This window comes from Bacillus sp. RK1064 (assembly GCF_051488405.1).
Lineage (GTDB): Bacteria > Bacillota > Bacilli > Bacillales > Bacillaceae > Bacillus.
The window spans coordinates 1,319,517-1,376,006 of the sequence record NZ_JBPSCZ010000001.1 but is presented as its reverse complement, the minus strand read 5'-3'; the positions used below and the strand labels follow the sequence as shown (position 1 = coordinate 1,376,006).

Genomic DNA, 56,490 nt, shown 5'->3' with positions numbered 1-56,490 from the left:
GACAAACCCTCGCATTCGGTGTCAGTCCTGCATGCCGGTGCTCACGAATGTCAAATTTGCTCCGCGCCAGTACTCGTCCTTCCTAGACTGCAAAGGTTTTCTATCACGCTGAAAAGAAGACAAAGGGTTAAAATAAAGATCATTTTAACCCTTTGTCAACAATATCAGCCCCACTTTATGAAGAGGGCTCATTACGGATCAATTATTTCATGCTTCCTTGAAGGTATGAGCGAATATCCACACCAAGTGAATCGGCTAATCGTTGTCCGTAGTCTTCATCTGCACGATAGAAGTTGCAGATCGCAAGTAATTTTGTTTTGTCATTTACATCTTTCAGGTCAGCTGTTAGGTTTTTGATCAATGCTTGCTTCTCTTCTTCAGAGTAGCTTCGATATTTTTCCCCAGCTTGTTTGAAATCGTTCGGTTTTTCAATTTTTTGTCTCACCATACGGTCACCGTGAAGAACTTGCTCACTTTCTTTGTAGTGAGGATTTTCTTTTGGCTGATCATCGTAACGGTTTGGTTCATAGTTAATATGACCGCTTGGACGAGTCGTTGTCATAAAGCCATCCTGCTGATTATTGTGTACTGGTGCATAAGGACAGTTCACCGGAATGCGCATGTAGTTTGCACCAAGACGATGACGCTGCGTATCAGGATATGAGAACAGACGGCCTTGAAGCAGTTTATCTTCAGATGCTTCGATTCCTGGAACAAGTGCACTTGGCGTGAAAGCAGATTGCTCTGTTTCAGCAAAGAAGTTCTCAGGATTGCGGTTGAGTGTCATGCGTCCTACTTTTTGAAGCGGATAATCTTCCTCGCTCCATGTCTTTGTTGGATCACATGGATCATAGTCAAGGTCATCATAATCGCTAAGCGGCATCAGCTGGACATATAAGTCCCATGCTGGGTAATGGCCATTTTCAATGCGGTCATACAAGTCTCTTGTCGCATGCTGGAAATCATTCGCTTGGATTTCTGCTGCTTCTTCCATAGATAAATTGCGAATACCTTCTGAAGGTCTCCAGTGATATTTCACATATTTTGTTTCTCCATATTTGTTGACCCATCTAAATGTATGCACACCAGAACCGCGCATTTCAGCGTAACTCGCAGGGATTCCTTCATCAGAGAAGAGCCATGTGAGCATATGAGTGGATTCAGGTGTTAAGGTCATAAAATCCCAATAACGGTCAGGATCTTGGATATTGGTTACAGGATCTGGCTTGAGAGAGTGAACCATATCAGGGAATTTCAATGCATCACGTATAAAGAAGATCGGCAAGTTGTTACCAACTAGATCATAGTTACCTTCTTCTGTGTAAAATTTGACAGCAAAGCCGCGCGGGTCGCGCAATGTTTCAGGTGAACCTTTAGGATGAATAACTGTTGAGAAGCGAACAAAAACGTCTGTCTGTTTTCCTTCTTCACTTAAGAAGGCAGCTTTCGTATGTTTCTCCATGCTGTTTTCAACTTCAAACACACCATAAGCGCCGGCGCCTCTTGCATGAACGACACGCTCTGGAATACGTTCACGATCGAAGTGTGCAAGTTTTTCAATCAAATGGTAATCATCAAGAAATGTAGGTCCGCGGTGACCAGCTGTTCTTGAGTTTTGGTTATCGCCAACAGGCACGCCTTGATTCGTTGTCAAATTTTTATGATTTGAATTTGTCATTCTTTTCTCCTCCTGTAAACAAAAAAATGATTTCTAGTAATCTATATACCCTAATTATATTAAATCAAACCTGATAGTCAATATTTATTTATAATAATTTTAAATTAATTATTATTACAAGAAGGTAAAGAAAAAGACGAAAGAATAGAATTCTTTCGCCTAAAGGAGGAGCTCTCTAAGAGCATCTTTGTTTTGAGTTAAATCTTTTAATGTGTATTGATCAAGAACGCGTAAGTAAGCAGTAAGTGCTTCATGAAGTACATGCTTTAATGAACAAATCGGAGAGATGATACAGCTGTTTTTCTTTGAATCAAAGCATTCAACCATGACTAAATCATCCTCAGTATAACGGACAACTTCTCCAATATTAATGCTTTCTGGGCTTTTCCCAAGCCTAATCCCGCCATTTCTTCCACGGATCGTTTCCACATACCCGCGTTTTCCAAGATGATAAATCACCTTTGTCAGATGATTTTTAGAAATGCCATAAACATCGGCGATCTGCTGAATATTTGACAGTTCATTGTTTTCTCTTGATGCTAAATAAATGAGTACTCTTAATGAGAAATCTGTATAATTCGTTAGTTTCATTTTGACGACCTCTAAACCTGATAGAGTTTTGTATCATCGTAACACATTTTAGACAAAAACTGTTCGAGAAAGTGTTAAATGTGACAACATTTAAAACATGTATTATAAATATTGCTTTTATAAGCTGTCATCCATTACGATAAAGATGTATTTAAAATACACCTTTTTGAAAGAAGGAATGACGATGTTATCTAAAGATCAAATGAATGCCATTAAACAATCAGCCCCTCTATTAAAAGCTGAGGGAACCAAACTTGTGACTGTTTTTTATCAAAATATGATTCGGCAGCACCCAGAACTACTCAATCAATTTAATCAAACAAACCTCATGAACGGAAGTCAGCCAGAGGCGCTTGCTGCGACACTATATCAAGCAGCACTGCACATCGATCGATTAGAAGAATTACTTCCTGCGGTCAAACAGATTGCCCATAAGCATGTCAGTGTGATGGTCAAAAAAGAGCAATATCCAATCGTCGGATATCACCTCATTGAAGCGATGAAAGAAGTGTTTGGTTTAACGGAAAAAGATGACACGCTTTTAGCTTGGAAGGCCGCATATGACATTATTGCAAATATTTTTATCACGATTGAAGCAGAAATGATGGAGGAGAATGTAAAGCAAACTGGCGGATGGGCAGATGTGAAGCCGTTTGTGATTAAGAAAAAGGTACAGGAATCTTCATCGCTGATCTCCTTTTACTTAGTACCAGAAGATGAATCAGAGCTGCCAATGTATGAAGCAGGCCAATATGTTACGGTACAGGCAGATATGCCGGGTGAAGCTTATATGTGCAGCAGACAATATAGCTTATCAGATCAGCATCATCCTTCTTATTACCGCATTACAGTAAAGCGTGATGGTCATGTGTCTACATTTTTGCATGATGGAATGGAAGAAGGGGACGTTCTTCAAGTGAGTATGCCACAGGGAATGTTCTGTTTGCAAGAAGACACTAAAGAGCCTGTTTATTTTATTAGTGCTGGTTCTGGTGTCACACCAATGATCGGTTTAATGAAAACAGCAGCGCAAAACAGCCAGCCATTTACAATGATTCATGCAGATCGATTAGAGGATGTAACTGCTTTTGAAAATGAATTTGAACGAGTTCTAGCTGCAGCTTCTCATGGCCGCATCATCTTATGTAATGAACAATTTGCGCAGCCTGGTAAGGGTGAGCTTGTTGAGAAGGCAGCTTCCCGCATTGACCGTCCATTCCTTCAATCAGTGATTGGAGAAGGGAAAGGCCAATTTTATCTATGCGGTTCCCCGGTGTTTACACAGGAGATGATTCATATGCTAAAAGAGCTGGGAATTCCAGAACAGAATATTCATTTCGAGTCATTCGGCGGGCAATCCACGAAAGAAATGGAAGTCGTCTAAACGAATGGCGGAACATCATGTTTTTTTAGGTGCGCTCATATAGTAGGGATAAGTCCGATGAGGAGGGATGGTTTCCTTGAGCGTATCTGAAAAACGTCTTTTACAAAGAGCCATTGATGAAATTACAGAAATTGCAGAAGGATTTGGTCTAGATTTTTATCCGATGAGGTATGAAATCTGTCCCGCGGAAATTATTTATACGTTCGGTGCATACGGAATGCCAACACGATTCAGCCACTGGAGCTTTGGGAAGCAATTTCATAAAATGAAGCTTCATTATGATTTAGGGTTAAGCAAAATTTATGAGCTGGTCATCAATTCAAATCCTTGCTACGCCTTTCTACTTGATAACAACACGCTTGTTCAAAATAAATTAATTGTGGCTCATGTACTGGCACACTGTGATTTCTTCAAAAATAATTGCCGTTTCCAAAACACAAAACGAGACATGGTAGAAAGCATGTCAGCAGCGGCAGAGCGGATCAAAGAATATGAGCATCTTCATGGAACAAAAGAAGTGGAATCCTTTTTAGACGCCGTATTGGCTCTACAGGAGCATATTGATCCGTCTCTTGTTCGTTCAAAACTAAGCTGGAATATGGACGATGAAGAAGAATATGAAGATGATAAACCAAAACGTCAGACGCCGTATGATGATTTGTGGGGAATGGATGAGCCGAAGACGCATGAGAAAAAGAAAATCGTCAAACAATTTCCGCCAAAGCCGGAAAAAGATATTTTACTCTTTATTGAGGCGCACTCCCGGGAGCTAGAGCCGTGGCAGCGGGACGTCCTCACCATGCTGAGGGAGGAAATGCTCTATTTTTGGCCGCAGCTGGAAACAAAGGTTATGAATGAAGGCTGGGCTTCGTATTGGCATCAGCGGATTATGCGTGAGCTTGATTTAGATTCAAGTGAATCGATTGAGTTTGCCAAATTAAATGCAGGCGTGGTGCAGCCATCTAAAACAGGCATCAATCCTTACTATTTAGGTCTGAAGATTTTTGAAGATATCGAAGAGCGCTATGACAACCCATGTGAAGAATTAAAAAAAGCAGGGGTGACAGAAGGATCGGGCCGCAGCAAAATGTTTGAAGTCAGGGAAATTGAATCAGATATTTCCTTTATTCGAAATTACTTAACAAAAGACCTTGTGATGAGAGAAGATTTGTACTTGTTTCAAAAGCAGGGGAGAGACTATAAAGTCATCGATAAAGAATGGAAGGCTGTTCGTGATCAGCTAGTCAGCATGAGGGTCAATGGCGGCTTTCCTTATTTGACCGTGATGGATGGCGACTATTTGAAAAACAATGAACTCTATATAAAACATTGGTATGAAGGCATTGAACTTGATCTGAAATACTTAGAAAAAGTACTCCCTTATTTGCATCAGCTATGGGGAAGAAGTGTGCATATCGAGTCAGTTCTTGAAGGAAAAGAAGTGATGTTTTCATACGATGGAAAAGGGGTTCATAGGAAATATCTCGCTTAAAAAAGACCAAAAAAAGATGTCTTCTTAGCAGACATCTTTTTTGCCCGTTTTATTGGTTTTTCAGCAGTTTGAAAATGTGTTTTGCTTGATCGGTGTTTTCCATCAGACCTTTTAGCTTTTGGCTTGTTGGGCCATATGCAAAGAATGGAACTTCATCACCCGTATGACCTGATGTTGTCCAGCCTGTATGTGATCTCATGTTGATCACTTCTTCAATCGCATCATCAATCTTAACAGCATCCTTTGTTTCAGCGGCCTTTTGAATGGAGGCCATTTCTTCTTTTGTAAATTCAAGATCGATATATTGTTTCAGCGCTGATTCAACAGTCATGCCGCTGACAATTTTGTTTGCGATAAAATCAGGTGTCTTTTTCGCTGCTTTTACCGGTTTGTAATCCCAGCTGCCCGAGCCGTCTGCTCCGAAGGAAAGTCCGCCAGTTGAATGATCGGCAGTGGTGATGACTAACGTATTTTTATCCTTTTTTGCAAAACGAATGGCTTCTTCAAATGCTTTTTCAAAATCCTTCATTTCACTCATTGCACTGACAATATCATGATCATGTCCAGCCCAGTCAATTTGGCTGCCTTCAACCATAAGGAAAAATCCTTTTTTGTTTTTAGACAGCTGTTTAATGGCTGAGGACGTCATGTCTTGCAGGGAAGGGGTCTTTTTATCACGATCAATCGCTTTATCAAGACCACCGTCAGCAAAAATGCCTAGCACCTTTTGATTTTTGTTTTTTTGTAAGGCATCTTTATTGGTGACATAATCATATCCGGCTTGCTTGAATTCTTTTGTCAAATCACGATCCTTCCGGACAAAATCGACAAGACCTCCGCCAAGCATGACATCGACTGTATGCTGTTTTCCGATTTTTTCATCGAAGAAATCATCAGCGATGGCAGCTGTATTTTTTCTCGATACATCGTGAGCCGCATACGCAGCAGGGGTGGCATTTGTTAATTCAGATGTCACGACAAGTCCCGTAGATTTTCCCTTCCGTTTTGCTTCTTCTAGAACTGTTTTTAATTTTTTGCCGTTTTTATTTACACCGATCGCATTGTTGTAAGTCTTTTTACCAGTTGCCATTGCTGAGCCAGCTGCGGCAGAATCGGTGATATTGCTTTTAGAGTCGTTAGGGTATGTTTTGTGCATGCCAGTGAGGTAAGGGTCAAACGCTGTTTGTTTTGAAAGGTCTCCGTTGTGTTTAAATGAACGGTAAGTTGAAAGATAAGGAGTTCCCATGCCATCCCCGATCAGCACGATCACATTTTGCACGTCATTTTTTGGCTTCTTTTTAGCCTCTGCTTTGTCAGCCTGTCCAAATTCAATCCCTGAAAAAATGCCAATCGATAGCACAGATGCTGCCGCTACTGCAGCGATTTTCGTTTTCGAGCTTTTCAACACACTCATTCATTTTGCCTCCTCATTGTTTATGTATCGCTCTTACGTTTACAATGGTAGAGCAGAATTGTGGATTCCCATTTACAGGATCGTAAAGTTCACTTTAAAATTGTAAAGGTCCACTTTACATAGAATGGACCAAAAAGAGAAATGAATGTATCATTTATCCATGACAAGATGCGTTTATTTTGTCATGATTGTGTAATGAAAATGAAATATAAAGAACCCTAAAAAAAAATAAATTTTGCCGAATTAATAAGCATAATGTCGTAGGAAGTCAAGACTATTTCTTCTGGTATTTGATCCTTATAATAGTAAGTAGATAAAATTCGGATCACGATAGATACATACAGGAGGAACAAATGAAAAAACAATTGATCACAGCTGCAAGTGCAGTTCTACTTGGGACGACATTATTTGCCGGAGCTGCCTCAGCACAATCAGTAAAAGTTCAAAAAGGTGACTCTCTTTCTGTTCTAGCGAAAAAATACAAAACAAGTGTGAGCAAGATTAAATCAGACAATAAGCTAAAATCTAACACGATTTATGTTGGACAAACTTTAAAAGTAAATGGTACTTCCTCAAAAAAAACTACGAAAACATCAAAAACAACAACAAAAGTAAAAGCGGCGTCAGCGACAGCTACTCATAAAGTTGTGAAAGGTGATACATTATCTAAAATCGGCAAAAAGTACGGCATGACTGTAAAAGAGCTGAAATCGTTAAATAAACTCAAAACAAACCTTATCAAAATTGGGCAAAAGCTAAAGGTCAAAAAGACATCTAAAAAAGTGAAGACAACACCTGTTAAAGAAAAAACAGTTTCTGCTTCTTCTTTAAACACGTCTAAGCTTGTAGCAGATGCTAAAGCGCACAATGGCACACCATATAGATGGGGTGGAACGACACCAAAGGGTTTTGATTGCAGCGGGTTTATGTGGTATATCATTAACAAACAAAAAAAGATTTCAAGACAAACAACTGAAGGTTTCTGGGGATCAATGAAAAGCGTATCAACACCAAAGGTTGGCGATTTTGTGTTCTTTACAACATATAAATCGGGTCCATCTCACATGGGTGTCTACATTGGGAACAACAAGTTTATTCATGCTGCTTCTGATGGTGTGACGATCAGTAATATGAATTCAAGCTACTGGAAGCCGATTTACCTTGGAGCGAAAACATTTGTGAACTAATTTATTCTAAGAGACTGCTTATGAAGCAGTCTTTTTTTATTTGCGCTGTAGACTTACCGTTGGGTATATTTAAGAAAATACGAAAAAGCCAGTGCTGCTTGGCGTTAGTCAAGTAACACTGGCTATTCATCTAATGAGATTTAAAAACCTAATTGAAGATCGACATCGATCGATACGATGGTGTAGACACAAACAATAACAAAGATATTCAGTACGACACCAAGGAACCCTGGGCCCGTACGGCCTTTTTTAATGAACAGTTCAATAATGCCAAATGGAACTGCGGCCATTGCAAAAGGAAGCATCTGAAAAGAATAAAATGTCACGTTGCTGATAATGGCGAGGTTCAGCATGAGCAGGGATAATATCGCTGTACCGACGGAAATCCAGCCAAATACATTATGCTCTTTAAAAATTCTTACCAATTCCATAATTCCACCTCGCTCACTTTTGCCGTTTTAATGCGTTTTGTCTTCACAAATTTCTCGATTTCTTTCGAAGGACCTGTGATCACAGAGCCATAAATCGTGACACCATTTTGGTTGATATAGCGTATTCGGTTTGACAGATCCAGTTCAGGTCTGCCAGAGATCGTTTTTGCCCAGGTTGGGTGCTGATCGACATAAGCAAGGGCATCTTTAAATTGATCTACCTCTGTTTTTGATGTGTGCTGAAGCTCTTTTAAGAATTCAGAGTCTTTCCCAGGGAAGCCGATTGGCCGCTGATTCCCGCTTAATGAATCCTCTGTTTTAATCGCATTCCAGAGCACTTTCATATCATATTTTTTAGCAAAGGAATAAACGTCCTTTGGTGTATAAGCTTTGTCATAGGATACATACACTTCACTGACTGTTCCTTCAGGAAGCTTGTCTAAAGTAGTGAGTGTTTGTTTTTTTGATGCATCTGGCTGCGCCGAAGGATGGGTAAAGAAATCCTCCGTATCGCGTGCGCTGTCACCATAATAAGAGATGGTAGGCTGCTTTAATTTATCGAAAAACATCTCGATTTGTTCACTGCCAATGGCTTCTGTTTTATTGCCAATTTGTTTTTGCAGCTTCAATTCGGTGTTCATCCCAAAAAGCTTGACTTGGCCTTTTAAATCCTTCATATCAATCGCCACGTTTGGTTTCGTCAAAGCGACGGTGACAGCGGCTGTTTCCATGAAGTGATTCCCTTTGCTCTCTGCTCCGCCCACACCGTAGTATAGATAACTTCCTAATGTACAAAGCGGTAAAATAATGAGTGTCGATATGACAGCAAGCACGGAAATCCGTAAATAAGACTTTCTTTTTCCGTATTGTAAGATGGCTTTTTGCTTTTCAGGACTGATGGAAAAATCTGTCCAATCCGAGTCGTTCAGTTCCTGACTTAAGCGTTTTTCGTTTTCTTCAAGTTCTTCTTCAAACGCCATCATTTCTTCCTCGTTCATCTCACCATTATTATATTGTTCCCATCGCTTGTTAAACTCTTCATTCATCATTAACACCTCTGTTGTAAAGTGCTTTTAGGCGCTGCCTTGCACGAAATAAAACACTTTTAAAATTTGCTTCAGTAATATTCATGACCTTGGATGCTTCCTTGTAATTCAGTTCTTTTAAATAATACAATGTCAACGCTTCCTTGTAGTTATCTGGAAGCTGCTCTAAATACATGTTGAGGACTTCTTTTATTTCAACCTGTTCAGCAGGGCTTTGTACAGACGTTTGTAAAAGGCCGCCAATTAGATCATCCGATATGGTCACTTCTTTTTTATGTTTCCTGACATAATCAATAAAAGCATTTCGTGCCACCTGAAATAACCAAGGTTTCACTTTGCTATGGTCGTAGGAATGAATATGTATATAAGCACGCATAAAGGTTTCCTGCAATAAGTCTTCTGCCAAATGTTTGTCTTTTGTCATGGAGAGCAGAAACCTGTAAACATCGTTCATATACATTTGATAAATTTCATCGATCGTCACTGATTTTTCTCCCCTCTATGTTATACACGCATAAGAAAGGCATAAAGTTGCACGAAACTTCTCAATACCGTACATTACTCATCTCTTTCGCCGAATCAAAATCATTTCTCCTTATCATAGCGAAATTTACGCCATTTATAAAGCATTTTCAATAGAACAAATCAGGAAAAAACCTTAAAAAACGACAATTTTGGACACAATTCCTCTTCTATTCTCTCCTAAAACCATGGACCTGGATACAGAAAGACCGGTGATTCTTAACGAAAAATGATGTGATGGTTTGGCTGTTTCATGAAATTTTTAGTACCAGGTAATAAAAAATTTGTTATAATAGAAACAAATCCTTCATTCTTCAAACAAAGGAAGTGCACTATGTATAAATTTTCAGGCTATACCATCAAAGTATTATTTTCTCTCCGAGGCGGAATCAAAGTATATCAAAAAGAGAATCTGCCAACGGATCGGGGGTTTGTCATTGCATGTACACATGAGGGTTTTGTGGATGTTCTTGCATTAGGCGCAGGGATTCTTCCGTTTGAGATCCACTACATGTCGAAAAAAGAATTGTTTGCAAATAAATGGATCGGTGGATTTTTAAAGAAGATTCATGCCTTTCCAGTTGATCGAGAGAATCCTGGGCCAAGCAGTATTAAAACGCCCATTAAATTATTAAAAGAGGGGAAGATCGTTGGGATTTTTCCAAGCGGAACACGTACAACAGAGGATGTACCTTTAAAAAGAGGTGCGGTCACCATTGCCCAGCTCGGTAAAGCGCCAATCGTTCCAGCAGCGTACAAAGGACCGTCCAATGCGAAAAGTCTTTTCAAAAAGGGGAAAATGCGCTTAATTATCGGTGAACCGATTGAGCAGTCAGAATTTGAGCATCTGCCGCCAAAAGAACGGTTAGGTGCCATGACGGAAGTATTAAACACGAGAATTAAAGAACTTGAAGCTCAATTAATGGAAAAGGCATAAGAAAAACGACCGCTTGCTTTGGCAAGGGTCGTTTTTTTTCTTAAGAAGCGCCTTCTTCAGCGGCTTCTGCTAATTGTTCATTTAACTTTTTGACTTCGATATATACCACATGGTGTCCATCGACTTCATTAATGATAAATTCATAGCCTTGTTCACGAATGGTGTCATTTTTCTCAACTTCATATTTCTGTGTAAGGAACCATCCGCCGATCGTATCGACCTCTTCGTTATCAAGCTGCGTACCTAAGAGCAGGTTGACTTGGTCAACTAGAACCTTTCCATCAAAGATGTAATGGTCTTCTCCAAGTTTACGAACTTCGTTGATTTCATCAATATCGAATTCATCACGAATTTCACCGACGATTTCTTCAAGAATGTCTTCTACAGTCACAAGACCTGCTGTACCGCCGTATTCATCTGATAAAATCGCCATGTGTACACGTTCACGCTGCATTTTGAGCAATAAATCATGTACAGGAACTGTTTCAATCACATGAATAATCGGGTTGACAAACTTTTCGATTGTATCACTTGTAGAACACTCACCGCTAATGCAGGCAGTGAGAACCTCTTTAATGTTTAGAACACCAATCATATTATCTTTATCGCCATCTTCAATTGGATAACGTGTATATTTCTCTACCTTGGTCACCTTCAGCATTTCCTCAATGGTAATATCATGAGGGAAGCTGACAACTTCAGTACGAGGAATCATAATTTCTTTCGCCAGACGGTCATCAAATTCAAAAATTTTATTTACATATTTGAATTCAGACTGGTTAATTTCGCCGCTTTTATAGCTCTCTGATAAAATAATCCGCAATTCTTCTTCAGAGTGCGCCATGTCATGCTCAGAAACTTGCTGAAGACCGAACGCTTTTGTTAACAAACGAGCAGATCCATTTAATACCCAGATAAACGGGAACATCACTTTGTAAAAAATCATGAGCGGTCTAGCAAAAAGAAGAGATACTTGCTCCGCCTTTTGAATGGCGAGTGTTTTTGGTGCAAGTTCTCCAACCACAACGTGTAAAAACGTCATAATACTAAACGCAATAATAAAAGTGACAATAGAACTAGCTGATTGAGGAATGGACAGTTCTACAAATAGTGGAGCAAGCATGTGCGCAATTGTTTCTTCCCCTAACCAACCAATACCAAGGGCGGTAATGGTAATACCGAGCTGACAGGCCGACAGATACTCATCAAGGTGAGTCGTGACATGCTTGACAGCAACTGCTGTTTTATTACCTTCTGCGATTAACTGATCAATTCTTGAGCTTCTTAAGCGAATGATCGCAAACTCTGATGCTACGAAAAATGCGGTTAAAGCTATAAGCAAAGCAACTATAAGTAAATTAACTATGTCCAATTAAGGCCTTCGTTCTGACTTTGAGAACGAAGGTAACACCTCCTGTTTAGTAAAAATTTTAACTTAACAGCAGTAAAAATGATTGGACAGCCGTCATCTTTTCAGGTGTAAGCTGCTCTTTTAATTTTTCTCGTTGTTCTGGCTGAAGCTGCTTACAACGTACCAAAATGCGGTCCATATGCTCGTTCATCCGATCGATATCAGAGGTTAAATGGACAAGTTCATCAGGATCTTCCTTTTGAGAAGGGAATTGTTCATCTAATCTGGATTTGATGTCAGAAAGAGCCAATCTCTGCTGTTTGCAAAGAACGATTAATTGTAATCGTTTTAAAGCATGTTCATCGTAATAACGATAATTTGAGCAAGATCTAACAGGCGCAAGCAAACCTAGATTTGTATAATAATCTACAGTTCGTTTCGTCACCTGTGCAATCTGTGCTAGTTCACCAATACGATACTTTTTCTCAGCCCCATCTGAACATCTCCTCCTAACCGTCACGTTATAGTTTATGAAAATAGTTTAATATAATTCGAGTCTGAAATACAAGTTAATTGTTCATATTTCCTGCCGATATGAACATTAGAGAGGGATTTCTCAGTCTAGATTGTCCTGTCAAATTTAACATAGTGATACAGGAATTTTCAGATTATTTATGGTAAGATAAAATGAATACCGTTTCATATATATGTAGAGAAGCGGATTTATACGTGAACCGGAGGTGGTTAAGTGGGGCCCTCAATGTAGTCTTATTTAATCAGTTAACCGTTTTGCAAAATATAACATCATCAATCAGGAGGTGACTCCTTGTTCTTCTAAGAAAGAGCAAGGTTAAATGGACGATATTGTTAATCTGAGTATAGTCGGTGTTTTGATTGCTTTAACAGCTTTCTTTGTTGCATCTGAATTTGCCATAGTAAAGGTGAGAAGTTCAAGAATTAATCAACTTGTTGCCGAAGGGTCCAAAAAGGCCATCGTGGCGAAAAAGGTGACATCAAGGCTAGATGAATATTTGTCAGCCTGTCAGCTCGGTATTACAGTGACATCCCTTGGTTTAGGGTGGATTGGTAAGCCGGCTGTAAAAGAACTTTTGGTTCGAGGTTTCGGTTTGACAAACATTCCTGATTCAGCAATCAGCCTGATCTCAGCAACACTTGCGTTCTCTATTATTACCTTTTTGCATGTAGTTGTCGGTGAGCTTGCACCAAAAACGCTTGCGATTCAAAAGGCGGAAAAAATGACGCTCTGGCTGTCAGGCCCGCTGCATGCATTTTATATCCTGATGTTCCCTTTCATTTATGTGTTAAACGGGTCAGCCCGTGTTCTAACCAAAATGATGGGCATCGATATGGGGTCTGAAAAAGAACATTCCCATTCTGAAGAGGAATTGAAGATTTTATTATCTGAGAGCTTAAAAAATGGGGAAATCAACCCATCAGAATATAATTATATGAACAAGATTTTCGACTTTGATAATCGAATTGCCAGAGAGATCATGGTACCGCGGAGAGAAATTTGTGCAATTCCAGAAGATATGCCGCTAGATGATATCCTCTCCATCATGACGCAGGAAAAGTATACACGCTTTCCCGTGTTTTCAGGGGATAAAGACCATGTCATCGGCATGCTGAACAAAAAGCAGCTCTTTGCAGATCTTGTGTATCAAGGAGAAAAAGATCAACTGAAGATTCAAGATTATATATATCCAGTGATTGAGGTCATTGACACGATTCCTATTCAGGAGCTTCTCGTCAAGATGCAGCGCGATAGAATGCATTTGGCGATTTTAACCGACGAATATGGCGGAACGTCTGGACTTGTCACAACAGAAGATATTTTAGAAGAGATTGTTGGAGATATTCGAGATGAATTCGATGAAGATGAGCAGCCGGTTATTCAAAAAAGAGCCGATCATCATTATGTTTTAGATGGCAAAGTAAGATTAGATGAAGTGCAAGATTTGATCGAAATGTCATATCATGATGAAGAAATTGATACAATAGGCGGGTTAATCTTAAAAGAGAATATTGATATCCGAGAAGGACAATCCATTTATCTTGATGATATTCGGATGAAGGTCTTGGAGATGGATGGACGCTATGTGAAAAAGATCGATCTGAAGAAAGGCGTCACATCATCAGAAAAAGGAAATGCACGCACTGGGCTTGATATAAAAGAGCCGCTGTTAGTAAATGAAATGACCTTGAGCGAAAAATAAGCTCAAGGTTTTTTTAGGTATTTAGTCTCTTTTTACGAATGTGCGTTCGGGTTATAATAAGAACAAACGTTCGATAGAGGGGGATGGACATGCTTTGGTATGAAACAGCAAGTATCACGGAGAAAAAAATCTCAATGAAACGAATTGAGTTCCATTTAAAGAATTTCAAAAATTACCAGGCAGCGATTTTAAATATCGAAAGACAGCTTGAAAAAAGAAGTCCGCATCATCTGGATCACATGACACGGAAGAAGTTAGAAGAGCAAAAAAATCAGTATGAACTCATCGTTGCATGTATTGAAACAGCATTAAAAGAGCTGGATGAAATAGAGCAGCAGCTCATCGATTACAAATATTTTCGAGATTGGCGGATGGCCAAATGTGCGATGGAAATCGGCTACAGTGAAAAAACACTCTTTTTAATGAAGCGCCAGCTCATGGATCAACTGCTCATCAGCTTAGCCGCCATTACCAATATTTAAAAAAGGTGATGTCCTATTTGATAGCTCGCAGCAAAGAGACAGAAAGACCCGATGATTGTCATCAATAAGTAGACAGCAAGTTTTCCGATTTGCCGCTGTTGCAGCATGGTCGCAGACTCTACACTAAACGTAGAGAATGTTGTGAAGCCACCGAAAAAACCCGTTCCAATGATCACAAGCAGCGGATGATTGGCAGTCACGGCACCTGTCAGTATACCTAAACCGGCAGCACCTAATAAATTGATGAGAATAATACTATACGGGAAACGAGCATGAGACTTGGTTTTCTGTATCGATTGGCTAATGAAAAAACGAAGGGCGCTGCCAATCCCGCCGGCAACAGCTGTATATAAAACGATCATTTATCTGCCTCCTCTCTGCTGCTTATTTTGATGAAAGAGCCGCTGAGCAAGCATCAGTCCACATAAGGCAGCGGCTACTCCGGCAATGACTGAGAGCAGGATGTAGATCACACTAGAGGTGAATTGCCCAGTCTGTAATAAAAGAACCGTTTCTTTAGAAAAAGTGGACATTGTCGTAAAACCTCCGCAAAATCCTGTTCCGATCAAAGCGGCAAGATATTTTTTTCCCTTCTGGAACATAAAATATCCTGTTGAAAAACCAAGAAGCAGACTGCCTGTTACGTTTTCGATTAGCGTTGCATAAGGGAATGTTTGGCTGACAATCGATTGGCTTAGTTCATATCTGCAAAGTGTCCCAAGCAGTCCGCCTATAAATACAGCAAGATACGCTTTCATTTACATCATTTCTCCTTTAGAAAAAATGGCGGGTGATCCGTCACCACTCCATCAACGGGATATTTTTTGATCCGATCGGCTGTTTTTTGGTCTTTCACAGTCCATATAAACACATCCATCCCGAATGAGTGGATGCGGTCTATCCACCATCTGTTGATCATCGTTTTCTTCATATTAAGACAATCAGCAAACGAGCTGTATGCAGTTAACTTTCTTTTCGCCAGTTTAAATGCAGTAGGCTTTATAATCAAAGCTGTTCGAAGAGAAGGGGCGAAAGCTTTGATTCTTTGAAGTGCATGATCATCAAAAGATTGAATCATGATATGACGAGAATAGGCAAACCGATTGATGATGTCGACAACTGCCTTTTCAATTCCTATCTGCCGTTTTGGGTGTTTGATCTCGATCAATATCCCGATCCGCTGGCTGTATCTCTCAAGAACTTCTTGTAATGTTGGAATTCGTTCATTCGTGTACTGCTGGTCAAACCAGCTTCCTGCGTCAAGTTTTTTCAGCTGATCAAGTGTATAGCTTTTGACTAAACCGTTTCCGTTCGTCGTTCGGTCAACTGTATCATCATGGATCACGACGACGTGCTGATCCAATGTGAGCTGTACATCTAATTCAATATAATCTGCACCCTGCTGAACAGCTAAATCAAACGCGGCAATTGTATTTTCTGGGGCAGCGCTTGATGATCCTCTATGCGCAATAATATACACATGCTCCAGCTCCCTGACATAAGTTCTGGTCTTATCATATCAAATGCTTTACCGTTTTTCCTTCTTTACTATATGGAGGGAAGAAGAGCTGTATGTAATGGTGAATCGCATTGCCAAGAAAGTATGATGCTTCAAATGTGAAAAGTTGCAGGAATATCCCAAGCCATGATTGAGTAAATCTGAAGTACATCAATTTTTCTTCGATCAATTTTGTCCAAATCGTCAGCGTTCGCCAAAATATTAGTGCTTTCGTCATGTTGACTGAAAATTCTGATGTTTTATAATGATGAAAAGGAGGCGAGATGATTGGGTAAAGGGAGAATTAGAGTGGAAGAACGTATTAAGGCCGAAACGGATGCTGAAATGTTTAAAGCGACTCTCCTTGATCAGGCTCAGAAGAAAAAGTAGTTTGCTGCCCGTCGATATGTCTCTAGCCAAAATTTCATAATTGAACATCATGCCTCGGGACTGGTCCCGAGGCTTTTTATATAGAGGTCAGACATTTATGAGAGGACATAAACGAAGGTTATATTATAAACTAGAGAGGATTGTTTTAAAGGAGAGAGACAAACATGTTTACACAAAAATGGATGGATACATATTTTACAGTAGATGTTGCGATCCAAATCGGTATTAGCCTTTGTATTTTATTGCTTTTTTTATTGCTTCGGAAAGTATTTACGAAGTACTTATTTCATCTTCTCTTTAGGCTGACCAATCGGTCTAAAACGGAGGTCATTAACCAAATTGTTGTGGCTTTCGAAAAGCCAGCCAGACTGTTTTTTGTCGCACTTGGGTTATATTTTGCGTTAAGACAGGCACCATACTTTGAGCATCATATGGATGTCATCGTCAAATTATATAGATCCTCCATTATATTGATGCTGACATGGGGGCTTTGTAATTTAACCGCAGCTTCTTCTTTCTTATTTCAAAAAGTAAATTCGAAATTTGAATTGGAAATGGATGATATTTTAGCGCCGTTTTTATCAAAGGTACTTCGCTTCATTATCATTGCACTAAGTATTAGTGTCATTGCACAAGAATTTAATTATGATGTAAATGGACTTGTGGCAGGTCTTGGTCTAGGTGGTCTAGCCTTTGCGCTTGCTGCACAGGATACGGTGGCGAACTTTTTTGGAGGAATCGTCATCATTACAGAGAAGCCTTTTACAATGGGCGACTTTGTGGAGACGCCTAGTGTTCTTGGGACTGTCGAGGACATTACATTTCGAAGTACAAAGTTTAGAACACCTGCTGAAGCTGTCGTGACAGTTCCGAATTCTACGCTTTCAAAGGAACCTATCACGAACTGGACGAGAATGAATAAACGCCAAATTACGTTTTCCGTACGTGTATCCTATAATACACCAAAGGAAAATCTTGACCGATGCATCAAACGTCTCAAACAAATGCTTTATGAACATGATGGGGTGCACAAGGAGACGATCATGGTAAATCTCGATGTACTGGCGGACAGTTATTTGAATTTATTTTTCAACTTTTACACAAACACGACGGCCTGGGCTGAAAACCTTGATATTAAACAGGACATTAACTACCGTATCATGGATATCTTCCATCAAGAAGGTGTAGAATTTGCTTTCCCTGGACAGACCATTTATATGAAACAAAAAGGCGAAAAACAGCTGGGTGAATAAAGGAGGATTGTGAGTGGATCAAACAAAGGTGGCAGCGCTAAGAGAGAAATTAATGCAGGCTTCACATATTATGGTACTTTCAGGTGCGGGTATGAGCACAGAATCGGGTATCCCCGATTTTAGATCAACGGGCGGCTTATGGACTGAAGACACCTCCCGCATGGAGGCGATGAGCCGGTCCTACTTTTTATCACACCCTCAGCATTTCTGGCCGAAATTCAAGGAATTGTTTCAGATGAAAATGAGCGGAGAGTACGAGCCCAATAGTGGACATACCTTTTTAGCCAGCCTTGAGAAACAAGGAAAACATGTGGATATTTTCACCCAAAATATTGATGGCCTGCATAAAAAAGCAGGAAGCCAGCATGTATATGAACTCCACGGCTCCATTCAAACAGCTACTTGCCCATCGTGCCAAGCGACATATGAACTGCCTTATTTATTACAAGAAGAAGTGCCTGTATGTCTAAAGGTTTCCTCAGACGGACGGACATGTGGGCGTGTGCTGAAAACAGATGTTGTCCTTTTTGGAGACAGGGTTAAACATTTTGATCAAGTAGAGAAATCACTTCAGCGAGCGGACCTTCTGCTCGTCATGGGGACTTCCCTAGAAGTGGCGCCAGCAAGATATATTCCAGAAGATGCCGCTCAAAATCCTTCCATCTTCAAGGTGATGATGAATTTGAGTGAAACAGAATACGATCCACTGTTTGATCTTGTCTTTCATGAGCGAATTGGCGATCTCGTGAAAGCTTTATAAATCATCAAAGACCCCGCATCCAAAAAAGGTGCGGGGTCTTTCTTTATTGTTGCAGCGGCTTCATCGATTCATCAAGGACTTCAAATGTATAGCCCTTCGCTTTTAGCTGTGTGATTAAACTGTTTAAGTATTTTGCTGTCGCTGGCTGATCGTGCATTAAGATGATTTTTGGTTCTTTTGGATGTTTTGTCTCAAGCACTTGCAGCTGATTTAATACCTCTGGTACATATTTTGAGCTTTTATATTTCCAGTCAAGACTGTCAATTGTCCAATCCCAGTATACAAAGCCTTTTTGTTTTAAACGTGCCTTTTGCTGATCCGTTAAATTTGGGGCGCTGCCATAAGGTGTTCTCACAAGATGTGTATACTCACCTGTGACAGAAGCCAAAATGCGCTGATCTTCCTTCATCTCATTGACGGGAGAATCACTTTTTTGATAAAAGCGTTTCACATCATGTGTGATACCATGAAGCCCTAACTGATGACCTTCTTGATGAAGTTTTTTCACAGCTGCCGGGTGTTCCTTAATCTGCGGCCCAAGCATAAAGAATGTGGCCTTTACTTGATGCGCTTTGAGCACATCTAAAAGCTGATTTGATGTCGCTGACGGACCATCATCAAAGGTTAAAAAGATCGTTTGATCCGTTACATGTTTGTTTGGGTTGATCTTAAAATGTGCATCTAATGTTTTCGTAGAATCATCTTTTGCTTTCAGACTTGTGCTTGTGTTTCGGAATTGACTGCTCGCAGACATTTTAGCCGGCTGATCTGCTGCCTGCATATTGGTTTTAGATATATCCCATATAAAAAAGAGGATCAGTGACAGAATCACTAAACCAATCGCTTTTGAGAGCAGCATCGTGTTTGAAGGTGTCTGTTTTTTCGTAACCCGTTGCATTACAATCGCTCCAATAAATCAAAAATTTGTGTCGAATCATGTAGTAGATTCTGTCTTTTTCCGCTGTTTTTTGTCGTGCTCATATGGATTAAGTATACAGGAAAAAAGAGCCTATGAATATAGAAGATGCTAAAAAATTGGAATCTTTTTGGTTATGAGTCTATGTTTGTTACAATAGAAAGTTGACCATTTATCATGATGTGAAATAATTCTGAATAATCATTGAAACGTACTCATTTATCCGCTAAGATAGCATCAGACTCAACCATTAATGCGAAGCGAAGGGGAGATTCCGTATGAAAGTATTGTATAATGGCGATTTCATTGAAAAAAAGGATGCACATGTTGATATTGAAGACAGAGGCTATCAATTTGGTGACGGCGTCTATGAGGTCATCCGTGTATACAATGGGACTTTGTTTACATTAAAAGAGCATACAGAGCGTCTGTTCAAGAGTGCAAAAGAAATCGGCATTCATCTTCAAGGTGCAGTATCAGATATGGAAGAAAAGTTAAAACAGCTCGTCGCCCACAACCAATTAACAGATGGAGGTGTGTATATTCAAGTCACGCGGGGCGTCGCACCTCGTAAACATCAATATGGCGATTCTCTCACTCCTCAAATCACAGCATATACGTTCCAGGTGAAAAAGCCTGTTCATGAGCAGACAGCTGGTGCAAAGGCCATATTATCTGAGGACCTTCGCTGGTTAAGATGTGATATTAAAAGCTTAAATCTCTTATATAACGTCATGGAAAAGCAGAAGGCATCTGAAGCTGGTGCATTTGAAGCCATTCTCATTAGAGATGGTTTTGTGACTGAGGGAACCTCCTCGAATGTATATGCCGTCATTGATGGCGTGATTCGCACACATCCAGCAAACAATCTTATTCTAAACGGTATTACCCGTAGAAAGCTTCTTGAGGTATGTAAAGAAGAGGGATGCAGTGTTGAAGAAACTCGTATAAGTAAAGAAGAGCTGCTGCGCGCGCAGGAAATCTTCATCAGCTCGACGACGGCTGAAGTCATTCCGATTGTTGAAATTGATGGCCAGCCAGTAGGGGAAGGCGTTCCAGGAGAGTTGACAAAGCGTGTACAGGAAGGCTTCCAGCAAAAAATTAAACATGAAAGTGAAGCATCTATTTCTTCATAAATAAAGAGAGGCTGTAAACCAATGTTTACAGCCTTTTGTGATTCTTTTATTTTACAATAAGCACAGGTATATCTGATTTTGATGATAACTTTTCACTTACACTGCCAAAGAGCATTTTTTTCAATCTGCTTTGGTCACGTGCTCCCATGACGATGAGGTCTGCTGATATGTCTTCAGCATATTCGATAATCGCTTCCGCTGGTTCCCCCTCAACAATTTCAATGGCAGCTTCAAACTGCTCCTCATTTAAAAGCATTCTTGCTTCTGCAACGACCTCTTCTGTATGATCTTCAAAAATCAAGGGACTTTGCTGTTCATCATGAGGTACATACACAGGGGGTGTTTGAAGGTCTGCCATGCCGCCGCCGATATAAGCTCCGCCAGTCATTGGGCGTGGTGCATCAAACACCTGTCTGCTTGATTTGCCATCATGTGCATAGGCAACAGTCAGCTTGGCATTCAAGGTTTTGGCTAGAGCGATTGCCTTTTTTAATGCTTTCTTACTGTCTTCATGTCCATCAAACGCAACGACCATCCGATCAGCTTGAAACAATGTCCTCATTCCTTTCAAAAGGAGTCTTTACACTCATGGTATACCCGTTATTTGAAAAAGATACACATGAAGGCGGTGAACTTTTTGTTAGAAAATTTCATTTATTGAAAAATATTTATTGACAAAATGGTGACAGCCGCTATAAGATAAAAAAAGATTCAAGAGCCAAAAGGAGGAAATGTCATGTGCAACATTGGAAGAATGAAATCAAACTGCATGAATGGGTTGATTCACGTGACAATTACACCTTCATTGGTCATTGAAAAGGGACTCGTATGTTCCAATTGATCGGATGAATCAAGGCGTATGTTGCGTATTTGTCAACATGCGCCTTTTTACATGACTAAAAGAGGCGTACCAGACAGCTGGTTGCCTCTTTTTTTGTTGTATTCATTTCGCATTTCGAAATAAAGGGATGGAGATCAACAAGTAAATGAAGAGGAGTGAAAGCATGTGAACATGCCAAAAGCAAGACAAATGACAAAAACCAAAAAAACGAAACAAGGTGACAGCCAGGAAAATCTAGAAAGCGGCTAGCTTTAAAAGGAGAGACAAACATGTTTTCAGTATTTGCGAAATTAGGCTGGTTCTTCAAACAAGAGTGGAGGCGTTATACGATCGCCATTACGCTTCTGCTCATTGTGAATGTGCTTGAAATGCTGCCGCCAAGATATCTTGGGCAGGCAGTTGATGACATTCGTTCTGGTCAATTTACAACATCCAGTATTGTGTTTTATGTAACCATTTTTTGCTTGCTAGGTGTCGTCGTCTATACGCTGACATATTTTTGGATGTATCAGTTATTTGGCGGCGCAAATGTCATGGAGCGTGTGATGCGCGGGAAGCTCATGCGTCACTTACTTAAGATGACACCCACCTTTTATGAAAAGAAAAAAACCGGTAATTTAATGGCATTAGGTACAAACGATTTAAATGCTGTGGCTTTAACGACAGGTTTTGGCGTTCTGACATTGGTTGATTCCACTGCTTATATGCTGATGATCTTCTTTACGATGGGGCTGACGATTAGCTGGAAATTAACCTTAATGGCGATCATCCCTATGCCGCTGATGGCGCTCTTGATTGCGTATTATGGCAGCAAGATTCATGATCGCTTTACAGTTGCTCAAGATGCATTTGGTGATATGAACGATCGCGTCCTTGAATCAGTCGCAGGTGTCCGGGTTATTCGGTCTTTTGTACAGGAGAAACAAGATGTCGAACGCTTTCGCCAAATGACAGATGATGTATTTCAAAAAAATATGAGAGTGGCGATCATTGATTCATTGTTTGAGCCGACAGTGAAATTACTTGTCGGTGTCAGCTACTTAATTGGAATCGGCTACGGAGCCTATCTTGTGTTCCAAAGTGATTTAACCATTGGTGAGCTTGTCGCATTTAACGTCTATCTTGGAATGATGATCTGGCCAATGTTTGCGATAGGCGAATTGATTAATATTATGCAAAGGGGAAATGCGTCGTTAGACCGGTTGAATCATACACTCAGCTACAAGCCGGATGTCACAGACGCTTCTCAGCCAAAAACGTTACAAGAGCCTGGCGATATTCAGTTTGATCACGTGACATTCAGGTATCCAACTTCCCCTAAAGATAATTTAATTGATGTGTCCTTTACGGTTCGAAAAGGGCAGACAATCGGAATTACAGGCAAAACAGGAAGCGGTAAAACGACTATCGTAAAACAGCTTCTGCGCCAGTATCCAACAGGTGATGGTCAAATCCTGCTATCAGGAGTCCCAATCCAAGAGATCGAATTAGATCAGCTATTTCAATGGATCGGATACGTACCGCAGGATCATATCCTTTTTTCAAAAAGTGTAGAAGAGAATATGCGCTTTGGTCATCGGGACGCAAAACAAAATGAATTAGCACAAGCGATCAAAGATGCTTACTTTGAAAAAGATTTACGTCTTTTGCCAGAGGGGCTCGAAACCATGGTGGGGGAAAAAGGTGTGGCACTGTCAGGTGGACAAAAGCAGCGAATTTCCATTGCACGCGCTTTATTAATAGACCCCGACATTTTAATATTGGATGACTCGCTTTCTGCGGTAGATGCAAAAACAGAAACCGCTATTTTAGAAAATTTAAGGCAAAATCGTCATGGGAAAACGACGTTTATTACGACTCATCGTCTATCAGCTGTTGAGCATGCGGATCTCATACTTGTCATGGAAGAAGGATGCATAGTCCAAAAGGGCACCCACGAAGAGCTCATTCAGCAAGATGGGTGGTACAAAGAACAATTTTTGCGTCAGCAGCTGACAAACCAGCTGGAAGGAGGGGATGAGGCATGACAACAGGAAGAAGACTCCTTGCCTACGCACTCCTTTATAAGAAAGTACTGTCTGTTGCCTTGATCTTTCTCATCATTGCAGTAGGTGCTGAACTGACAGGACCATTTATTGGGAAGAAAATGATTGATGATCATATTTTAGGTGTAGAAAAACCGTATGTCGAAGTCAATGAAAAAACAGACAAAACCGTTTATTACCAGGGAAATAACTATATACGAAGCGATCGATTAGACAGTGGTATGAAATCCGGAAAACAAATCAATGTGGTGCAAGTCGGATTCGGTTACTATTTTGTAAATGAGCCGATTCGTTTTGATGGAAACCGAAAGATATCCGGAGATCAGCTTACCATTGAAAATGGGAACGAGCGCGAGACATATGAAGTACAGCGTTTATCAAAAGAGGAAATTTTCTCTTTTTATGAGCCGGAAATCAGTGGTTTGGTGCAGCTTGTTCTATTTTATCTAGGGCTTCTCGTCATTGCGATTTTCTTTCAGTATGCGCAGCATTATCTGCTACAGCGGATAGCCAATCGAATTATTCAAAAAATGAGGGTTGATGTATTTGAGCATATTCAAACGCTGCCTATTCGGTATTTTGATAATTTACCGGCTGGAAAGGTCGTAGCGAGGATTACCAATGACACAGAAACCATTCGTGATTTATATGTGACAGTCCTCGCTAATTTCGTGACGAGTGCTATTTACATGATTGGAATTTATATTGCCATGTTTTTATTAAATGTGAAGCTGGCACTCATTTGTTTGGTGGCGGTACCGATTATTTTCCTATGGTCAATGACCTACAGAAAGTTTGCATCAGTGTACAACCACCGCATTCGTTCGATCATTAGTGACATCAATGCCAAGCTAAATGAAGCCATTCAAGGGATGACCATTATTCAAGCGTTTCGTCATGAAAAAGTGACGAAAGAGGAATTTGATGAGCTGAACAACAATCACTTTCGATATCAGCGAAAGATGCTGCATTTAAATTCACTTCTGTCGCATAACTTGGTTAACCTGCTTCGGAATTTAGCATATGTGGCACTCATTTGGTATTTTGGCGGTGCGTCCTTAAGTGCGACGGGCATTGTGTCAATTGGTGTGCTCTATGCGTTTGTCGATTATTTAAATCGATTATTTCAGCCGATTACAGGCATTGTGAACCAATTCTCGAGATTGGAATTAGCAAGGGTTTCATCGGAAAGGGTTTTCCGATTATTAGATGAGCCAGGAACAACAGTGGAAGAACCTGTTCAAAAGAAAATGGAGGGACACGTTCAGTTCCAAGATGTCACCTTTGCTTATAATGAAGGAAATAATGTATTAAAGAACATTACGTTCGAGGCCAAAAAAGGCCAGACGGTTGCACTTGTGGGGCATACCGGTTCTGGGAAAAGCTCGATCATGAACTTGCTGCTGCGTTTTTATGACATTCAGCAAGGAGACATTCTCATAGATGGGGAAAGCATTTATCACCAGTCACGCCAAACGTTGCGCAAACAAATGGGCATTGTGCTTCAAGACCCGTATTTATTTTCCGGAACGATTGCATCCAATGTCAGTTTAGGAAATGAAGACATTAAAAGAGAAACGATTGAATCATCATTAAAGCAAGTAGGCGCAGTAGAGTTATTGAAGCACCTGCCAGAAGGATTTGATGAACCAGTCGTTGAAAAGGGAAGTACTCTTTCCTCAGGGGAACGTCAGTTAATCTCATTTGCCCGTGCATTAGCGTACGATCCAGCGATCTTAATTTTAGATGAAGCCACTGCAAACATTGATACAGAAACAGAAGCGATCATTCAGCGGGCGCTTGATGTCGTCAAAGAAGGACGAACGACTTTTGTCATTGCTCACCGATTATCCACCATTAAGAAAGCCGATATGATTTTGGTATTAGAAAAAGGTGAAATTGTCGAGCGAGGCAGTCATGATCAACTCATGCAGCAAGAAGGGCTGTATGCGCAAATGTACGAACTGCAAAAGGGTGCTGTTGCAAACAGCTGATGAATAACAAAAAAGAGCCTATTCACTTTGAATGAGGCTCTTTTTATTTGCATAAAAAGTCGAGGATTCGTTTTTGACCTCGACCTTTACTAGTTATATCGTTTACATGAGCTGCATCATCAGTAGGCAATGCCGACGCGTTGATGTACAAATTCCTTCGAATTTAACTGCTGATATAAAAAGTGTGCGGTATCTTCAACTGAAATTTTCTTTCCATCTATAGGGAGAAAATCTTTTTCATAGCGATATGACCGTGTCACATCTCCATCTGGTAAATAGGTTGGACAAATAATGGTCCAATCTAGATCAGTCGATTGAAGGATTTCAAACGCTTTGGCATGCTCTTTAGCTGCTCGGGAAGTAGTCCGCCTTGATTCATTTGTTTCAAAACGGTAAAGTTCCGGCTGCTGCCTTGCCTTTAAAATACCTGCCGTACCAATTGTAATAATTCTTGAAGTATTTGATTGCTTCATGGCTTGTACGATATGCTCCATTGAAACAGATAATGTATCATCACCATCTGTTGATAGACAGCTCACAACAATATCTGCTCCTTTGATCGTCTCAAGCACATCTTCTCGATTTCTTGAATTGCCGGTGACTTGAAACATACCCGCAAGCATTTCTTCTCGGTTTGTCCGAATCAATGAACGAACTATGTAACGATCATCTACTTGAACGAAACGAAGAAATGCTTGTCCTACACGTCCATGAGCACCGAAAAGAGCTATTTTCATCTGTTCGATCCCTCCACTACATACTATAAGTGAAAAGAACCCAAAATGGTACAACTTTTATGTGATGCTTTTTTTATAAAGGTGAAAGGACCGAATACTATGAGCATATTCACATAATAGAGAGATCCCTACAAATTGTAGAAGTTCAAAGTTCATACCGGAAATAATGTCCATGAAGATCCGCTCCTTTCTACTACATGATATGAGCTGGAAAGGAGATTGGTGAGGGATAAAAATAAAAAAAGAAGACACCTTAAGAGAGGTGCCTTCTATGATCCAAATATGAAATTAAGCTTGTGTTCCACCCATGTGTTGTTGAGCGTAAGATACAAGACGCTTAGTGATTTCTCCACCAACTGATCCGTTAGCGCGAGATGTTGTTTCTGCACCAAGGTTTACACCGAATTCAGAAGCGATTTCGTACTTCATTTGGTCGATTGCTTGCTCTGCTCCAGGAACTAGTAATTGATTTGAACTATTAGAATTTGCCATGATGTGAATCTCCTTTTTGTATATGATTTGGTTTTTGGTTGGGTTTGCTGGAATCGCACCAGCGAAATGAGCAAGTCATTTGCCACTTGGCGAAACCCAATGCAGTAACTGCTTTGTACTAAGTATTATGGTGATTTCTGAAAAAAACATACGAGAAAAGAACATGGTAAATGTTGTTCAACATGCAAAAAAACCATCACTCAATCATGAGTGATGGTGCTGCATGTATCTCTTTATTCAGCGGAGCGAATACGGAGCTCCGTATCCGAGTCAAAGAAGTGGGCTTTGTTCATATCGATGGCAAGAGGTATAGACTGTCCAGCCTGAACATCGGTACGAGAATCAACACGAGCAATAAACGATTGACCATCGAGAGAAGAGTAAAGCATCGTTTCAGCTCCCATTAATTCAGCAACTTCTACGTTGGCATCGATCTTTGTGCCCTCAGATGCCTCTATAAACACGGGTTCATCATGAAAATCTTCTGGCCTGATACCAAGGATGATATCTTTTCCGATATAACCTTGGCTGCGTAATACCTTCATCTTTCCTTCTGGTACACGAATATGCGTTTTTCCAACTGCAATGGCACCGTCAGAGAGCTTTCCTGTGAAAAAATTCATCGCAGGAGAGCCAATGAATCCACCTACAAATACATTCTCTGGATTTTCATATACATCCTTCGGCGCTCCAACCTGCTGAATAAAGCCATCTTTCATCACAACAAGGCGAGTAGCCATTGTCATAGCTTCAGTCTGATCATGTGTGACATAGATAAATGTCGTTTGCAGACGCTGATGAAGCTTAGATATTTCAGCACGCATCTGAACGCGAAGTTTTGCATCTAAATTAGAAAGCGGCTCATCCAAAAGAAAGACCTTTGCATCACGCACAATTGCTCTCCCAAGTGCAACACGTTGTCTTTGACCGCCAGACAGAGCTTTTGGTTTTCTGTCTAAATATTGCTCAAGCCCCAATATTTTCGCAGCATTTCGAACCCGCTCATCAATTTCTGTTTTCGGGAACTTCCGCAGCTTTAATCCAAAAGCCATATTATCGTATACATTCATGTGAGGGTACAAAGCATAGTTTTGGAAAACCATTGCGATATCCCGGTCTTTTGGTGCTACATCATTCATCCGTTTTCCGTCTAACAGAAAATCCCCTTGTGAAATCTCTTCAAGTCCTGCAATCATGCGAAGGGTTGTTGATTTTCCGCACCCAGATGGACCAACAAACACGATAAATTCTTTATCTTCTATATGTAGATTAAAGTTGTCTACTGCTGTTACCTTGTTATCATACACTTTATAAATTTGATTGAGCATCATTTCAGCCATAGATGATAACCTCCCCATCCTCTTATTGAAAACGCTTTACTTGTAAATAAAGTGTATAAAATGGGGAAGCGTCTGTAAATGGACAACGTGCACAACATCTCATTTTCACTTTTGGGCAGGATGCTCATGTCATTGATTGTTATGAAAGGTCGAGAAGATTCATCATAAAATAAACAGCAGATGCTTCTGGAAAATGCCGTATATCGATTCCTGTGCGCTCAATAAATTTATCGATTCGATATTGAAGGCTGTTTCTGTGAACATATAAAGCTTTTGCTGCCTTGGATGCATTTAAGTTACATTGCATATAGGTCATGAGGGTGCGGTAAACGTCCCGATCAAGGACCGCCTCTTTAAAAGCATCTGAAATAGCATGAGAGAGCGCGGATTCATCATAACGCATGAGTGATGGCAGACATTGATAAAATGTGGAAATCCCTGATCTAAGCTTGCCTCGCTGCACATGGTCCAAGAAAAGTTTCTGTTCATTTAACAATTTCTTTTGTAAATGTCCATTTGGCAAATGGAGCTGTCCTTGTAAAAAGACTGAGTCTGTTAAAAAGTCACTTGTAATGGCTAGAGACAAATCATTTAGCAGATCTAATTGACTATTTTCTGATGTAGCGTTTGTTTGAATCAGCATCGCTGTATCAGCGCCTGTCCAAATGAAATGAGCATGTTCGAGGCTGTGAACCACAGCCTCTTTTATTTGCTGCCTTTGTTCTGCTTGATGGGACATTTTAAAATAATATACACGGACGGGGTGCTGAACAGTTAGTGGTTTGTTATCAAAAAGATAGCTGTACCATTTCTGTTCATCCTCAGTCTGCTTTGTATGAGAAAGATCAATTGGTGTAAGGAAAGTATTGAGAAGAAGTGTTTCTCTCGCTGTAAGCTCTGATTTGTCTACTCCAAATAATTCGCCTTCGTCTGTTTGATACCAAAGAATTTGATGGTCATTTGTAGGTGAACTGATGATATGCTCTCCGTAAACAAGCTTTAATTTTTCTAACATGGCGAAGCTCCTTAAACAGTTTAATCATAGACATGGAATAGCATTAATTCGTGGATTTCTTCTTTTAAGGTTGGTTCGACTTCATGAGGTGGAAGCTGGGAGCCCCATTCAATATCACCTGTTTTGTGGTAGATGCCTTCGTAGTGCGCACCATTGTGAAAAAAGGATATTTTCCAGCCTGGCAACTGTGCTTTCTTAAAGAGAGGTTTCCATTGAAAATGAGAAATCATATCATCATTGCCTCCTTGCTTTTATTGATGAAACAATAAATAAACACGACAATACGGAAACAACCTTGAACTTGATTTTATTGTATCTCATCTGATGAAAAGAGCATAGGAAAAGCATAGATTTCATAACACCATCAATTTAAAACGAAAAACAGTTAGAAGACGTTCGTGTGGTCTGTAGTTGTTGAGGTCGTTTGTGAAAGATAAGATGCATAATCCATGATTCTTTTCCCAATCAGTCTTTCTGAGTTTCGCAATGAAACCTGCTGGAAAATCTCGCGGCCAGGGCGAGAATTGGCTTCAAACATCCAGATAGCTCCTGTCTGATCAATGCCTAAATCAAAACCGATTTCACCAATATGGCCGGACATTTTTTCATCTATCACCTGACTAAGCGTGATGGCAGTATAAGAAAGCTGCTCTAAAGTTTTCAAACGCTTCTTCTTTTCTGGAAAAACATCATAAAGTGTTTTTACTAAGCCACCATGTAAATGGTGAGTCGTTACTGTGTGATTGCCAGAGACTTTTGCTGCTGCTGCCGTGACTGTCCAATGGCCGTACTTATTTTTATTCGTATGAACTCTGAAATCCATTGGTTGATTGTCTATTTGAAGAAGTGCAATGCCTTGTTGAGCCATAAAGTCTTGAATTGCGTGATCTTTTCGGAGCTTGGTCACGAAATGCTCTATTGAGTCATATGGAACAGCGCTTCCGTGATTTGAGCATACAGTGATTCCATGAGCCGTCTTCTTTAATTGATAAATACCGTCGCCGTGACTTCCATTCGATGGTTTTAAGTATATGACCTGATGTAGATGGAGGAGTGTTTCTATTTTATTTAGAGCGTCCACCGGATCCAATTGTATGGAATGTGGAAGAAAAGGACATGTTTTTTCATCTGTTAACAGTTGTTCATGAATATCCCATTTATTAAAAAAATAAGGGTTGAACCAAGGAATATCATAGTCTTGTGTGAGTTTACGCTTTGTTTCTTGAATGAATGCCGACTGAGCAGCCTTTCTATTTGGAAGACGGTCGTAAATGACTGACGGCAGAGGCATCTGTTTTTTAACCCATGTTTGCTGTTGGTGCAACAATCCTTCTACTATTCCTTTATCCCAATCAATAGAATGTGTACCAAAAAGGTAGGCAAATCCAGCATGCTGCCTGAAAGAGTGCAGCAGTTTGATAAAAAAGTCTGATCTCGTTCCTAGTGGCTGCGCGCTTTGCCCAAAACCTGCGGTGAAAATGCCAAGCAGCGGCCCTATAAACAGTGTATGATCAACGGCGATCACATCAGCTTTTGATTGATAAGGAATTAGTAAATTTCTATATAGATTTTCTGATAATAAAATTTTATTTGGATGTTGATGATAGGAAACGGTGAAGTCATCTACTAAACGGGATCCTAAAGCAAGAGAATAGATCGCATCCTGCTGTTTAAAATGGGCGGGAAGATGAACTGTTTTTTCACTTGTGAGATGAGGGGCGATGATGAAGCGATTTTTGTTCATAAGAAACCTCCTTCGGTTGAGACGCCATCGATTGAGCATGTGCAAGAATGGTACGAATCAATTGATCTTCCTTGTCAGGATAAGCTTTTAAAAAAACGGATCGCCCTGGCTTTGATCTTATATTTGATATGAAAAGCCTGCCTTCACTTGTATGGAGTAAGTCTACAGCGAATTCAAAGCAAGGGGAGAAGGTTTTATCTATATATGCTGGGAGAGATGCTTGAATGGATGCAATATCATCTAAAAGAAGCTCTTTGATGTGCGGCTGCAATGTGTTTAGATAGTGATCAAAGCCTATCATGGGAGCTGATTTTTGTGTAATGTTTAAATGACTATTTTCTGTAGGTGATTTTGTGTGAATCCCTATGCGATTCCATTGATTTTGTGAATCTTTCATAAGGAAAATCCTTATTTCATTGAATAAAAAGTCTTTTTGATCACTCGTCTGAAAAAATTGAAGGAAATATCGGCCAACGTACTTTTTACACCAGCGCTCTATATCTGATGGACGCGAAAATGTGATGACAAGCTCGGGACTTAGCTGAACAGTGAAAGTGTTGTCTTTTAAGAAAATGAAGTAAGTAGATGCTGCATGCTGTTGAGAGAGCGGCTGCATTTTACAATAACCGTCTTTCCTTACCATGTTGAGAAGGTCTGATGGCTCTTTTAATAATGAGCAGACAGGTAAATATGGCTGTAAAGAAGGGAGGAGACGGAGCTGCTCGAATAGCATCATTTTATTTGAAATACCTGTATTTAAAAAATCTGTTTTCGGATACTTTTTCAGCCATTCCATGATTGGTTTTGCTTTTTTAGATTGTGCGTCATGCTTGTAAAGGCATCGATCGTAAATCAAGTCAGGAATCTCAAATTCTGCTGCGGCAAATCCTTGACCATTCGTATAAGTTTGACCTTGTATCAAATTTGAAGCCGGCTTTAAATCAAATGGTGTAAAACGAACAACCTTTAAACCATAAGAAGGGGCAGCTTTGGCTAACCCACGAGTGAATGCCTCTTCATACTTTGAAGAAAGGGTCACAATACCTAATGTTGATGTCATTAAAAAACACCTTCTTTTCAACTTCTTTTTTTACCAGCACAAAAACACTTTTTCATGATTTTACATAAAGATTGCGCTCCTTTATCATTACGACAGATCGATTGATCATATGTCTAGCAACATGCTTCATTTGCTTGGGGACTTGACAACAACTATAATACGTATAGATTAAACCAATAAACATCGGGTGTTGTTTGAAAGGTAGATGACGACTTTGAATATATTCACAACGTTTATCTTTATGATTGTTATAGGCGCAGTCATAGGAGCAGCGACAAACCATCTTGCAATTAAAATGCTTTTTCGGCCTTATAAGCCATACTATTTTTTTGGGAAACAGCTTCCATTTACACCAGGGCTCATTCCTAAAAGAAGAGATGAAGTAGCCAAGCAGGTTGGTGTCATGGTTATGGAGCATTTGCTCACGCCAGAAGGAATTCAAAAGCGATTTGAATCATCGGAGGCAAAGCAGGAGATCTTGCATACAGTCCATCGATATATTGACAAAGGCGCTGTAATGGAGATAACAGTGCTATCTTTGCTTGAAAGATTCGGCGTATCACAGGCTGACGTCAAAGCAGATGAATGGATCCATCAGTGGTCTGATCAAAAGCTCAATTCACTGCTTGAAAAATATAATGAGCAAACTTTATCTGAATTGCTTCCGCTAGATGTGGAAAACAAAATATCTTCAAAAATTCCAGATGCAGCAGATTATATTTTAAAGAGAGGGATTCATTATTTTGAAAGCGAGGAAGGTAAAGCAAGACTTGGCAATATGATTGATGATTTCTTAAAGGAAAGAGGCATGCTTGGCAGTATGGTTCAAATGTTTCTAGGGAATTCAAGCTTAATTGATCGGGTACATCCTGAAATCATCAAATTTTTAAGAAACGCAGAAACAAAAAGATTTTTATCAGATTTGCTTGTTCAAGAATGGGACAAGGTGAAGCAGTTTTCTCTTCAGGAGCTAGATGAAAAATGGAATGTGAAGGAGCTTGCTTATAGTGTGAAAAAGCAATTGCTTTCACACTTCTCTACAAAGCTGATATTAGACAAGCCAGTTGGATATTATGTCAGTGCAGTAGCGCTTGATCTCAAAACACACTTTGCACCAGTGCTTGTCGACAAGGGGATTAAAGCAGCATCGAATGCTTTAGAGGGACTGCTCGCAAAGCTCAAATTTGAAGATATCATTCGTGAGCAGATTGAACATTTTCCGCTTAAAAAAATGGAGGAGCTTGTGATTAGCATTTCCAACAATGAACTTAAAATGATCACGTTTTTAGGCGGTTTTTTAGGCGGATTAATCGGCGCAATTCAAGCAATCTTTGTCACGCTATTTTAAGACAAGCTAGAGAAATTTTGATGAATTCATTGTATATATGTGAAACGAAAGCCATAGTTTGTTATAGTGGAGTGGTGTCCGCCGATCATATCGGTGATAACGGATAGAAAGGAGACATAACATGTCTGTAAATGTTTATGATGTTGCATATGACCTTGAAAAAGCTCTGCGTCATAGCGAAGAATATTCAACTTTAAAAAATCTTTATGATGAGGTAAACGCGGATGAGTCCTCTAAAAGAATGTTCGAGAACTTCCGGGACATTCAAGTAAACCTTCAACAAAAACAAATGACTGGTCAAGAGATCACACAAGAAGAAGTGGAGCAAGCTCAAAAAACAGTGGCACTTGTTCAACAGCACGATAAAATCTCTCAGTTGATGGAAGCAGAACAACGTGTGAGTGTTCTCATCGGAGAATTAAATAAAGTGATCATGAAGCCTCTTGAAGAGCTTTATGGGAATCCAGAAGAAAATGAATGAAAAGGGCGATGATATTCGCCCTTTTTTTATTTCACATGTTCCCTGTCCAACTTTTCAAAAAAAGGTTGTCGAAGCTCATAAATTCTGCGATAATACTTATATTGAAAGTGCTTTCAAATGAGCGCTCTCATGGGACAATTGGGTGCGTTTCACTTGGGATTTAAGGCGATTAGCCAAACGAGAGAGAAGCGCTTCTGGGAGAAACGCAAAGCATAAGGGGATCTGATATAAGCAATGCTTTGGTGTGTGAAAGATAAGGGGATCATGGGGAGCTTCATCACCTCATTGTGACGCATCCAAACCATACATAAAAAAAAGCCTAGGGGTAGGCTTTTTTTATTTGCAAAAGATTCATAACACAGGGCTCTTTTAACTGCATGTTCTAAAGCACCAAGCTAGGGCATATCCTCATCGTAAGTACAGTCATCAAGAAGGGGGATGCCTCAGTGTCAAAAAAACTACTTGCACTCAATATAGATGGAACGTTACTTCGTTCCAATGGAAAAATCCATTCCGCTACAAAAGAAGCTGTGGAATACGTGAAGAAAAAAGGGGTTTACGTGACGCTTGTCACCAACCGGCATTTTCGTTCCGCACAAAAAATAGCCAAGGCGTTGAAGATTCCAACGTCAACCCTTGTGACGCATAGTGGTGCATTTATCGCGAATAAACTCGATGAGCCGCTTCATGTGAAGAAACTAACGGAAGAAAAAACATTTAATCTTGTGCAAATTCTTGAAAGCTTTGATTGTAATGTTCGCTTACTGCATGAAAAATTCTCAATTGGCAACCGGAAAAAAACGCAGTCACAGCTGATGGGAAAGACGTTGATTCATCCGTCTGATCCAATTTTCTATCCTGTGCAATTTGTTGAATCGCTAAGTGATATGCTGATGGATGAACCGGTCAGTACACCAGTGATTGAAGTATATTCGGCCGCAGAGCTTCAGCCTGAAATTCACCGAACCATTCAACAAGCTTTTCCATCTGTCGATCTTATTCAGATCAGTGATGAGAAAATGAATATCGTATGCAAAGGCGTATCGAAAGAAGCGGGGCTTTCTCTTTTGACTTCAGCATTAGGTTTGACTTTAGAAGATACGGTGGTCATTGGGCAGGGGACAGATGACATCCCAATGCTCGAATTGGCTGGCTTAGGCGTTGCGATGGGAAATGCCCCTCATTCTGTTAAGCGTAAAGCCGATTGGGTGACACGTTCGCACGATGAACAGGGAGTCGCTTATATGATCAAAGAATACTTTAGAATGCAGCAAAGAGAAGGATTTTTACATCAATTCGATATTAAACGATAATATAGACGAAGGCCCTGTCAATCAAGAAATGGCAGGGCCTTCAACTGTTCCAGTCATTGCTTTTCCTACATAGATTTTGTAAAATGAAACAAGTTTGAAGATAAAGGTGATACGATGCGAATTTTAATTAAAGGGCTGTCAGATGAACGATTTCATCGCCCGCTTGTTAATATAGCCAATTTATTTGAAGAAGATAGTGAAGTGCTGTTTGATACAGGAGAATTAGAAGATGGCTTAACCATGGTGTTTAGCTGGAAAGAAGAAAATGGAACGGTGGAAGCATCTGGTCACATCGCTGGATCAGACATCACTAGTCGTTTTTCGCGAGACGTCCCAGAGGGCTTGAACGATAAGGAGCGCTGGAAGCAAATCAAAAACACAGTGCTGTCTGTTTATTTACATCTGCTTCAGGAGTACACAGGAATGACGCAAAAGTGGGGTATTCTCACAGGGATACGTCCTACAAAATTACTCCATAAGATGCTGAGAGAAGGCATGACAAAGGAAGACGCGCATGCCGCATTAAAGCGTGATTATTTGATTCATGATGAAAAAATCGATTTGATGCAGGAGATTGTCGACCGTCAGCTTCAAGCGATTCCTGACCTGTATGACCTTCAGCAGGAAGTAAGTATTTATATTGGTATTCCTTTCTGCCCAACCAAATGCGCTTATTGCACGTTTCCTGCTTATGCGATTAAAGGACAAGCTGGAAGAGTGGGAACGTTTTTGTTTGGTCTGCATTATGAGATGCAAAAAATCGGTACTTGGCTAAAAGAACATGGTATCAAAGTGACGACTGTTTATTTTGGCGGAGGTACGCCGACGAGTATCACTGCGGAAGAAATGGATTTGCTGTATGAAGAAATGTATCGCTCGTTCCCTGATGTGAAACATATACGGGAAGTGACTGTCGAAGCAGGACGTCCTGATACGATTTCACCTGATAAGCTAGAGGTGCTAAACCGATATCATATTGACCGGATTAGCATCAATCCACAATCGTATGAGAATGAAACACTGAAAGCCATTGGCCGGCACCATAGTGTAGAAGAAACGATTGAAAAGTATCACTTATCAAGACAGTATGGCATGAATAACATTAATATGGACTTAATTATTGGTTTGCCGGGAGAAGGGCTAAAGGAATTCCAGCATTCCTTGCAGCAGACTGAAGAACTTAAGCCTGAATCGTTAACTGTGCATACGCTCTCCTTTAAAAGAGCTTCTGAGATGACGCGCAATAAGGACAAATATCAAGTAGCAGACCGGGAAGAAATCACACGTATGATGGATGAAGCGGTCGCTTGGACGAAAGCACATGACTATCATCCCTATTATTTATATAGACAAAAAAACATCTTAGGGAACCTTGAAAATGTCGGGTATTCACTGGATGGACAGGAAAGTTTGTATAATATCATTATTATGGAAGAAGTGCAGACAATCATTGGGATTGGATGCGGTGCTGCTAGTAAATTCATTGATCCGCGTTCAGGAAAAATTACGCAGTATGCCAATCCAAAAGATCCAAAATCGTATAATGACCGCTATGAACACTATACCGAAGAGAAAATTGAATTTCTTGAGTCATTATTTGTTCCTCACGTTTAAACACTGCGGTGACGCAGTGTTTTTTTCATTTGTAAAAGGGTATATAAGTGATAAAAAGTTAAAGCAGGTGTACATATGATTGATGTGATCGGAATTGGGATTGGGCCCGCCAATTTAGGTTTGGCGGCTTTGTTAGAGGAGTATGAAGATGTTTCATGCTGTTTTTTTGAACAGGAGTCCGAGTTTGCCTGGCATCCTGGTATGCTGATCAAAGGAACGGATTTACAAGTCTCCTTTTTAGCTGATCTTGTGACGATGGCGAATCCAAGGAGCAGGTATACATTTTTAAATTATTTACATGAATCAAATAGACTTCACCGGTTCTATACATTTGAACAGTTTGACATTCCGCGAAGAGAATTCAATGAGTATTTATCATGGGTCGCAGGTGAATTAGATAGCTGTCAATTTGGGATGAAGGTAGAGGAAGTGACGGACTGCCAAGGTGGTTATCTTGTGAAAGTCCGGCGATTGAAGGATGGATCGCTTTCTGAGTATCGTGCAAAGCATGTCGTGCTTGGAACAGGGAGCAAACCGATGATTCCTGTCGATGTGCCTGATGCTGCACTGCCATATGTGACACATAGCAGCCGTTATTTAGACCAGCAGGAAGAACTTCATGAAGCTGAGTCGGTGACGGTGATTGGTTCTGGGCAGAGTGCAGCCGAAATCTTCTTAGACCTGCTTCAGCATCAAAAGAAAGGACAGCAGCTTTCGTGGTTTACGCGATCTAGTGAATTTAGAGAGCTGGAGACGGCAGAGCTTGGCCAGGAGCTATTTACACCGAAGTACGTCGAATATTTCCATTCGCTTCCTTATGAAGAACGAATGAACACATTGCCTAGGCTGACTGGATTAAGAAATGGTATAGATGCATCGACGCTCTCGCGTATTTATCAGGAATTGTATCATCGGTCTGTTACAGGTGAAGAGCCATCTGTGGTGATTCAGCCAATGACCGAGCTTGAAGCGATTCAGGTGGAGGAGAATCAGTCCCTGAAGCTGCACCTAAAGCAGTGGCAGCTAAAGAAAGAAAAGAGCATAACAGCTGATCGTGCCGTATTGGCTACAGGGTACACTCCGAATATCCCGGCGTGGTTTAGTGCGTATGAACCTTTGATTGAATGGGAAAGTGAAGAGCATTTTAAAGTGACAGAAGACTTCAGGCTTGTGTTCAAAGACAAGCGCCCTCATCATTTCTTTACATTCACGCATCTTGATCACTCTCATGGAACAGCGGCGACCAATTTAAAACTATCCATCTACCGCAACCAGAAAGTGATTCAAACGATTCGCGGGATGAAAGAAGCGTCAGTCAAGCAAGAAACAGCATTTCAGCAATTTGAATAAGATGAAAAAGGGCCCAAGCATAGGGCCCTTTTTCATTAGATCGTTGTTTCCTTTTTCACTTTTGGTTTTTCTGTTTTCCATTTGAAGATTTTGTTTAGGATTTGATAAATTCGCTTAGATTCCTTCGTCACAAGCGGTCCTAAAATCGCAAGGATTAAGACGTACAATGCAGCAAATGGCTTCAAGGTAGCGGCAAGTCCGCCCGCAATACCGAGCTCGGCTACAATGATTGAAAACTCTCCTCGTGATACGATGGTTAATCCAATATTAGAAGAGGCTTTATGAGAAAATCCAGCTCTTCTTCCAGCGAACATTCCAGCAGTGAAGTTCCCAATGAAGGTGAGAATCACAGCGCCGATCGCAAGCCAGAAGGCATCACCTAATGTAAATGGATCAATGCTGAGACCGAAGCTGAAGAAGAACATGGCCCCGAAGAAATCTCTAAATGGAACCACAAGATGTTCGATGCGGTCAGAGTGCTCTGTTTCTGAGAAAACAAGACCAAGTAAGAGTGCCCCAATGGCCTCTGCTACATGGATTGTCTCTGAGAAACCAGCGACAAAGAATAAAGCCGCAAAAATCACAATGATGAACACTTCGTTCGAACGGATATCGAACAACTTGTTTAATAGTTTTGGCAGCTTACGTGCGATGATAAAGAAAAGCATCATATAACCAAAAGCAATGAAAATGGATAATAAGGCACCGCTAACCGTTGTGGCATCTCCAAGGACAAGACCAGATACGACGGATAAATAAACAGCGAGGAAAATATCCTCAAACATAATGATCCCAAGAATTAACTCAGTTTCAGGGTTCGCAGTCCGTTTCAAATCAACAAGGACTTTGGCCACAATGGCACTGGATGAAATCGTGATAACCCCTGCCATAATGAGAACCTCAAGGAACCCAAACCCTGTGATAAAACCGTAAAGCAGTCCTAAGCTGAAGTTAATCAAAATATAAATAGATCCGCCGACAGCAATGGATTTGCCCGATTTAATAAGCTTTCCGACAGAGAACTCAAGTCCAAGATAGAAAAGAAGGAACAAGACGCCCATTCTGCCAAAAAACGAAATAATTTCGGTGCTTTCGATAAATTTTAGATCAATGATCCCGATGGTTGGAGCATGCGGCCCAACGATCATACCGAGGACAATGAGAAAAGGGATGATAGAGAATTTTATTTTATTGGCGATTAAGCTGGCGATGGCGATGAGAATCAGCGCCGTCCCAACTTCAAAGACTAAATGATCCATTCATCACTCTCCCCCTCTAGAAAGAAAATCACGAATCAATCGCTTTAAGTGTTTTCTTTCGCCTGAAATGACCATCGTATCATTTGCTTCAATAATCGAATCGGCACCAGGGTTCAGTAATTTTTCATTTGTATGTTTAATGATCGCAATGACGGTGACTTCATAGTTTTGCCGCACATCTAAATCACCGAGTGTATGTCCAACCGCTTTTGCGCCTTTTTCCACCTTAAACCATTCAATCATTAAGTCATTGAAGGCCATTTCAATGGTTTCAAGTGCCTGCGGTTTATACACCATGCCGCCGATAATCGCAGCGATTTGCCTTGATTCAGCATCATCGAGAGAAATGGTGGACAGCACTTCATCTGGATCATCATCGTCAAAACGATAAATCTCCCGTCTGCCATCATCATGAATCACTATCGTCATTTTTTCTCTATTTCTCGTTTCAATTTCAAATTTCTTTCCGATCCCAGGAAGATCATTTTCTTTAATATTCATTTTATCCCTCCGAATATGATAGGTTGTGTTTTTCATATAGTAATACGGATGAAATAAAATGAATCAGTAGAGGTAATTTGATTGACACATAATGGGGATCGCACACTTCATTTCCAAAAAACATAGATCAATGGATAATGCAGCTGCTGGAGCAGGCTTGAGAAGAAAAACCTTTGAATCAGCCAGTGATAATCTGTTCTTTAACAGAATAGAGGAGGCATGTTTTTTTGAAAATGGAGGTGTCTTCACAGCTTGAATTTCTTCATCGTAGATGGATGGAGAAATAAGACTAGGTGCACTCGCTTCTGCCTGTGGAGCAAAAACGACATTTGAAAAAGGAGAAAACATGACGATGAAACTAACCAATATGAATATGGAACACCTTATCAATCATCCTCCCCCTTTCAAAATCATTTTCTTTCTTCATTTACTATATAAAAATATATTTCTTGTTTCAACAATTATGCTTGTTTTGGTATCAATTGATCTTGAAATTTTTTATGAAGAGGAAAAGGGATTATTCGGGTTGAAATGGAATTAAGTCATGAGTTTAAAAGAAAAGGGGGATGGATGATGACATATATCAATTGTCAGTTAGACGGGGATATTTTTGAAATCGTTTTCAACAGGCCTGATGCTTATAATTCATTTCATGTGGACATGTTTGCTGAATTCAAAGAGGCGTGTGATGCAGCGGAAGAAAGCAGTGCAAAAGTCGTTGTGATCAAGGGAGCGGGGAAAGGGTTTTCAGCAGGCGGAGATATTGGCATGATGCTTAAGCAGGAAAGTGAAGAAGATTTCCATCGTGTGATGGATTTGATCGAGGGAATTACACTTTCTCTAGCCGGTATGAAAAAAGTGACGATTGCCCTTGTCCACGGGTCAGCGGCAGGCCTTGCTTTTAGCTTTGCTTTAAGCTGTGACTACTTGTTTATGCATCAGGATGCACAGCTCGCCATGAATTTTAATGGAGTAGGGTTAATTCCAGATGGCGGAGGGCATTTTTTTCTCACAAAAAGAGTCAGTGAACAAACCGCGAAACAATTGATTTGGAGCGGACAAAAGCTGCCGGCTGAAGAAGCGTTAAAACTGCGCCTTGCAGACGGGGTGTTTCAGGATGAAGTCGATGCGTATCAAAAAGTATGTGTGAAGCCGTTTATGAACATGCCGCTTCAAGCATTTATTGAAACAAAGCTGATCTATTTTCAGCAGTCAGAACCTGAGCTGCTAGCCGTTCTTCAAAAGGAGAGGGCAGCACAGGCAAGACTGAGGCAAAGTCATGATCATAAGGAAGGCATTCAGGCCTTTTTAGAAAAAAGACGACCTGTGTTTCAGAACGTATAAACGAATGTGAGGCCGGCGAATGCCGGTTTTTTTAACGTTCAAATAAAAGAAGCTTGCCTGCATCATCAACGAGCCGGTGGGAATGCTTCGTGTATTGCTGTTCGATTAAGCGATGGCGCCCTAATTCCTTTGCCTTTTCATCACTATCCGTTGTGATTTTTTCATTTAATAAGGTCTCACCCGACCGGTCAAATACAGTTAAAAAGTATGTCTTCTCCATTCCTCATCTCCCTTTCCTCTGCTTTTCTATGTAATTAAACAATGAATAAGGCAAAACCTCTTTTTTAGCTCTTAAAACTGTGTTTTTTAGAATGAGAGCGATAGAACGTGCATTCGTAAAAATGGCATGATAAAATATGGACAATGACAGTATCGGACAAGGAGATAGACGTTTGACTAAGCTCACCTTTATTCATGCCGCAGATTTACATTTAGACAGTCCATTTGCAGGAATGTCGAATATCCCTAGCTTACCATTTAAGCGGCTCAAAGAAAGTACATTTCAAAGTGCGAAGAATATGTTTGATCTCGCCATTGCTCGAGCAGTAGACTTTGTGCTGCTGAGCGGAGATTTATTTGACGAATCCAATCGCAGTCTGAAAGCACAGCTGTTTTTAAGAAATCAGTTTCTAAGACTGCAAACTCAAGGGATTGACGTCTTTATTATTTATGGTAATCATGATCATTTAGGCGGTGAATGGACACCGATTGAGTGGCCTGAGAATGTGCACGTTTTTTCAAGCAGTACACCAAGTGAGCAATCCTACTATAGAGGGGGGCAGCTTGTTGCAAGTATTTATGGGTTTAGCTACAAAGAGCGGGCTGTCTATGAAAATATGACATCTCATTATGTCAAAACGACAGATGCTGCCTATCACATTGCGATGCTTCACGGTACATTAGCCGGACAAGAAGGGCATGATGCGTATGCACCATTTCAGCTTGAGCAGCTTCTTTCACGGGATTTCGATTATTGGGCGCTTGGACATATACATAAGAGAGCCCTTCTGCATGAAGACCCGTTGATTATTTACCCTGGTAACATGCAGGGCAGACATATTAAAGAAACAGGAGAGAAAGGCTGTTACGTTATTCAACTCTCCGAGGATTCTGAGACAGCGGAATTTATTAGCTGTGCGGATGTGATGTTTGAGACACTTGCAATAGACATGACAGAAACGGTTCATATGACGGATCTTGTGACACTTGTGGATAGCAAAATCAGTGAGCTGAAAGAGGAGGGCGTCCCTCATTTTGTGAAAATTGAATTGACGGGTGATGCTCCTCCTTACTTTGAGCGTACTCAGCTTGAGGTACTTGAGGAGCTGTTGACCGTTCTTCATGAACAGGAAGAAGATGAAGAGGTATTCGTTTGGGTGATATCGATTGACTGCCGAACAAACGAGGATGTCGTCTATCCAGAAGATTCTTTTTTGAAGGAACTCACTGCTGAAATTTCACAGTTTGAGGCATATGAAGAGCTTCTATCACCGATCAAGCGTCACCCAACCTATAGAAAGTCAGGAAAAGCTCTCACAAAAGAGGATGAAGTGGATATAAAAGAAGAAGCACAAAGGCTGCTGACAGAACAGCTAAAGCAATTATGAGAAAAGGAGAGGCACAATGAAAATACGTTCACTCCATATCGCCCATTTCGGGAAATTTTCAAATCGGACCTTTCACTTTTCTGATGACGGTTTTCAGCTAGTTTACGGCCTGAATGAATCGGGGAAAACGACATTGAAAACGTTTATTGAATCGATGTTATTTGGTTTTCCGAAAAACAAGATGTACAAGACGAAACAGGGTTCTTTTTATGGTGGTTCCCTTACTTGCCAAGATGATGAGTTAGGCGTTATTCATATTGAGAGAACGTCCGATCGCGGTGGGCAAGCACAGGTATTTTTACCGAATGGTGAAGTGAAAGACGAAGCTTTTCTACAGACACTTTTAAAGGGAACGGATCGCAGATTATATCAATCAATCTATTCATTTGATGTGTTTGGACTGCAAAATGTCCAAGCCTTAAACCAGGACCAAATAGGCGAATTTCTACTTTTCTCAAGTTTATTTGGCTCGGATGCAGCCACCAAGATGGATAGCAGGCTGCTAAAGCAGCAGGAGCAGCTGTTTAAACCAAATGGACGCAAGCCTGAATTAAACCAGCAGCTTGATCGTTTAAAAGAGCTGACAGGTCAGCTGAAACAAGCGAGATTGGTAGAAGGCAGCTATACCGAAAAGAAACGGGAGCAATCTGAATTAACAGAGACGATCGAAAAGCTTCAAAGTGAAATGAAGCAAGCTGAGGAACACATTCAGAAACTGGCTGAATCCATTCAAGTTTATCCCATGATTGAGAAAAAAGTGGAATTAAAAAAGGAATTAGCCCGCTATCCAGACCGAGTCAAACGTTTTAGAGCAGAAACAGAGCATGAGCTGGATAAACTAGAATCACACCTTCACCCGAAAAAGGCTCAATTGACTGCACTGAAGCAGAAGTTAGACCATTTGCAAACCTCACTCGTACAAGTTCAACCGCTCTATGACAAGGATACCATAATGGAGATGAAACGAGTCGTAGATGAAGCAGCTGATGCTGAGCTTGTGAAAAAGCACATAGCAGAGTGTCGAGCAAACCGTGATTCATTGAAACAAAAAATAGACGAAGCGGTAGCAAAGCTAAAGTGGGAGCGCCCGATAAAGCTCGAACAAATTGACGATTCGCTTGAATTTGAGTGGGAATTAAAGGAGACTGTCACTCAATACGTTCGTCTCATGGATAGAAAAGCGCAGTTAGATGAACGATTTGATCACGCAAGACATGAGCTGGACGAAGCAGAAGCCGCTCTAAAAGGATTAAAGGAACAGCAAGTCAGACAGCACGGAGCAGAAGATGATGCGAAGGGGACAAGATCGAAAAAGAAACCGATTCATTCCCGGGCGTCGTTATTCCGAGGCTTGATCGCATTTGATGTGGTGCTTCTGCTTGTTCTATTCTTTTTAACAGAGTGGTGGATCACGCTCTTGTTTGCGGGATTTTCTGTTTTTCTCTTCTTTCTCATTTACCCATTAAGTCAAATGAGCCCTATGAAACAAAGAAGCGGCGAAGGGGCCTTTGATTCATTTCAAGTGCAGGCAGCTTCAGCTGAAACACTTATGAGGCAGAAGGAGCTTCTGTACGAAAGAATCATTCGGCAATATGAAGACTGGGAGCTAGAGCTGGAACCTGTCCAGCAGCAAGTAGAGGAAAAGAAGAGACAGCTTGGCTTGTCGTCTGAGCTTTCTTTCCTAGTAGAGGCCTTCCATATCCTAAAACAATTAAAAATGAATACAGCGGCATATGAGGAGCTTCATCGTGAAATAGGCATGCTTTCCGATCAGCAATCGATTTATGAGGGCAGGGTTTCAGCGTTAAGCAGTATCCTTCAAAAAAAGGAAGGAACCATTCAGGAGAATATCTCAGCTTTTCAAGAGATATTGAAAGATGAGGCGAGAAGAGAAAAAGAACGCCAGACATTGCACGTATCTATTCAACATGCGATCCAGCAGCTCACGACACTAGAAGGGGAAATTCAATATTACGAAAAACAAACTGGCGAGCTTTTTCGTCAAGTAGAAGCAGAGTCCAAAGAAGATTACCAAGTGCTTTCTCATCTATCTAAAGAATACCGGGAACGGCTTTCCCATTTGCAGCAGCTAAATCAAGAGCTTCATAGAAGCGGTTGTTTTGATGAGGAGGAATGGATTGTTCGCAAAGGATTACCTCTCCTTGAAGAGGAGTGTGCAGAAGCAAGGCAGCACCTTCATGACGTTCAATTGAATGCGGAGAATATGGAAAAACGTTTAGCAGAACTAGCGGTGGAAATCCGGCAAATAGAAGCTTCTGGAACGGTGTCTGATTTGACTCATCAGCTTGCCGCAGAGCAGGAGCATGCGAAGCACCTCGCAAAAAAATGGGCGGCAATTCAGCTTGTCCGCTCCGTCATACGAGAAAAATTGAATGAGCATAAAGAAACAAGGCTGCCTGCATTGCTTCAAACAGCCTCAAGTTTTATTCAACCGTTAATAAATGATCGTTATGAAGCGATTTTATTTTCACCTGAAGATGACTTGCTGATGGTGAAAAGAATGGATGGACGAATATTCCGTCCAGAGGAGCTTTCACAGGCAACGTGTGAACAGATCTATCTGGCGATTCGTTTTGCGCTCGCTTTGTCTCATCAGCAAGATTGTCAGCTTCCGTTTATGATGGATGACAGCTTCGTTCATTTCGATCACGTTCGTCTAGGAAGAGTGCTGGAGATGATGAACGAGCTCACACGTTTTGAAACACAGCTGTTTTATTTCACCTGTCATGAGCATATGAAGCAAGCAGCAGAAGATGGACAGATTACGAGTTTAGCAGTTGAATGATTGACAAATAATGACTTATGTTATACTTATATGAGCAGAAACATGGAAGGAGCTTTTATTGAATGGCTAAAGGGATCATGACCTATGATGTCGGCGAACAAGTTGACCTGCATTTATTAATTAAATCATCTACTAAAGGGATTGCGAGTAATGGCAAACCATTTTTAACGTTAATTCTTCAAGATCAAAGTGGAGATATTGAGGCGAAACTATGGGATGCAAAGCAGAATGATGAACAAACCTATGCCGCGCAAACCATTGTGAAGGTAGTAGGCGATATTCATCATTATCGCGGGAGGAATCAGCTGAAACTTAGGAATATACGCCCTGTTGCTGAAAATGAGCAAATTCGAATTGATGATTTTCTCGAAACAGCTCCTATTCCAAAACATGATATGATGGATACGATTATGCAATATATCTTTGATATGAAAAACCCTAATATACAGCGTGTTACAAGGCATTTGCTGAAAAAATATGGACAGGAATTCGCTGACTATCCAGCAGCGACAAAAAACCATCACGAATTTGTCTCTGGTCTTGCTTATCACGTGGTGTCCATGCTGCATTTGGCTAAATCAATTGTTGACCTATATCCATCATTAGATCGAGATCTTTTATATTCAGGCATCATTCTTCATGATTTAGGAAAAGTCAAAGAGCTTTCGGGCCCAGTCTCAACCACCTATACGGTGGAAGGGAATTTAATCGGTCATATTTCGATTATGGTGACAGAAATTGCGAAAGCTGCAGAAGAGCTTGGCATTGATTCAGAAGAAATTCTGATTTTACAGCACTTAGTACTGAGTCATCACGGAAAAGGAGAGTGGGGCAGCCCGAAACCACCAATGGTGAAGGAAGCCGAAATACTCCACTATATTGATAATTTAGATGCGAAGATGAATATGATGGATCGTGCGCTTGAGCATGTGAAGCCAGGAGAATATACAGAACGTATTTTTGCGCTAGAGAATCGTTCATTTTATAAACCAACCTTTCATCACGAATAACCATGTCAAAACGTCCGTTTATTGCGGGCGTTTTTTTCATAACTTGTCTTCTTTTCGCATAAGCATGTAACACAAAGGAAGAGAGAGCTGTTCTGAAAAAAGGAGGCGATGAAAAAATGTTGTTTTTTCCATGGTGGGTGTATGCATGTATCATTGGCATTATTTTCTGTGCGTATAAATTAATGACAACGGCCAAAGAGGAGCAAGAGATTGATCAATCCTTTATTGAAAAGGAAGGAGAAATTTTTATCGAGCGAATGGAACAAGAAAGAGAGCGTAGACGTCAGGATCAGCAAGTGAAAAGATCACATGATACGGCGGCACATGAAGACTCGATTGCTTAATCAGGTCATATAAAAACCCCTCTGCACGATCACGGCAGAGGGGTTTTTTGTGATTACTGGTTTTGTTGAGGTTGTTGATTTTGTGCGGGTTGTTGAGACTTTTCTTTGAATGTGTTTTCAAGTTCTTTATCTTTTACTTTCACATCGGCATCTTTCACCAATTTGTTTAAGATCGTTTGGATTTCATTTGTGTCTGCTTGTTTTTGGTTAAGCAGTTCTTTTTTCAAGTCTGCTTTCATGTCATCGTATTTACCGCGTTCTTCGGTCTTTTTAATGATATGGTAGCCGAATTGTGATTTCACTGGTTTGCTGATTTCATTCACTTTTAGTTTGAAAGCAGCTTTACTGAAGTTCTCGTCCATTTGGCCTTCTTTTGCGAACCAGCCTACATCGCCGCCTTGTGCTGCTGAAGCGGTATCAGTTGAATATTCAGACACAACGGCATCCCATTTTTCACCTTTATCTAATTTCTTTTCCACTTCGTCAGCTGTTTTCTTATCAGCTACTAAAATGTGGCTTGCGCGGATTTTCCCTTTTAGGTCATCGTAATACGCTTTTACTTCTTTATCAGTGATTTTGATGTTAGCTTTGGCAGCCTTTTGAGTCAGCAGCTCATATTTCACTTGATCTTTGATGTAATCTTTTCCGAATTCATCTTGAAGTTGTTTTAAACGATCTTCACCAAGTGTCTTTTTATATTCTTCCATTTTCTTATCAATTTCTTTATCTGATACTTTGTATTTGTCAGCAAGAACCTTTTGTTGAACAAGTAGATTTAAAGCATCTCCACCTGCTTGTTTCTTAAGAGTTGTATAAAGCTCTTCTTTTGTGACATCTCCTGATTTTGTTGTTGCGATGACATCTTTATCACCGCTACTGCATGCGCCAAGAGTTAAAACACTAACTGCTGTTACAGCTGCTAAAGCCATTTTTTTCATTCAAAAAACACTCCTAATCTTTCCAATTTATTTATCATTGCTTGTATCATAACATATTGTGACACGCTGTAAAAAGAAATGCAAATGGGAGGGCATTCGTCTAGTCAAAAATTTGCGCGCGGCATACACATATAGTGATCACAAAAAGGAGGCTGAATTATATGGGAGCAGGATATTCTAATGGGTTTGCTTTATTGGTCGTGCTATTCATTTTGCTGATCATCGTTGGTGCAGCATATCTTTACTAATTAAATCGCTGTGACAGAAAGGAGCCGTCCTGCCATGCGTGCGGGCGGTTCTTTTTTCAAACGATGACAGGCGCCTAAACGTTTTCATTTTTTTTGCATACACTGAGCTTAGAACAGAGCAAGAACTGGCAGGAGGTGTTTTTACATGGGAGGAGAAGTCTTTGCTGGCGGTTTTGCACTAGTCGTCGTGTTATTCATCTTATTGATCATTATCGGTGCATCTTGGATTTGCTAATCAATCAATATACACAAAAAGCTGCCCTCAAACTGGCAGCTTTTGCTTTGATCTTAAATAGAAATGGTAATTTCAACAAATGATGAGATCAGTAAGATCAGTATCGATACATTGATAAAGCGAAACACCTTATCTTGCCGTTCTTCAGGAATCTCTCTGACAAGGCATAATGTATTAGTAAGCCTGTTTATTGAATACACAATAAACGCGGCAAAGACGATGAAGTAAAATAAAACTATCGGAGATCCCCCCTCTCTATGCTATTCCCATACTACATTACCAAATTTTTTATGAAAAAGATAGAAGTTGGCTTTAAAAACCTTATGATGAGGAAGTTTGGTCAACTAAAATATCAAACTCGTCTTGGGCTTGATCGATGATGCAGGATTTAGGTGCTTTGAGCAGTTTCCATGCAAATAAAAAGTCAGGCAAACAATAGCCTGCATGAATACTTGCGATGATGATAAAATAGTGTGCATACATTGGAAACGCCACGCCTAACACAAAGTAAAGCGTTGAAATCACACAAAATGGACTGAGAAGTGAATAAAGCATTACTTTCTTTGGCACACGCTTCCAGCAATTTCGTTTAAATAGCGTCATTTTTTTCTTGTTTTTCATCACTGGGATCAAGTGAACCACACGGTGGACAAGCAATGTCATAAGTAAAAGTACAGCAAAAAGCGGTGCGTTGTGGCTGCTTAGTCTCGTTTCAGGATGAGTCAGTTGAAAACATAAAAAAGCCATAATGAAAAAAAGTATAGCAAGACTTATAGCTGAAATCAGCAGTCTCGTATAACCATAATCCTTTTCAAGATTAATGGTTTTCCAACAATTCATTTTCATCCTTCCAATCTTAAAAAACTAATTGAATATCTCAAGATAATTTACTCTTCCTGAGGATAAAAATCAATGGTTTTGTTGAAAAAAAATAAAATGTTGCCTTCATATGGAATAAAGAGAGGAAACTTTGGGTTTTTCAAGAAAAAAAGACAGAAGAGGGAGGTTCGTCTCTTTCGTCAATGAGTAATTTCGGCTAAAATAGAAAGACTAAGAGAAAGAGGGAACGTACATGAGTATTGAGGAACGAATGAGCCAGCTCGAATATTATATGGAACTTTTGCTGACGGCGACCGATATGAGCCGTTATCCATATTATGCATTATTGATCAGGCAGCGGGTATCGAAAGAAGAGGCGAAGGAAATTGAGCGTATTTGTGCTGAGCTTTCAGAGGAAATGGACAAGCAAAAAGCACAAGGCTACGTCATGTTTGACGATATGCTTGCGCTTTTTGCAGGACAGTTAATTGAAAAGCTGGATGTGCATGAGACGATATTTGCATTGCATGATCAAGGGCTGTTTCAGCCGTTAATGAATGAATTTATAAAGATCATTAAACAATTTGATTTGCTTTAGCCGCTTTTTCTGCTGCATCAGCTGAGTCTTCAAGTTCCTCAGGCTTTTTCGTGACTTTTCCTCGCTCATTCAAAAAGTCCTTCTCAATGTTTGAAAACGATTTCTCAAAAATCTCCATGAAATCCTCACCATAGATGTTTCGGATAATACACATCATTTCTAAAATCTCAGGGAACTTTCCGTAAATGTCATGAAGCGGCTGTGCGCCTTTGACAATACCAGTTCGTGCCGGGTCATAATCTTCAAGTAGTTTATGGAATGTCTCTTCGCCTTTTGGCGTTAGCTCAATATACGTATTGCGTTTATCGTTTAACTTTTTAGAAAATTTTAAAAATCCTCGTTCCTCCAGTTTCTTGGAGAAGTTAAACGCCGTTGATACATGCATGACGCCAAACTTTGCAATTTCTGATATTGAAGCTCCTTTTAATTGATACGCAATCCACAAAATATGATGTTCATTGATATTTAGGTTATACGGTTTGATCCACTGCTGCCAGTCCTTTTCAATGGATTTCCAAAGAGCTTTGCTCAATTGGGCCATTCTTTGACTGAATAAAAGTGCTTCTTTTACATCGAAAGGCTGTTCCGAATGATTCATCCATTTCACCTACTTCTCTTTTTCTTGTAATTCTATTATGCCAATAAAATAAAGATTAATAAAGCTGAAAATTCAAGAATTTTTAAAACTCATGAAAAACATTGACAAAATAACCTTTTTTCAACAAAAAAAGTGCGGGATACGCACCCCGCACACTTTTGTAAACGAATATTTTTTCGTGAGTATATTAGTTTTGTAAGGTTTTCTCCAGTTGTTTGAGCTTTTCCTCAATTTCCTGAATTTCCTTTTGCAAGTCCTGCTGGTGAGGTTTGATTTCTTCGCGCCATTGCTGAATCGATGCTTGTAATTCAGTTCCGACTTCTTTAATGACCTCTGCGCTTTCTTTTGCTGTTTCAACAATTTGCTCTTTTAAAGCTTGTCCATCTCTTTTTAATCTTGTCAGCGTATCTTCGAATTTGTCATAGCCGTCTTTCATCTTTCCGCGCACATCTCTGCCAGAAGAGGGAGTCGTCAGGAGCACTGCCGCACCTCCGAGGAGACCGCCTACAAATAATCCTGTTAATAAAGAACGTCCACTAGCCATTCAAATCACCTCTAGTCAAATTTTACACATTCGCATGTTCTCTCTGAGCTGACGATCAGCTTCATTGAACTTCCATACATAGCTTGCTTTATTTTAGCATACTTTTGAAGAAAAGGGAGGGGAGAAGGTTGTCTGTCTTTCTGTTCGTTTTTACGTGTATCGGTGTCGTTTTTACAGGTGGTTCTATTCATTATGCAAGACAGCTGGGGTATGCAGGGTCTTATCCGCCAAAACATGTATTAAAGCAAAAAGCACTTGTGTGTGCGGCAGGTGCAGGGATTTCGCTCCTCATTTTGCTGCTGACCCTTTTTCTTTTATAAAAGCATGAAAAAAACCTCTTCATCTATTATGAAGAGGTTCGATTATTCGTTAAGCAACTTCTATCATTCTTGCACGCCTTAGAATGGACTGAGCAATTGGGAAGACAAATACCATGGCAATGGTATTAATCACGGCTGCTGGAAGGACAACGCCCACAAGAAGTGCCGGTAATGCAGCTGGCAGTCCAGTAATTAGTAAAGCGGCAGATAGGAAAATCACGCCGGATACGATGGTTCCAATCGCAGTTAACACAGCGGTCAGCACCACTTTGTTCTTTATCTTCAAGCAAGATAAGAAAAGGGCTAGGAAGATAAAGGCTGTCACTGGTTTATCAATCATATTTGGAATTTGTCCGCCTGGGAAACCCGTTGTTAATGCAGAAATGACGCCAGTTACTAGGGCAATAACCACTACATGCTGTACCTTTGGGAAAAGGATGATGCTTAAAAACATCATGACCAGCATCATATCAGGTTTCATTCCGAAAAAGATGGGCGGGAAAATCGTATGCAAAACAGCTCCCATTGCTGCAAGCAATGACATAATCACTAATTCTTTTGTTTTCATTTCTATGCTCTCCTCTGCTAAGCTCTTAGGACTCTCCAATAATATGGCTCATCATTTATTGCAAGAGTCATCACTTTATATTTCTCGTTATTATAACAAATTTATTTCTCTATAGAAAAGCTTTTTTACTCATTTTCTTGCTGGAACTTTTTCATAAAGTCCGCAAGCTTTTGGCAGTCTTCAATCGATACCGCATTGTAAATAGATGCTCTGCATCCACCGACAGAACGATGGCCGGCAAGTCCAACCATTTGTTCCTGCTTTGCTTTCTCTACAAAGGAAGCAGTGAGCGAATCATCACGAAGGGTAAACGTGACATTCATATGCGAACGGCTGTCAGTGCGTGCGTGTCCTTTGTAAAAACCACCGCTTTGATCAATTGTGTCGTAGAGAATGCCTGCTTTTTGTTCATTGCGTTTTTCCGCTGCTTCTACGCCGCCAGCCTGTTTGACATGCTCAAGGACAAGAGACAGCATATAAATCGCAAAAGTCGGTGGTGTGTGATAAAGAGAGTTGGCTTTTGCGTGTGTTGAATATTTTAATATTTTCGGTGTGCTGCTTTTCTCTTTCTCTAATAAACGTTTGCGCGCGATCACAATCGTGATACCAGAAGGCCCTAAGTTTTTTTGTGCCCCAGCATAAATGAAATCAAATTGAGAAACATCGATTTTTTTGCTGAGAATATCACTGGACATATCTGCAACGAGCGGCAATGACGTGTCTGGGAACGTTATCCATTGAGTGCCGAAAATCGTATTGTTTGATGTGATGTGTAAGTAAGCGCCATCTGTTAAACCGGAGGCATCTACTTCTGGAATATACGAGTAGTTGTCGTCTTCACTTGAAGCAAACACAGATGTTTCACCAAACCCTTTTGCTTCTGATAATGCTTTTTCTGACCAAGCGCCTGTTTGAATGAAATGAGCCGTTTCGCCTTCATGTAAGAAGTTCATAGGAATCATCGCAAATTGAAGACTAGCTCCGCCCTGTAAAAAGAGGACTTCGTAATCTTCAGGAATATCCATCAGTTCCACCAACAGTGCTTTTGCCTTATTGTGGACTTCTTCATATTCACCGCTGCGATGAGACAGCTCCATCACAGACATCCCAGTTTGTTTAAAATCAACAAGTTCTTCCTGTGCTTTTTGAAGCACTTCTAGCGGCAGTGCCGCCGGACCAGCATTAAAATTCGTCGTTCGCTTCATCACAATCTCTCCCTATTTCTCGCGTTAATGGATCAAAAGATAAAACCATCCTATCACAAATTTGAAGCAATTGGACAAAAAATTTGAATCGTTCTAAATATCATACTATTAAGAGATGGAGGGGATAAAAAGGGGGTAGAAATAAGAAAAACCTCATCTATTAAGATGAGGTAAGCCGCGTGTGGATGGCAGAAGAAATATCTTTTAAATCCTCTGACGTGTATTGCTCTTGATGTGATTTCCATACGGCACCAAAGCCATCGCCTTTTCCGTAGCGCGGAATGATATGCATATGGTAATGGAACACAGATTGTCCGGCTTTTTCGCCGTTGTTGTTCAGAAGGTTTAACCCAATTGGTTCAAATTCCTGTTTGATTGCTCTTGCAATTTTCGGAATCGCTTGGAAGTAGTGATTAGACACTTCTGGTGTCATCTCGTAGATATTTTCTTTATGTATTTTCGGGATTACAAGGGTATGTCCTTTTGTTACTTGGCTAATATCTAGAAAAGCCAATACATGCTCGTCTTCATATACTTTTGCACATGGAATGTCTCCATCAATGATCTTGCAAAAAATACAATCGCTCACGTCATGTCACTCCTCATTCATTTTCCTTCATCGTATCACAAAAAGAAGCAAAAAAGAAAACAGGACAAGCGAACTCCTTTGGTCGCTCATCCTGCTCCTGCAGAAGAAATGCTGATGCTTTCATTCGATATGCCTTTTGAATTCTCTATTTACTGAAATAAAGAATTCATATGCCTGCTATTTCTGCCGTAAACACCTCATTTGACGTTTTGGTTTGTCGTATACATATTGTATAGGACACAAAAATCAAGAATCAGTGAAGCAAAACAGAAGCTAAGGTTTTTAGATGAAAAACCAACTTGTCATGCGGTTCTTTGCCTTTAACAAACACCTCATTTACTTATTGGTCATCAAGTTCATTTCTTCTACATACATTATGATGACCAAAGCGCCTATTTTTTATTCATGCCGCGGTTATAGGTAAACATTTCAAATTACCTTTCGTTTTTGTTACTATAAAGGAAAAAAGAAAGAAAGGAACGAATTCATGTCCCTTCTCACTGTAAAAGATGTAACGGGTGGATATACGAAGAATCCCGTTCTAAAAAATATCTCATTTGAATTAGAAAGAAATCAAATCGTCGGTCTCATCGGCTTAAACGGGGCGGGGAAAAGCACAACCATTCGCCATATCATCGGGCTCATGAAACCGCATAAAGGTGTCATTGAATTGAATGGACGAACTCTTCAAGACGATCAAGAGGCGTATCGTTCGCAATTTACGTTTATTCCAGAAACACCTGTATTATATGAAGAATTAACCTTAAAAGAGCATTTAGAGCTGACAGCGATGGCTTACGGTCTGTCAAAGGAACAATTAGATGAACGTCTGCCGTCATTGCTGAAAGAATTTCGAATGGAGAAACGTTTGAAATGGTTCCCTGCTCATTTTTCAAAAGGAATGAAGCAGAAGGTCATGATTATGTGTGCATTCCTTGTTGAACCAGAACTGTATATCATCGATGAACCGTTTTTAGGGCTTGATCCTCTTGCGATTAATGCACTTCTTGAACGGATGAATGCTGCGAAGAAAAACGGCGCAAGTGTCCTGATGTCGACGCATATTTTGGCGACAGCTGAGCGCTATTGTGATTCCTTTATTATTTTGCATGAAGGGGAAATCAGAGCGAAAGGAACACTGACAGAGCTGAGAGAACAGTTCAATATGAGAGATGCGACACTCGATGATCTTTATTTGGAATTAACAAAGGAAGAAAGCTATGAGTAAAATGACGCAAACCATTTGGAAATCCCGATTAGAGGAACACATGCAAGATACAAGAAAATATTTAAAATACATGTTCAATGATCATCTTGTCATTGTGCTCATTTTTTTCCTTGCAGGCGGAGCGAGCTGGTATAGTAACTGGCTCAAACAGATTCCGGCTCACTTCCCATCCTACTGGGTCATGGCAGTTGTTTTTTCATTGGTGCTGACAAGCTCTTACGTGCGTACGTTGATCAAAGAAGCAGATCTCGTGTTTTTGCTTCCTTTGGAAGGGAAGATGGAGCCTTATTTAAAACAAGCTTTTAATTTTAGCTTCATTTCTCAGCTGTTTCCTCTTATTGCCGTATCCATTGTTGCACTTCCGCTTTATTCTGCGGTGTCTTCAGGCGGCCTCAAGATGTATGTGCTGATATTGGCGCAAATGATTTTGATCAAGGGCTTGAATACAGCAATTCAATGGAGGATCACTTATTTTCAAGGAAAACAGATCAGATGGCTTGATGCAGTCCTTCGTTTTCTATTGAATATGATTTTGATCTATACCGTTTTACAGGCATCCTATGCAATCGCAATCGTTTTTTATCTGATCTATAGTGTCTATCTCGTTTACTTAACCAATGCAGTAAAAAAACAGCCTTTTCAATGGGAATTGCATATTTCTGACGAATTAAAACGAAAACAGCGTTTTTATCGTTTGGCCAATTTATTTACAGATGTGCCTCATTTAAAGAAACAGGTGAAAAGAAGAGCATACATGGACTGGCTTTTGCAGTTTGTTCCGTATGACCAGCGTAAAACTTTTTCTTACATGTATGTGAGGGCGTTTTTACGTTCAAATGACTATTTTGGTCTCGTGTTTAGGCTAACCGCCGTGTTTGTGCTGATTATTTTGTATACAGGTGCAGCAGGCTGGGTGGGTGCGCTGCTTGTCTTGTTCACCGTGTTTATCACAGGTGTACAGCTTGTGCCGTTAACGAAGCACTTTGCGCATCTTTCATTACAGGCACTTTATCCAGTTGCTCATCAAGAAAAGGATCGGAGCTTTTTTGTTCTCGTTCGTAATGTGCTTATTATTCAATCGATATTGCTGAGCTGTGCAGTACTCCCGGCAGGAGGATGGCAGGGAAGTGGACTTGCCCTTCTGATTTCGCTGGCATTTGTGCTTGTCCTCTTCAAGCCTTACGTACTCAGTCGATTAAAAAAGATGAGATAAGCGGAGATATGTTTCTGACAGCGAGCGTATGATGACATCAAGGAGGGGACCGGATGAATGCAGCTGAACGGGAGTTGTATGAAGAAGCCATTCTTTTTCAAACGCGTTTTTTAAGAAAACCTTCAAAGATCGAACGGTTTTCAAAAGGAGTTCAGCAGCAGGTGAACCGCCGAATCCCTGCTCGATTTCATCAAGTCATCACAAGTGCGGTCAAAACAATGGTTGAATCCACCGTATCAGGATCGCACTTCACTTCATTTTCGGTGATTGATGAGCAATTATCTATCATCGAGCGAAATGAACTGGCAAAGGAGAAAGTGAAGTACTATCAAAAGGCAGCTGCGATCGAAGGAATTGGAACAGGTGCAGGTGGTATATTGCTCGGTATGGCAGACTTTCCGCTGCTGCTTAGCATTAAGATGAAATGTCTTTATGAG

Annotated in this window: 61 protein-coding genes (1 of these 61 cut by a window edge); 30 read left to right on the top strand and 31 right to left on the bottom strand. The window is 40.4% G+C overall.

The genetic code is table 11. The features are described 5' to 3' along the window. Nucleotides 1-202: 202 nt before the first annotated feature. Nucleotides 203-1,678, bottom strand: a complete 1,476-nt coding sequence (locus ACSSTM_RS07340) for a catalase (RefSeq protein ID WP_034663722.1) — start codon at nt 1,676-1,678, stop codon at nt 203-205. 159 nt (nt 1,679-1,837) lie between these two features. Further along, a complete protein-coding gene (locus ACSSTM_RS07335) occupies nt 1,838-2,269 on the bottom strand; it encodes an Rrf2 family transcriptional regulator (RefSeq protein WP_034663719.1) in 432 nt (143 codons plus the stop codon). Between the two features lie 184 nt (nt 2,270-2,453). Between ACSSTM_RS07335 and ACSSTM_RS07330 the strand changes: the two genes are divergently transcribed. After that, nucleotides 2,454-3,653, top strand: coding sequence for a globin domain-containing protein (locus ACSSTM_RS07330; RefSeq protein WP_034663717.1), 1,200 nt, complete (start codon nt 2,454-2,456; stop codon nt 3,651-3,653). 67 nt (nt 3,654-3,720) lie between these two features. Next, nucleotides 3,721-5,145 (top strand): SpoVR family protein, encoded by a 1,425-nt coding sequence (locus ACSSTM_RS07325; protein ID WP_376745155.1) that lies wholly within the window; start codon nt 3,721-3,723, stop codon nt 5,143-5,145. 49 nt (nt 5,146-5,194) lie between these two features. Here the strand turns inward: ACSSTM_RS07325 and ACSSTM_RS07320 are convergent, their stop codons facing one another. Continuing rightward, nucleotides 5,195-6,559, bottom strand: a complete 1,365-nt coding sequence (locus ACSSTM_RS07320; RefSeq protein WP_437404110.1) for an alkaline phosphatase — start codon at nt 6,557-6,559, stop codon at nt 5,195-5,197. A 353-nt stretch (nt 6,560-6,912) separates the two neighbouring features. Between ACSSTM_RS07320 and ACSSTM_RS07315 the strand changes: the two genes are divergently transcribed. Beyond that, entirely contained in the window at nt 6,913-7,746 is an 834-nt protein-coding gene (locus ACSSTM_RS07315) for a C40 family peptidase (protein ID WP_034663692.1), read from the top strand. 140 nt (nt 7,747-7,886) lie between these two features. On the opposite strand, the gene ACSSTM_RS07310 is transcribed toward ACSSTM_RS07315, so the two are convergent. The 3 genes from ACSSTM_RS07310 to ACSSTM_RS07300 are packed head-to-tail and all read right to left on the bottom strand — an operon-like array spanning nt 7,887 to nt 9,707. Further along, the gene (locus tag ACSSTM_RS07310) at nt 7,887-8,177 is read right to left on the bottom strand and encodes a hypothetical protein (RefSeq protein ID WP_034663689.1); all 291 of its coding nucleotides are present in this window, start codon (nt 8,175-8,177) and stop codon (nt 7,887-7,889) included. Beyond that, on the bottom strand, nt 8,165-9,223 hold the full coding sequence (locus ACSSTM_RS07305; protein ID WP_034663685.1) for an anti-sigma factor: 1,059 nt from the start codon (nt 9,221-9,223) through the stop codon (nt 8,165-8,167). The genes ACSSTM_RS07310 and ACSSTM_RS07305 overlap by 13 nt, the downstream gene beginning before the upstream one ends. Next, on the bottom strand, nt 9,216-9,707 hold the full coding sequence (locus ACSSTM_RS07300; RefSeq protein WP_003211938.1) for a sigma-70 family RNA polymerase sigma factor: 492 nt from the start codon (nt 9,705-9,707) through the stop codon (nt 9,216-9,218). The genes ACSSTM_RS07305 and ACSSTM_RS07300 overlap by 8 nt, the downstream gene beginning before the upstream one ends. A gap of 372 nt (nt 9,708-10,079) precedes the next feature. Here ACSSTM_RS07300 and ACSSTM_RS07295 point away from each other — a divergent pair, with 372 nt between their 5' ends. Then, nucleotides 10,080-10,682, top strand: a complete 603-nt coding sequence (locus tag ACSSTM_RS07295; RefSeq protein WP_034663683.1) for a lysophospholipid acyltransferase family protein — start codon at nt 10,080-10,082, stop codon at nt 10,680-10,682. Nucleotides 10,683-10,722: 40 nt separating this feature from the next. On the opposite strand, the gene ACSSTM_RS07290 is transcribed toward ACSSTM_RS07295, so the two are convergent. Both ACSSTM_RS07290 and ACSSTM_RS07285 read right to left on the bottom strand, forming a co-directional pair. Beyond that, nucleotides 10,723-12,054, bottom strand: a complete 1,332-nt coding sequence (locus ACSSTM_RS07290; protein WP_012009419.1) for a hemolysin family protein — start codon at nt 12,052-12,054, stop codon at nt 10,723-10,725. A 58-nt stretch (nt 12,055-12,112) separates the two neighbouring features. Further along, nucleotides 12,113-12,553, bottom strand: a complete 441-nt coding sequence (locus ACSSTM_RS07285; RefSeq protein WP_034620022.1) for a MerR family transcriptional regulator — start codon at nt 12,551-12,553, stop codon at nt 12,113-12,115. A gap of 334 nt (nt 12,554-12,887) precedes the next feature. Between ACSSTM_RS07285 and ACSSTM_RS07280 the strand changes: the two genes are divergently transcribed. Both ACSSTM_RS07280 and ACSSTM_RS07275 read left to right on the top strand, forming a co-directional pair. Continuing rightward, a complete protein-coding gene (locus ACSSTM_RS07280) occupies nt 12,888-14,270 on the top strand; it encodes a hemolysin family protein (protein WP_034663680.1) in 1,383 nt (460 codons plus the stop codon). A gap of 89 nt (nt 14,271-14,359) precedes the next feature. After that, a complete protein-coding gene (locus tag ACSSTM_RS07275; protein ID WP_034663677.1) occupies nt 14,360-14,752 on the top strand; it encodes a hypothetical protein in 393 nt (130 codons plus the stop codon). On the opposite strand, the gene crcB (ACSSTM_RS07270) is transcribed toward ACSSTM_RS07275, so the two are convergent. The 3 genes from crcB (ACSSTM_RS07270) to ACSSTM_RS07260 are packed head-to-tail and all read right to left on the bottom strand — an operon-like array spanning nt 14,749 to nt 16,232. Then, entirely contained in the window at nt 14,749-15,114 is a 366-nt protein-coding gene (crcB, locus tag ACSSTM_RS07270; protein ID WP_095284958.1) for a fluoride efflux transporter CrcB, read from the bottom strand. The two genes, ACSSTM_RS07275 and crcB (ACSSTM_RS07270), sit on opposite strands and share 4 nt — an antisense overlap. Further along, nucleotides 15,115-15,510, bottom strand: a complete 396-nt coding sequence (gene crcB / locus ACSSTM_RS07265; RefSeq protein WP_060595870.1) for a fluoride efflux transporter CrcB — start codon at nt 15,508-15,510, stop codon at nt 15,115-15,117. 5 nt (nt 15,511-15,515) lie between these two features. Further along, complete coding sequence (locus tag ACSSTM_RS07260; RefSeq protein WP_034663667.1) at nt 15,516-16,232, bottom strand: glycerophosphodiester phosphodiesterase; 717 nt, start codon at nt 16,230-16,232, stop codon at nt 15,516-15,518. A gap of 306 nt (nt 16,233-16,538) precedes the next feature. Between ACSSTM_RS07260 and ACSSTM_RS07255 the strand changes: the two genes are divergently transcribed. The 3 genes from ACSSTM_RS07255 (at nt 16,539) to ACSSTM_RS07245 (ending at nt 18,653) form a co-directional block, all read left to right on the top strand. Further along, nucleotides 16,539-16,640: a YhdX family protein gene (locus tag ACSSTM_RS07255; RefSeq protein ID WP_017360338.1), complete on the top strand. Its 102-nt coding sequence runs from the start codon at nt 16,539-16,541 to the stop codon at nt 16,638-16,640. A 164-nt stretch (nt 16,641-16,804) separates the two neighbouring features. Further along, complete coding sequence (locus tag ACSSTM_RS07250) at nt 16,805-17,893, top strand: mechanosensitive ion channel family protein (RefSeq protein ID WP_034663662.1); 1,089 nt, start codon at nt 16,805-16,807, stop codon at nt 17,891-17,893. Nucleotides 17,894-17,921: 28 nt separating this feature from the next. After that, a complete protein-coding gene (locus ACSSTM_RS07245; RefSeq protein WP_437404289.1) occupies nt 17,922-18,653 on the top strand; it encodes an NAD-dependent protein deacylase in 732 nt (243 codons plus the stop codon). A 43-nt stretch (nt 18,654-18,696) separates the two neighbouring features. Here the strand turns inward: ACSSTM_RS07245 and ACSSTM_RS07240 are convergent, their stop codons facing one another. Then, nucleotides 18,697-19,551 (bottom strand): polysaccharide deacetylase family protein, encoded by an 855-nt coding sequence (locus ACSSTM_RS07240; protein WP_437404109.1) that lies wholly within the window; start codon nt 19,549-19,551, stop codon nt 18,697-18,699. A gap of 296 nt (nt 19,552-19,847) precedes the next feature. Here ACSSTM_RS07240 and dat point away from each other — a divergent pair, with 296 nt between their 5' ends. Next, nucleotides 19,848-20,705, top strand: coding sequence for a D-amino-acid transaminase (gene dat, locus ACSSTM_RS07235; RefSeq protein ID WP_095284960.1), 858 nt, complete (start codon nt 19,848-19,850; stop codon nt 20,703-20,705). Nucleotides 20,706-20,751: 46 nt separating this feature from the next. On the opposite strand, the gene ACSSTM_RS07230 is transcribed toward dat, so the two are convergent. After that, nucleotides 20,752-21,258, bottom strand: a complete 507-nt coding sequence (locus tag ACSSTM_RS07230) for a universal stress protein (RefSeq protein WP_003210990.1) — start codon at nt 21,256-21,258, stop codon at nt 20,752-20,754. Nucleotides 21,259-21,815: 557 nt separating this feature from the next. Between ACSSTM_RS07230 and ACSSTM_RS07225 the strand changes: the two genes are divergently transcribed. Together ACSSTM_RS07225 and ACSSTM_RS07220 are read left to right on the top strand one after the other, a co-directional pair. Beyond that, nucleotides 21,816-23,573 carry an ABC transporter ATP-binding protein gene (locus ACSSTM_RS07225; protein ID WP_034663647.1) on the top strand — a complete coding sequence of 586 codons (1,758 nt, stop codon included), beginning with the start codon at nt 21,816-21,818 and terminating at the stop codon, nt 23,571-23,573. Beyond that, nucleotides 23,570-25,585, top strand: a complete 2,016-nt coding sequence (locus tag ACSSTM_RS07220) for an ABC transporter ATP-binding protein (RefSeq protein ID WP_034663643.1) — start codon at nt 23,570-23,572, stop codon at nt 25,583-25,585. The genes ACSSTM_RS07225 and ACSSTM_RS07220 overlap by 4 nt, the downstream gene beginning before the upstream one ends. Nucleotides 25,586-25,704: 119 nt before the next feature. Here the strand turns inward: ACSSTM_RS07220 and ACSSTM_RS07215 are convergent, their stop codons facing one another. The 7 genes from ACSSTM_RS07215 to ACSSTM_RS07185 form a co-directional block, all read right to left on the bottom strand. After that, nucleotides 25,705-26,322 carry an NAD(P)-dependent oxidoreductase gene (locus ACSSTM_RS07215; RefSeq protein ID WP_034663640.1) on the bottom strand — a complete coding sequence of 206 codons (618 nt, stop codon included), beginning with the start codon at nt 26,320-26,322 and terminating at the stop codon, nt 25,705-25,707. A gap of 288 nt (nt 26,323-26,610) precedes the next feature. After that, nucleotides 26,611-26,814 (bottom strand): alpha/beta-type small acid-soluble spore protein, encoded by a 204-nt coding sequence (locus ACSSTM_RS07210; RefSeq protein WP_034663637.1) that lies wholly within the window; start codon nt 26,812-26,814, stop codon nt 26,611-26,613. A gap of 233 nt (nt 26,815-27,047) precedes the next feature. Beyond that, nucleotides 27,048-28,154, bottom strand: a complete 1,107-nt coding sequence (locus tag ACSSTM_RS07205; protein WP_034663634.1) for an ABC transporter ATP-binding protein — start codon at nt 28,152-28,154, stop codon at nt 27,048-27,050. 139 nt (nt 28,155-28,293) lie between these two features. Then, nucleotides 28,294-29,169, bottom strand: coding sequence for a helix-turn-helix domain-containing protein (locus ACSSTM_RS07200; protein WP_095284962.1), 876 nt, complete (start codon nt 29,167-29,169; stop codon nt 28,294-28,296). Nucleotides 29,170-29,189: 20 nt separating this feature from the next. Further along, nucleotides 29,190-29,399 (bottom strand): YheE family protein, encoded by a 210-nt coding sequence (locus ACSSTM_RS07195; protein ID WP_003211787.1) that lies wholly within the window; start codon nt 29,397-29,399, stop codon nt 29,190-29,192. A gap of 155 nt (nt 29,400-29,554) precedes the next feature. After that, the gene (locus ACSSTM_RS07190; protein WP_095284963.1) at nt 29,555-30,913 is read right to left on the bottom strand and encodes a YheC/YheD family endospore coat-associated protein; all 1,359 of its coding nucleotides are present in this window, start codon (nt 30,911-30,913) and stop codon (nt 29,555-29,557) included. Beyond that, nucleotides 30,870-31,973 carry a YheC/YheD family protein gene (locus ACSSTM_RS07185; RefSeq protein ID WP_437404108.1) on the bottom strand — a complete coding sequence of 368 codons (1,104 nt, stop codon included), beginning with the start codon at nt 31,971-31,973 and terminating at the stop codon, nt 30,870-30,872. The genes ACSSTM_RS07190 and ACSSTM_RS07185 overlap by 44 nt, the downstream gene beginning before the upstream one ends. 214 nt (nt 31,974-32,187) lie before the next feature. On the opposite strand from ACSSTM_RS07185, the gene ACSSTM_RS07180 reads away from it, so the two are divergent. From ACSSTM_RS07180 to ACSSTM_RS07160, 5 genes are all read left to right on the top strand, one after another. Further along, a complete protein-coding gene (locus ACSSTM_RS07180) occupies nt 32,188-33,321 on the top strand; it encodes a DUF445 domain-containing protein (RefSeq protein WP_309415317.1) in 1,134 nt (377 codons plus the stop codon). 121 nt (nt 33,322-33,442) lie between these two features. After that, nucleotides 33,443-33,802 carry a YlbF family regulator gene (locus ACSSTM_RS07175; RefSeq protein ID WP_034663625.1) on the top strand — a complete coding sequence of 120 codons (360 nt, stop codon included), beginning with the start codon at nt 33,443-33,445 and terminating at the stop codon, nt 33,800-33,802. 446 nt (nt 33,803-34,248) lie between these two features. Next, nucleotides 34,249-35,115, top strand: coding sequence for a Cof-type HAD-IIB family hydrolase (locus tag ACSSTM_RS07170; protein WP_034663623.1), 867 nt, complete (start codon nt 34,249-34,251; stop codon nt 35,113-35,115). 114 nt (nt 35,116-35,229) lie between these two features. Then, nucleotides 35,230-36,729 (top strand): coproporphyrinogen III oxidase, encoded by a 1,500-nt coding sequence (locus ACSSTM_RS07165; protein ID WP_034663621.1) that lies wholly within the window; start codon nt 35,230-35,232, stop codon nt 36,727-36,729. 75 nt (nt 36,730-36,804) lie between these two features. Then, entirely contained in the window at nt 36,805-38,079 is a 1,275-nt protein-coding gene (locus ACSSTM_RS07160; RefSeq protein ID WP_095284967.1) for a lysine N(6)-hydroxylase/L-ornithine N(5)-oxygenase family protein, read from the top strand. 35 nt (nt 38,080-38,114) lie between these two features. On the opposite strand, the gene ACSSTM_RS07155 is transcribed toward ACSSTM_RS07160, so the two are convergent. Then, nucleotides 38,115-39,338: a cation:proton antiporter gene (locus ACSSTM_RS07155; RefSeq protein ID WP_034663616.1), complete on the bottom strand. Its 1,224-nt coding sequence runs from the start codon at nt 39,336-39,338 to the stop codon at nt 38,115-38,117. A 3-nt stretch (nt 39,339-39,341) separates the two neighbouring features. Next, on the bottom strand, nt 39,342-39,839 hold the full coding sequence (locus ACSSTM_RS07150; protein ID WP_034663613.1) for a cation:proton antiporter regulatory subunit: 498 nt from the start codon (nt 39,837-39,839) through the stop codon (nt 39,342-39,344). A 352-nt stretch (nt 39,840-40,191) separates the two neighbouring features. Here ACSSTM_RS07150 and ACSSTM_RS07145 point away from each other — a divergent pair, with 352 nt between their 5' ends. Together ACSSTM_RS07145 and ACSSTM_RS07140 are read left to right on the top strand one after the other, a co-directional pair. After that, nucleotides 40,192-40,380: a hypothetical protein gene (locus ACSSTM_RS07145; RefSeq protein WP_080869524.1), complete on the top strand. Its 189-nt coding sequence runs from the start codon at nt 40,192-40,194 to the stop codon at nt 40,378-40,380. Between the two features lie 29 nt (nt 40,381-40,409). Then, nucleotides 40,410-41,183: an enoyl-CoA hydratase gene (locus tag ACSSTM_RS07140; RefSeq protein WP_080869535.1), complete on the top strand. Its 774-nt coding sequence runs from the start codon at nt 40,410-40,412 to the stop codon at nt 41,181-41,183. 31 nt (nt 41,184-41,214) lie between these two features. Here the strand turns inward: ACSSTM_RS07140 and ACSSTM_RS07135 are convergent, their stop codons facing one another. Next, a complete protein-coding gene (locus tag ACSSTM_RS07135; RefSeq protein WP_034663606.1) occupies nt 41,215-41,403 on the bottom strand; it encodes a YhzD family protein in 189 nt (62 codons plus the stop codon). Nucleotides 41,404-41,575: 172 nt separating this feature from the next. Here ACSSTM_RS07135 and ACSSTM_RS07130 point away from each other — a divergent pair, with 172 nt between their 5' ends. From ACSSTM_RS07130 to ACSSTM_RS07115, 4 genes are all read left to right on the top strand, one after another. Beyond that, nucleotides 41,576-42,790, top strand: a complete 1,215-nt coding sequence (locus ACSSTM_RS07130) for a metallophosphoesterase family protein (protein ID WP_034663603.1) — start codon at nt 41,576-41,578, stop codon at nt 42,788-42,790. Nucleotides 42,791-42,806: 16 nt separating this feature from the next. Beyond that, nucleotides 42,807-45,596 carry an AAA family ATPase gene (locus ACSSTM_RS07125; RefSeq protein WP_437404107.1) on the top strand — a complete coding sequence of 930 codons (2,790 nt, stop codon included), beginning with the start codon at nt 42,807-42,809 and terminating at the stop codon, nt 45,594-45,596. A 62-nt stretch (nt 45,597-45,658) separates the two neighbouring features. Beyond that, nucleotides 45,659-46,606, top strand: a complete 948-nt coding sequence (yhaM, locus tag ACSSTM_RS07120) for a 3'-5' exoribonuclease YhaM (RefSeq protein ID WP_034663598.1) — start codon at nt 45,659-45,661, stop codon at nt 46,604-46,606. A gap of 116 nt (nt 46,607-46,722) precedes the next feature. Further along, nucleotides 46,723-46,950, top strand: a complete 228-nt coding sequence (locus ACSSTM_RS07115; RefSeq protein WP_034663596.1) for a sporulation YhaL family protein — start codon at nt 46,723-46,725, stop codon at nt 46,948-46,950. Between the two features lie 53 nt (nt 46,951-47,003). Here the strand turns inward: ACSSTM_RS07115 and ACSSTM_RS07110 are convergent, their stop codons facing one another. Then, the gene (locus tag ACSSTM_RS07110) at nt 47,004-47,888 is read right to left on the bottom strand and encodes a peptidylprolyl isomerase (RefSeq protein ID WP_003211354.1); all 885 of its coding nucleotides are present in this window, start codon (nt 47,886-47,888) and stop codon (nt 47,004-47,006) included. Between the two features lie 161 nt (nt 47,889-48,049). Between ACSSTM_RS07110 and ACSSTM_RS07105 the strand changes: the two genes are divergently transcribed. Together ACSSTM_RS07105 and ACSSTM_RS07100 are read left to right on the top strand one after the other, a co-directional pair. Continuing rightward, complete coding sequence (locus tag ACSSTM_RS07105; protein ID WP_008361129.1) at nt 48,050-48,136, top strand: YjcZ family sporulation protein; 87 nt, start codon at nt 48,050-48,052, stop codon at nt 48,134-48,136. 145 nt (nt 48,137-48,281) lie between these two features. Beyond that, nucleotides 48,282-48,371 carry a YjcZ family sporulation protein gene (locus tag ACSSTM_RS07100; protein ID WP_017360317.1) on the top strand — a complete coding sequence of 30 codons (90 nt, stop codon included), beginning with the start codon at nt 48,282-48,284 and terminating at the stop codon, nt 48,369-48,371. 53 nt (nt 48,372-48,424) lie between these two features. On the opposite strand, the gene ACSSTM_RS07095 is transcribed toward ACSSTM_RS07100, so the two are convergent. Continuing rightward, nucleotides 48,425-48,610 carry a hypothetical protein gene (locus ACSSTM_RS07095; protein ID WP_072368131.1) on the bottom strand — a complete coding sequence of 62 codons (186 nt, stop codon included), beginning with the start codon at nt 48,608-48,610 and terminating at the stop codon, nt 48,425-48,427. Nucleotides 48,611-48,692: 82 nt separating this feature from the next. Then, nucleotides 48,693-49,211: a DUF3267 domain-containing protein gene (locus tag ACSSTM_RS07090; RefSeq protein ID WP_034663593.1), complete on the bottom strand. Its 519-nt coding sequence runs from the start codon at nt 49,209-49,211 to the stop codon at nt 48,693-48,695. Between the two features lie 232 nt (nt 49,212-49,443). Here ACSSTM_RS07090 and ACSSTM_RS07085 point away from each other — a divergent pair, with 232 nt between their 5' ends. Continuing rightward, nucleotides 49,444-49,788 (top strand): YhaI family protein, encoded by a 345-nt coding sequence (locus tag ACSSTM_RS07085; protein ID WP_034663590.1) that lies wholly within the window; start codon nt 49,444-49,446, stop codon nt 49,786-49,788. Here the strand turns inward: ACSSTM_RS07085 and ACSSTM_RS07080 are convergent. Then, nucleotides 49,766-50,386, bottom strand: coding sequence for an HTH-type transcriptional regulator Hpr (locus ACSSTM_RS07080; RefSeq protein WP_034663587.1), 621 nt, complete (start codon nt 50,384-50,386; stop codon nt 49,766-49,768). The genes ACSSTM_RS07085 and ACSSTM_RS07080 overlap by 23 nt on opposite strands. A 187-nt stretch (nt 50,387-50,573) precedes the next feature. Then, on the bottom strand, nt 50,574-50,930 hold the full coding sequence (locus ACSSTM_RS07075; protein WP_034663584.1) for a YtxH domain-containing protein: 357 nt from the start codon (nt 50,928-50,930) through the stop codon (nt 50,574-50,576). 128 nt (nt 50,931-51,058) lie between these two features. Between ACSSTM_RS07075 and ACSSTM_RS07070 the strand changes: the two genes are divergently transcribed. Then, nucleotides 51,059-51,250, top strand: coding sequence for a hypothetical protein (locus ACSSTM_RS07070; RefSeq protein ID WP_003211362.1), 192 nt, complete (start codon nt 51,059-51,061; stop codon nt 51,248-51,250). Nucleotides 51,251-51,299: 49 nt separating this feature from the next. Here ACSSTM_RS07070 and ACSSTM_RS07065 read toward each other — a convergent pair whose 3' ends face one another. From ACSSTM_RS07065 to ACSSTM_RS07055, 3 genes are all read right to left on the bottom strand, one after another. Further along, nucleotides 51,300-51,818 (bottom strand): tryptophan transporter, encoded by a 519-nt coding sequence (locus tag ACSSTM_RS07065; protein ID WP_024425455.1) that lies wholly within the window; start codon nt 51,816-51,818, stop codon nt 51,300-51,302. Between the two features lie 125 nt (nt 51,819-51,943). After that, on the bottom strand, nt 51,944-53,023 hold the full coding sequence (gene serC / locus ACSSTM_RS07060) for a 3-phosphoserine/phosphohydroxythreonine transaminase (protein WP_034663581.1): 1,080 nt from the start codon (nt 53,021-53,023) through the stop codon (nt 51,944-51,946). 160 nt (nt 53,024-53,183) lie between these two features. Continuing rightward, a complete protein-coding gene (locus ACSSTM_RS07055; protein ID WP_034663580.1) occupies nt 53,184-53,612 on the bottom strand; it encodes an HIT family protein in 429 nt (142 codons plus the stop codon). A gap of 487 nt (nt 53,613-54,099) precedes the next feature. Here ACSSTM_RS07055 and ACSSTM_RS07050 point away from each other — a divergent pair, with 487 nt between their 5' ends. The 3 genes in view from ACSSTM_RS07050 to ACSSTM_RS07040 are tightly spaced (at most 53 nt apart) and all read left to right on the top strand, a layout consistent with a single transcriptional unit that may run on beyond the window. Continuing rightward, nucleotides 54,100-54,840 (top strand): ABC transporter ATP-binding protein, encoded by a 741-nt coding sequence (locus tag ACSSTM_RS07050; RefSeq protein ID WP_003212171.1) that lies wholly within the window; start codon nt 54,100-54,102, stop codon nt 54,838-54,840. Further along, the gene (locus ACSSTM_RS07045) at nt 54,833-56,053 is read left to right on the top strand and encodes an ABC transporter permease (RefSeq protein ID WP_034663577.1); all 1,221 of its coding nucleotides are present in this window, start codon (nt 54,833-54,835) and stop codon (nt 56,051-56,053) included. The genes ACSSTM_RS07050 and ACSSTM_RS07045 overlap by 8 nt, the downstream gene beginning before the upstream one ends. A gap of 53 nt (nt 56,054-56,106) precedes the next feature. Then, nucleotides 56,107-56,490, top strand: partial view of an EcsC family protein gene (locus tag ACSSTM_RS07040; RefSeq protein WP_034663574.1) — the 5' portion only. It continues 324 nt past the right edge of the window; the window shows 384 of its 708 coding nt (coding positions 1-384); it begins with the start codon at nt 56,107-56,109; the stop codon falls past the right edge of the window.

Bases quoted from the DNA above. Each gene is read 5' to 3' on its own strand.
- ACSSTM_RS07200 (WP_095284962.1), bottom strand. From the start codon at position 29,169: ATGTTAGAAAAATTAAAGCTTGTTTACGGAGAGCATATCATCAGTTCA.
- ACSSTM_RS07320 (WP_437404110.1), bottom strand. From the start codon at position 6,559: ATGAGTGTGTTGAAAAGCTCGAAAACGAAAATCGCTGCAGTAGCGGCA.
- ACSSTM_RS07115 (WP_034663596.1), top strand. From the start codon at position 46,723: ATGTTGTTTTTTCCATGGTGGGTGTATGCATGTATCATTGGCATTATT.
- ACSSTM_RS07050 (WP_003212171.1), top strand. From the start codon at position 54,100: ATGTCCCTTCTCACTGTAAAAGATGTAACGGGTGGATATACGAAGAAT.
- ACSSTM_RS07160 (WP_095284967.1), top strand. From the start codon at position 36,805: ATGATTGATGTGATCGGAATTGGGATTGGGCCCGCCAATTTAGGTTTG.
- ACSSTM_RS07195 (WP_003211787.1), bottom strand. From the start codon at position 29,399: ATGATTTCTCATTTTCAATGGAAACCTCTCTTTAAGAAAGCACAGTTG.
- ACSSTM_RS07310 (WP_034663689.1), bottom strand. From the start codon at position 8,177: ATGGAATTGGTAAGAATTTTTAAAGAGCATAATGTATTTGGCTGGATT.
- ACSSTM_RS07090 (WP_034663593.1), bottom strand. From the start codon at position 49,211: ATGAATTGTTGGAAAACCATTAATCTTGAAAAGGATTATGGTTATACG.
- ACSSTM_RS07065 (WP_024425455.1), bottom strand. From the start codon at position 51,818: ATGAAAACAAAAGAATTAGTGATTATGTCATTGCTTGCAGCAATGGGA.
- ACSSTM_RS07250 (WP_034663662.1), top strand. From the start codon at position 16,805: ATGTTTACACAAAAATGGATGGATACATATTTTACAGTAGATGTTGCG.
- ACSSTM_RS07220 (WP_034663643.1), top strand. From the start codon at position 23,570: ATGACAACAGGAAGAAGACTCCTTGCCTACGCACTCCTTTATAAGAAA.
- ACSSTM_RS07215 (WP_034663640.1), bottom strand. From the start codon at position 26,322: ATGAAAATAGCTCTTTTCGGTGCTCATGGACGTGTAGGACAAGCATTT.
- ACSSTM_RS07205 (WP_034663634.1), bottom strand. From the start codon at position 28,154: ATGGCTGAAATGATGCTCAATCAAATTTATAAAGTGTATGATAACAAG.
- ACSSTM_RS07240 (WP_437404109.1), bottom strand. From the start codon at position 19,551: ATGCAACGGGTTACGAAAAAACAGACACCTTCAAACACGATGCTGCTC.
- ACSSTM_RS07190 (WP_095284963.1), bottom strand. From the start codon at position 30,913: ATGAACAAAAATCGCTTCATCATCGCCCCTCATCTCACAAGTGAAAAA.
- ACSSTM_RS07140 (WP_080869535.1), top strand. From the start codon at position 40,410: ATGATGACATATATCAATTGTCAGTTAGACGGGGATATTTTTGAAATC.
- ACSSTM_RS07175 (WP_034663625.1), top strand. From the start codon at position 33,443: ATGTCTGTAAATGTTTATGATGTTGCATATGACCTTGAAAAAGCTCTG.
- ACSSTM_RS07210 (WP_034663637.1), bottom strand. From the start codon at position 26,814: ATGGCAAATTCTAATAGTTCAAATCAATTACTAGTTCCTGGAGCAGAG.
- ACSSTM_RS07085 (WP_034663590.1), top strand. From the start codon at position 49,444: ATGAGTATTGAGGAACGAATGAGCCAGCTCGAATATTATATGGAACTT.
- ACSSTM_RS07145 (WP_080869524.1), top strand. From the start codon at position 40,192: ATGAAACTAACCAATATGAATATGGAACACCTTATCAATCATCCTCCC.
- dat (WP_095284960.1), top strand. From the start codon at position 19,848: ATGAAAGTATTGTATAATGGCGATTTCATTGAAAAAAAGGATGCACAT.
- ACSSTM_RS07135 (WP_034663606.1), bottom strand. From the start codon at position 41,403: ATGGAGAAGACATACTTTTTAACTGTATTTGACCGGTCGGGTGAGACC.
- ACSSTM_RS07330 (WP_034663717.1), top strand. From the start codon at position 2,454: ATGTTATCTAAAGATCAAATGAATGCCATTAAACAATCAGCCCCTCTA.
- ACSSTM_RS07185 (WP_437404108.1), bottom strand. From the start codon at position 31,973: ATGACATCAACATTAGGTATTGTGACCCTTTCTTCAAAGTATGAAGAG.
- ACSSTM_RS07325 (WP_376745155.1), top strand. From the start codon at position 3,721: ATGGTTTCCTTGAGCGTATCTGAAAAACGTCTTTTACAAAGAGCCATT.
- ACSSTM_RS07075 (WP_034663584.1), bottom strand. From the start codon at position 50,930: ATGGCTAGTGGACGTTCTTTATTAACAGGATTATTTGTAGGCGGTCTC.
- ACSSTM_RS07315 (WP_034663692.1), top strand. From the start codon at position 6,913: ATGAAAAAACAATTGATCACAGCTGCAAGTGCAGTTCTACTTGGGACG.
- ACSSTM_RS07225 (WP_034663647.1), top strand. From the start codon at position 21,816: ATGTTTTCAGTATTTGCGAAATTAGGCTGGTTCTTCAAACAAGAGTGG.
- ACSSTM_RS07045 (WP_034663577.1), top strand. From the start codon at position 54,833: ATGAGTAAAATGACGCAAACCATTTGGAAATCCCGATTAGAGGAACAC.
- ACSSTM_RS07125 (WP_437404107.1), top strand. From the start codon at position 42,807: ATGAAAATACGTTCACTCCATATCGCCCATTTCGGGAAATTTTCAAAT.
- ACSSTM_RS07150 (WP_034663613.1), bottom strand. From the start codon at position 39,839: ATGAATATTAAAGAAAATGATCTTCCTGGGATCGGAAAGAAATTTGAA.
- ACSSTM_RS07165 (WP_034663621.1), top strand. From the start codon at position 35,230: ATGCGAATTTTAATTAAAGGGCTGTCAGATGAACGATTTCATCGCCCG.
- ACSSTM_RS07280 (WP_034663680.1), top strand. From the start codon at position 12,888: ATGGACGATATTGTTAATCTGAGTATAGTCGGTGTTTTGATTGCTTTA.
- ACSSTM_RS07275 (WP_034663677.1), top strand. From the start codon at position 14,360: ATGCTTTGGTATGAAACAGCAAGTATCACGGAGAAAAAAATCTCAATG.
- ACSSTM_RS07335 (WP_034663719.1), bottom strand. From the start codon at position 2,269: ATGAAACTAACGAATTATACAGATTTCTCATTAAGAGTACTCATTTAT.
- ACSSTM_RS07305 (WP_034663685.1), bottom strand. From the start codon at position 9,223: ATGAATGAAGAGTTTAACAAGCGATGGGAACAATATAATAATGGTGAG.
- ACSSTM_RS07110 (WP_003211354.1), bottom strand. From the start codon at position 47,888: ATGAAAAAAATGGCTTTAGCAGCTGTAACAGCAGTTAGTGTTTTAACT.
- ACSSTM_RS07080 (WP_034663587.1), bottom strand. From the start codon at position 50,386: ATGAATCATTCGGAACAGCCTTTCGATGTAAAAGAAGCACTTTTATTC.
- crcB (WP_095284958.1), bottom strand. From the start codon at position 15,114: ATGATCGTTTTATATACAGCTGTTGCCGGCGGGATTGGCAGCGCCCTT.
- ACSSTM_RS07295 (WP_034663683.1), top strand. From the start codon at position 10,080: ATGTATAAATTTTCAGGCTATACCATCAAAGTATTATTTTCTCTCCGA.
- crcB (WP_060595870.1), bottom strand. From the start codon at position 15,510: ATGAAAGCGTATCTTGCTGTATTTATAGGCGGACTGCTTGGGACACTT.
- ACSSTM_RS07155 (WP_034663616.1), bottom strand. From the start codon at position 39,338: ATGGATCATTTAGTCTTTGAAGTTGGGACGGCGCTGATTCTCATCGCC.
- ACSSTM_RS07340 (WP_034663722.1), bottom strand. From the start codon at position 1,678: ATGACAAATTCAAATCATAAAAATTTGACAACGAATCAAGGCGTGCCT.
- yhaM (WP_034663598.1), top strand. From the start codon at position 45,659: ATGGCTAAAGGGATCATGACCTATGATGTCGGCGAACAAGTTGACCTG.
- ACSSTM_RS07100 (WP_017360317.1), top strand. From the start codon at position 48,282: ATGGGAGGAGAAGTCTTTGCTGGCGGTTTTGCACTAGTCGTCGTGTTA.
- ACSSTM_RS07105 (WP_008361129.1), top strand. From the start codon at position 48,050: ATGGGAGCAGGATATTCTAATGGGTTTGCTTTATTGGTCGTGCTATTC.
- serC (WP_034663581.1), bottom strand. From the start codon at position 53,023: ATGAAGCGAACGACGAATTTTAATGCTGGTCCGGCGGCACTGCCGCTA.